Here is a 57,671-nt window from a genome sequence, read left to right on the forward strand (position 1 = left end):
AGGTATAATTGGTGCCTTATTTTATGCGTTTATTGCTGCAATTGGTGGAGTTATGGTTTGGGTAGATAATAACAGAGATCAGGTTCAGGAGTTTTTTAAAGAAGCGACAAAGCAAGACCCTAACGTATCCATGTCCATGGCTGACTTGAACAATTTCTTAAATTCGATGGGGAATAGTGGTTTAATACTTACTATTGTATCGATTATTGCCATTGTTTTAGGTATAATTTCTATGGTATTTATTAAGGGTAATAAAAAGCCAAAAGCTGCGGGTATACTATTTATTGTTACTTCAGTAGTTGTTGCAATTATTAGTTCAGGAGCTGGAGTATTAGGTGGAATTTTCTACCTGATTGCTGGTATCATGTGTCTCCTTCGTAAACCGAAAACAATTATTTATGAATAACAATCTTGGGGAAGTATCCTTCATAAGGCATATTCATGCTCTTTTATGAAGGATACTTTTATTTTGGTCGTATTTTAATATGTCTAATTATTATTGCTTGCCTATCACATAAAAACTAGAAAATATAAAGGAGAGAGAATATATGAAGGAATACAGCGGAATTTGTAAAAGAAATAAAATTGAACCGTTTCTAGTGACTACTATCCTTGTAATGTTTGTTTTTTCATCTATTCAGTATTTCTTTCCAGAGCTTTTGTCAGAAATGGTAGCTAACATTATATGGTTGTTAATAGTAGTAGCTATAGCAGGCTATTTTTTAGTGAAGAAAAGATATAGTTATTTTGCCATTGTTTTTGTAGTGATAGTTGTAGGAGTGGTAAAGTTTTGACCTACTATTTAGAAGAAAACAATACTAAAATGTGTGTTCTACCTTTCGTTGATTTTTTTAAAAATATACATGGGAAATTATAACGGTTATTTGGAAAAAATAACTCACGAATCAGAAAACCTCTAATTTTCCACAATAATGGACGAAATACCCTGATTGATAAGTCGCAATTTTATTTCTTTTACATTTTTTGCAAACGATGTCATCCCTGTCACATTAATATGTGAGCTCAATTTTTCATTATTTCTCTTATGTTGTCTTTGCTTGAATGTGCCTTGGTTGAATGGTAACTTATATAACCGTTGGCGTTATTTATTGCTTTTTATTATGTTTCTTGCAGTTGGTCAACGCAAGATCAAAAAGGGACATAACTTTTACAGTAAAAGCAAACAATAGACTAAAAGGAGAGATCATGTGGAAGTAGGAGTATTTATTTCGCTGGGCATTTATATGGTCGGCATGTTATTAATTGGTTATTGGTCCTATAGAAGGACAAAGAACTTATCAGATTATATGTTAGGTGGACGTGATTTAGGCCCGGCTGTAACTGCATTATCAGCAGGGGCATCCGACATGAGTGGTTGGATGGTTATGGGTTTACCTGGTGCAATGTATATGACAGGTATTGCCAGTGGATGGCTTGCATTAGGTCTTACTGTGGGTGCCTATGTAAACTATCTAATATTAGCACCTAGACTACGAACCTACACAGAAATTGCCAAAGATTCCATTACTATTCCGGATTATTTAGAAAATCGTTTTTTTGACTCATCTAATACGTTACGACTAGTTTCTGGTATAGTTATACTGGTTTTTTTTATTTTATACGCATGTGCAGGTATGGTTGCAGGTGGTACATTATTTGAAAGTGCATTTGGACTCGATTATAGAATCGGACTGTTCTTAACAGTTGGTGTTGTCGTCGCTTACACACTTTTTGGTGGTTTCTTAGCAGTAAGCATGACAGACTTTGTGCAGGGTATTATCATGTTCTTAGCATTAATATTGGTTCCTATTGTAGCTATAACAGAAGTTGGTGGAACCCAGACATTACTGGATGAATTACGACAAATTGACCCTACATTATTAGACTTTTTCAAAGGTGCATCCTTTGTTACGACAATATCTTTCTTAGCATGGGGTTTGGGGTATTTCGGACAGCCCCACATAATTGTTCGGTTTATGGCAATCAAGTCAGTCAAAGATTTGAAAGCCGCACGTCGAATCGGAATTGGCTGGATGGCTATTTCTATCGTTGGTGCAATGCTAGTTGGTCTTGTAGGAGTTGCCTACTTTAATGGAACTGGACAAATACAGGATCCTGAGACTGTATTAATTGCCTTTGCAGAAGTATTATTCAATCCTTATATAACAGGTTTCATTCTTGCAGCAATTCTTGCAGCAATTATGAGTACTGTTTCTTCACAGCTTCTAGTTACTTCAAGTGCTGTTACAGAGGATTTCTATCGAACGTTCTTTAGAAGAGATGCATCTGATAAAGAACTTGTTATGGTCGGCAGATTGGCCGTATTGGTAGTAGCAATTATTGCTCTAATGCTTGCATACACACCAAGTGATACAATATTAGGTCTTGTAGGTAATGCATGGGCAGGTTTCGGTGCAGCATTTGGTCCAGTAATTTTATTAAGTTTATATTGGAAGCGTATGACGAAGTGGGGAGCACTTGCTGGAATGGTTGTCGGTGGTTTGACAATTGTTGTATGGCTAGTTATTCCTGGTTTATCAAACTCGGATTTATATGAATTAATCCCTGGATTCTTCCTTAGTCTTATTGCTGTCATTGTTGTAAGCTTAATGACAAAAGATCCAGATAAACAAGTTCAGGAACAATTTGAACAGATGGAACAAAAAATGAAGGAGTAACATATATTAGTAAGAAGCGCCATTGTCTGCACTTGCAGATAGTGGCGTTTTAAAATGCAGGAATTTAGTTGATTATGTCGAATACCTTATATCATTAGTCCGTACATAAGTCCGTACATAAAAACTTCAGGGGGTAAATTAGTATGAAAGTTAGATTATTGAAGTCATCCGACGCAGAAAGCTATTGGAAATTAAGATTAGAGGCATTAAGACAAAACCCGGAAGCATTCGCAACTAGCTATGAAGAAGCAATTAAAAGAGAAAATCCGATTGAGCAAGTTGCAACTAATATGGATGCGGAAGGTAATTATACATTTGGAGCCTATGAAAATGAAATCCTTATAGGGATGGTCACACTGGTGGAGGAAAAACATCAAAAGCTTCAGCATCGAGCAAATATCTTTGCTATGTATGTAACTCCTGATAAGCGCGAAATCGGTGCAGGAAAAGCTTTACTTAAGGAAGTTATCAAGACTGCAATATCAATAAATAAAATTGAAAAATTAAACCTAACAGTAGTTAAAACAAATGATAAAGCAAAAGGATTATATACAAATTTAGGCTTTAAATCATTTGGTGTGGAAGAAAAAGCATTGAAAATTAATGATTGGTATTACGATGAAGAATATATGGTTATGTTTTTATAGTAAAACTAACTCGCTGCTAGCCATTGATATTTTTCTGTTATCACATTCAATGTGTACAAATCACCAATAAGTATCCAAGCTAAACCATCAAGTAAAGCAAAAATCAATATAATACGAAGTAATTCCAATAGTACTCTGATATATTTCACCACCATGAATATGATTAACTTATTTTATCATACTTCAAAAAAACCGTGTCATTTGTCCCCCTTATCATACAAATGCATAGGATAAAAGTGTATAGGTGACAAAGGGGTTGAAAATACAGATGGGATTATTTATTAACAACGTTAGGCATGGTGATCTTTATAAAAATGAAGAGAATATTGATGAACCCAACCAAAGCTATTTTAAAAGAGATCATTTCGAAGAGCTTGTAAAAGGACAACTTAAGGTGAATGAGTCATTAAATCATTCCATTCATGGACTTAAGTCCTTACATGAACAACAAGAATATGCACAAACAAGTAAATGGAAAGAAGTCGGCAATAGGTTAAATGAATTAAAAGTAATGAATGTTCAACAGGAGAAAGACCAACGTTTTGTTGTAGATCGGCTGAAGAAATTAGAAAATGAAAATAAGAAGTTACAGGTAATAATGGAAGATGAACGATTCTCAGAACAGGAAATGATGGATCAAGTTAACAATTTGAGCCAATCGAATCAAGAGATTGTGGACCAACTGGAAACGTATTGTCTGGAAAATGAAGCATTTAAATCAAAAGTTGATGAACAGTATGATTTTCAAAAACAATTGTCTGATCAGATTTCGAAGCAAGAGGATATGCAAGATGAAGTATTGAGCAGGATTGAAAACCAGGAGGCTTTGACAGAAAAGGTGACAAGGCAAATTGAATATTTTCGTTCCATTCTATTTGAACGAACTACCTTGCTGAAAAGATCGAAAATGGTTACCATCACACATCTTCCTATATAGCTAATTTAATCAGAAGTTCAGATGAAACACCCACAAAGTTTTTAGTGAATCAAAAACAGAATGAAGATCAAAAAATAAAAAAATAAAGTTATAGGAGAGGTGGTATCCTTTCCTATTTTTTATGCAATCTTTGAGGGAGGACTACGTTTAAATTAAGGAACTGGAATAAAAAGACAAATCTAAAATAAAAAAATTAATTTGGTTAAACCTATTGTAAAACGCTTTCATTTATTCTATACTTTACTAAATCGGTTTACTAAACCGGTTTAGTGGAATGAAAACGTTAAATATGGACATAGGAGATCCTTTAAATGAAAACGGTTACGATGGCAGATGTGGCTAAATATGCTGAAGTATCAAAAAGCACAGTTTCACAGTATCTGAACAAACGCTATGATTATATGGCCGTAAAAACAAAAAAGAAGATAGAGCTGGCTATTGAAGAATTGGGATACCGACCAAATATAGTAGCAAGAAGCTTAAAACAAAAATCTACTACTACCATTGGTGTAATTGTAGCTAACATTTTGCATGAATTTTCAACACAAGTAATTCGAGCTATTGAAGATGTGTGTAATGAGTTTGATTTTCATATTATCGTTTGTAACGCAGATGACGAACCAATTAAAGAAAAAAAATATATTGAAATGCTTCGTGCAAAACAAGTGGACGGCATTATAGTATTTCCAACTGGAGACAATCTGGAACTTTATAAACGAATGATCCAAGAGAATTACCCAATAGTATTTATGGACCGACGAATTCCCGAAGTACCAGTAAGTTCGATACTATTACACAATGAAAATGCAGCATCATTAGCAGTGGAAGAATTTTTATCAAAAGGATACAACCGGATTGGAATAATAACTCCGTCAACAGTTGAGAAAATAACTCCGAGATCGGAAAGAATTACCGGCTACAAGCATGCACTACAAAAGCATAACCTTCCTATTGTTCCTGAATATATAAGCAGCTTAAATATTCAACAAATACAAGAGGGATTGAAAGAGATGCTGGAATTACCAAACCCACCTGATGCTATTCTAGCTATGAATGATTTGGTATTAATTGAAATTTTAAAATACGTTAAAGAACATGCTATAAAGATTCCAGAGGATATAGCGCTAATTGGAATTGATAATGTTTCATTTGCGAGCTTTTATAACCCTTCATTAACGACAATAGCTCAACCGACATTTGAAATGGGGAAAAAGGCTGGAGAATTACTATTAAATAAAATTAAAAAGACCGATACGGAGGATTTGGAGGAAATCTATCGCTTTGAACCCAAGTTAATAAGACGTTCATCTTGTTAATGGATTAAAGGTTTGACTAACAAATTACAAACACTATGTGAATTGGCATAGACCAAGGAGGCGGAAATTTGAAAAAAATCATTAATAGCGTTGTAGATGAAATTACCAGCGTCTTAAAACAAATTGACGAGAATGAACTGGTAGAGTTAGAGAAAAAAATCGAAAATGCTAAACGAATATTTATATCAGGAACTGGCCGATCTGGTTTGATTGGAAAAGTATTTGCGATGCGCTTAATGCAAAGCGGATATAAGGTTTTTGTGGTAGGAGAAACTATCACCCCTAGTATTGAAAAAGATGATTTATTAGTAGTTATATCCGGTTCAGGTAGTACTGGGTCGTTAGCACAATTCTCACAAAAGGCTAAAGATGTAGGTGCTAGATTAGCCCTTGTTACGACTAACAAGGATTCTAAAATTGGCCGGCTTAGTGATTGTTGTCTATACATTCCCGCAGCAACAAAGAAGCGTGAATCACATGAACCTAAAACAATACAACCACTTGGTAGTCAGTTCGATCAATCAGCACATTTATTATTGGATGCTTTGATGGTAAACCTTTTGCAAAATAAAGAGACTGAACAGAGTAATACACAACTAAATAAACTACATGCAAATTTGGAATAAAAGAGGGGGGAAATCAATGAAATCTATGACTGTTATCGATAGTATCAAAGATAATCCTATTGTGGCGGTAATACGTAATGCCGATGAACAGAACATTATCCAAATAGTAGATGCTTTGTATAAAGGTGGAGTTAAAACGATTGAAATAACTGCTGAGACACCACGAGTTACTACTTTAATTGAAATGGTAGTTAAGGATTTTACTAATAAAGTATTAGTGGGTGCAGGAACCGTATTGGACGCGGAGACTGCTAGATCAGTAATTATGGCGGGGGCAGAATTTATTGTATCACCAACATTAAATGTAGACACGATAAAATTATCGAATCGGTACGGGATATTAACTATATCAGGTGCCCTGACACCAACTGAAATTCTAACTGCTTATGAACATGGGGCAGGTATGGTTAAGGTTTTTCCAGCAGATGTTTTTGGGCCAAAGTATATAAAAAGTATTCATGGACCACTACCACATATTCCTTTAATGGTAACAGGTGGTATTACGCTTCAAAATATGAATGATTACTTTATCCAAGGGGGTGTTGCAGTAGGGATCGGTAGTAATCTTGTAAATGCTGATAAGCTCAAATCACCAGAAGATTATCAACGATTAACTGAAATGGCATCACAATTTATCGATAAATTAAAGCATTAATATAAATAAAATTGAGGGGAGATTTTTTAAATGAAAAAGTTTAATTTAATTGCATTTTTAATATTACTAGTTTCTTTCACTGTAATTGCTGGATGTGGTAATGAAAAAGAAACAGGTTCAAATGAAGGTGGCGACAAGATAAAAATTATAGCAGCTCATAATCAAACTTCGCCAGAAAATCCGTACCAAGATGGGTTATTAAAATTCAAAGAAGTAGCTGAGGAAGAATCAAATGGCGATATCGAAGTGGAAGTACATGCAGGAACAATTGGAACAGAAGAATCTGAACTAGTTGAAAAGCTTAAATTAGGTGCAGCTGATGTAGTACTTGTTTCACCAGGATTCATGACACAGACAGGTATTAAAGAAGTGGATTTATTTGCCCTTCCATATTTATTCGATAGCTATGAACATTGGGAATCAGTAGTAGACGGAGAAGTTGGCGATAAAATGGCTAAAATTATTAATGAAAAGTCAAACAATGATTTTAAGCTATTAGGATACTGGACAGCAGGAGTTAGACATTATTATGGGAAAAAACCAATCACTAAAATGTCTGATTTAGAAGGAATGACAATTCGTACACAAACATCGGGTGTTGTAGCTGATTACTGGAAACAGACAGGTGCTATTCCAACAGATATAGCTTGGGGAGAATTATACCAAGCATTACAACAGGATGTAGTAGATTCAGCAGAAAACGCTTATCCATATTTTGTGCAACAAAACCACCATACAACAGACAATGGTAAATTTATAACAGAAACCGGTCATGACTACACAACAAGATTCTTATTAGTTAACGGTAACAAATTTGATAAGTATACAGATGAGCAAAAAGAAATCATTTTAAAGGCTGCAAAAGCATCAGTTAAAGCCGAAAGAGAAGCACTTTATAAGCAAGAGGAAGAATACAAACAAAAAGCAATTGATGAGGGTGCAGAAGTCAACCAAATCGATAAAGAGCCATTCATTGAATTGGCTAAACCATTACAAGATAAAGCAGCAAAAGAAATGGGTGTAGAAGATTTATTGCAACAAATTAGAGATGCTAAATAATAACTGAAGCGAAGGGCACAATCTGTGCCCTTTACTTTAAGCTTTCGGTTAGGAGGCTATACAATGAATCGTTTTGTACGAGCGCTTGAAAAAGTGCAGTTGACAGCAGGCGTTATATTTTTATCGATATTTTTTATTGTCATTATGATACAGATCGCAACAAGACATTTGGGGATTCCAGCTATTTGGACTGTGGAAGTAGCGAACTATTCATTTATTTGGGCAGTTTTCATGGGTGCCTCTGTAATGGTGAATAGAAGAGAACATTTTAATTTTGATTTATTCCAAAAAAAGCTAAAACCAAAAGCAAGAATCTCACTGGGAATTTTTAATGATATTGTTCTCATTTCTTTTAACATAGCCATTTTTTATTATGGTATACAAGTTGTCCAGAATTTTTGGGATTATAATTGGGTCGCATTACCAGAAATGAAAATGGGATATGTTTGGATTTCGATCCCTATCATGGGTGGTACAATGGTGATTTATTCTTTATCCCATTTAGTGAATCATATAAAGTTATTAAGAGGTAAGGAGGTGCAGGAGTAATGGGTTTCATATTGTTAGGCTTATTTATTGTGCTAATGCTAATAGGGATACCCATTGCTTTTGTAATTGGTATAGTAGCGCTACTAGGAATTTTTAATATACCATATATTCCTGAATTAACTGTTCCTATGAAGATGCTCAATGGATTAGATTCATTTGTATTACTTGCGGTTCCTTTGTTCATTTTAGCAGCAAACTTGATGAACTCTGGTAAAATTTCTATAAAACTAATAGACCTTTCACTAGCAATAGTAGGTCCAATTAGAGGTGGATTAGCTCATGCTAATATATTAGTATCAATGATGTTTGCAGGTGTATCAGGGGCGTCACAGGCGGATACAGCAGGAGTGGGTAAAATTCTCATTCCTAGTATGAAAGAAAAAGGGTATGACAAAGAAACAGCTGTTGCGGTTACAGCCGCTTCGTCAACGGTAGGAGTAGTTATTCCTCCTAGTATTCCAATGATTATTTTTGCTGGATTAACAAATGTTTCAGTTGGAGCATTATTTCTTGGTGGAATTGTACCAGGTATATTAATTGGATTGTCTATGATGATTTTTATTTACATCTTGGCTATAAAAAGGAAATACCCTAGATATGATCGTGTAGCAGCTGGTAAGTTTTTTAAGCTATTAATTCAAACAATTCCCGCACTGTTAACTCCTGTAATTATAATCGGAGGTATTATTACGGGGTTTTTTACGGCAACTGAAGCAGCGGCAGTAGCTTCGTTATATACATTGCTTATCAGTATGTTTATTTATAGAACGTTAAAGTTACGTGATTTACCTAAGATATTAGTTGATACCCTAGCGCTTAGTTCTTTATCTCTTTTCGCGTTAGCAGCGGCAAGTGCATTAGGTGAATTGATGAGTTATTATCGACTAGGGACAGTAGCGCAAGAGTTTTTCAGTAATAACATTGATGCTAGATGGATATTCATATTAATAATTATTGGGTTCTTCCTATTTATTGGAACATTTATGGATGCTATTCCAGCAATGATTCTGTTCGTACCCGTTATTTTGCCAACAGCACTTCAGTTTGGTATTGACCCAGTTCATTTAGGATTAATTATAGTTATTACACTGGCGGTAGGTCTTATTACACCACCATATGGGCTGTGTTTATTACTTGCGGCGAAAATAGGAGACTTATCAATTGAAAGGTCTCTCATAGCAGTACTGCCGTATATTGCTATTGTTATCGTCGTGTTACTCTTTATAGCCTTTTTCCCAGATATAGCTTTCTATATTCCAAAAATGATTAATCCGGGATTATTTTAGAACTTAAAAAATAACACAGGTGGCTCCAGTTTACTGGGGGCCATTTGTTGGTTTTAACGAAATAGTAAGGTGGGAATTTAATGGATTATCAAAAAAAGATTACTGGAGAAAAATCAGTGGAATTTATTAAGGATGGTATGATCGTTGGATTGGGGTCAGGGACTACTGTATATTGGATGGTCAAAAAGTTGAGCGAGCGTATTAAAAGAGGATTAGATATATATGGGGTACCTTCCTCCCGTAAAACGGAAAAATGGGCTAACGAATTTGGAATTCCTTTAAAATCGTTCGCTGAAATTGAAAAAATTGATGTAGCTATTGATGGTGCAGATGAAATTGATACACAGTTTAACCTTATCAAGGGCGGTGGGGGATCACTCGTTAGAGAAAAAATAATTGACTCCTTTGCAAATCAATTAATTATTATTGCGGATCAATCAAAAATGGTTTCTGGGCTAGGAAACTACCCTTTACCAGTTGAGGTAGTACCATTTGGATGGGAAGTTACCGCAAAAAAAATCTCGCAATTAGGATGTACGACTAAAATAAGAAAAAAGGATCATCACGTATTTAGATCAGATAATGGAAACTATATACTCGATTGTAAGTTTGATAGAATTTTAGATCCAAAAAGACTTCATGAAAGATTGAAGTTATTAGTGGGAGTAGTTGAAACTGGCTTGTTTGTTGAAATGACGGATAAGGTAATTATTGGTAGAGACCAGATAGTAGATGTTATAGACTACTCCAAGGAGGAATTATCATGAATGATGTAATTACGATTGGAGATGCAATGATTGCTTTCAATCCCGTATCCACTGGGCCAATGCGCTTTGTCAATGCATTTGAAAAAAGAATAGGTGGAGCTGAATTAAACTTCGCAATTGGATGTGCACGTCTAGGATTGAAATCTGGGTGGATTAGTAGGTTAGGGAATGATGAGTTTGGAAAGTTTATTCGAAATTTTGTTCGTGGAGAAGGAATTGATATTTCTCAAGTGAAATTGATGGATGGTTACCCAACTTCATTGAATTTTAAAGAAATAATGGGAGATGGCAGTGTTCGAACATTTTATTATCGCGAAAAATCACCTACATTGACTATGACACCGGATGATTTGGATGAACTTTATTTTCAGGAAGCTAAAATATTGCACATAACAGGGATATTTCCAGCAATTGATCCGAAAAATATACCAATTATTGAAAAATCTATTTCACTAGCAAAAAAGCATGGATTGAAAATCTCATTTGATCCGAACATTCGCTTAAAGTTATGGAGCAAAGAAGAAGCGAAAATAGCTTTATCAACCATTCTTCCGAACGTAGATATTTTACTTGCTGGAGATGAAGAAATGGATATTATTTTAGGGGTAAGCGATCCGACAGAAATCATTGAGAAATCTAAGGAACTAGGAATTTCTTATATTGCTGTTAAGCAAGGCGAAAAGGGATCAGTCGGCTATTTTAATAACGAATTAATCGAAACTCCCCCCGTCAAGCCAAGAAAAGTAGTGGATACAGTGGGTGCTGGTGATGGATTTGATGCCGGTGTGATTTACGGTATTTTACATGATTGGCCGTTGAAGAAAACCCTTGAGTTCGCTAATACAATTGGATCAATGGTCGTAAGTGTAGCAGGGGATAATGAAGGTCTGCCTTATTTAGAAGATGTGCAAATGCAATTAGGAGAAATAGAAAGAATAGATAGATAGAAGAAGGAGATGTAAACATGAAGTTACAGCTTGCTTTAGACCGTTTAACTAGAGAAGAATGTTTGCAAGTCGTTAAAGAAACAGAAAAAGATATTGATATTATTGAAGTAGGAACAGGTGTAATTAAGGAGTATGGGATGGCGATGGTCAGGGAAATAAGAAAGTTATTTCCTAATAAAATTATTGTTACTGACATGAAAACATGTGATGCTGGTGGGCACGAAGCGAAACAAGCATTCGAAGCGGGGGCAGACATTACTACTGTCATGGCATTCTCATCTGATTTGACCATTAAAGACACAATGGAAATAGCAAAACACTATAACAAAAGGGTAATGGTAGATTTATTGGAAGTATCTAGTAAAAAGCGAATGGAGGAACTTCGTGCACTGGGTGTTGACCTTGTAACTCTTCACGTTGGGAAAGATAAGCAAAAAGAGGGTTCATTTAACACAGAACTCTTCTCATTAGTTGAAGATCTTGAATTTGAGGTTGCAGTTGCTGGTGGTATCAATTTAGAATCATTACCTGAAATAGTTGAGGAGAAACCGGACATAGTAATTATTGGTAGTGCAATCACTAAGAATGCAAATCCTAATAAAACTGCCGCAAGAATGAAAGAAGTGATAAAGTTTTAATCAAGAATTCGAAATTAAGGAGTGGGCTATGTGAACTTCGCTACAATTGGAACGAGTTGGATTACGGCCTCGTTTATTGAGGCCGCAAAGGAAACGAATAATTTTGTACTCTCTGCTGTCTATTCACGTTCTGAAGATAAAGCAAAAGAGTTTGCAAAGGTTCATGGTGCGACCAATGCTTTTACAGAGTTAGAACAAGTAGCAAAAAACAAAGAAGTCGAATGCGTCTATATTGCATCTCCTAATTCCCTTCATTTTGAACAGGTTACCTTATTTTTAAAGCATAAAAAACATGTCATATGTGAAAAACCTATTTTTTCTAATACGAAAGAATTGAGTAAAGCACACAAAATAGCTGAAGAAAATAACGTTAAGCTATTTGAAGCGGTGCGAAACATACACTCGCCTAATTTTCAGAGGTTAAAGGAGGGAGTAGGAGAAATCGGTCAAGTTCGTAGCATGATGTTACACCGTTCCAAGTATTCATCTCGCTATGATCAGTATTTGCAAGGAGAAACAACCAACATTTTTTCGGCAGATTTTTCGGGTGGAGCCTTAGTAGATTTAGGGGTCTATCCGATTTATATAGCTGTCACTTTATTTGGAAAGCCACAAGAAATAGCTTATCATCCAGTTATCTTAGGAAGTGGTGTAGACGGAAATGGCACACTAGTCTTAACGTATACCAATTTCACTTCTACCATTATTTGTTCGAAAATATCTAACTCTTATAATTCTTGTGAAATTCATGGTGAAGAAGGCACACTGCAATTTGAAAATGCGGGAACTATTAATGATCTAAGATTAATCAAAACATCGTCAAAAGAAAAAGTTTCACTTAAAACAAAAGATTGGGATCTTGATATGGTGTTCGAAATTGGGAATTTTATAAAAATTATAAAAACAAATAATGATCAAGAATATAGAAAGTTAAAAGATTTAAGTTTTAACGTACTCTCTATTACTGAAGCGGCAAGAAAGCAAAACGGCATTTTCTTCAAGTGTGAGAGGTGATTACATAATGGTTGGAAATGTAGAGAGGGATTTTCCACTTGTTACACTGAAATAAAACATAATGCAGGCCAAAACTGCATTATGTTTTATTTCAGTGTGTATTTTTATGGTAGGAGCTTGATTTCAAATTTTTGTGCAATGCGTAATACCTCAGATTAGGACAAGCTGATAAATAATATTGATCAAACCCTTATAATTTAGTCGCCTTCCAAAACGTCCAACGATCTTTTTCTACAATTTCCTTTTCAAAAAGTTTACCATCCAAAAACGCGATAAATTGCTCTAATTCATGATCATTTAATTCATGTAAAATCGAGCGACCAGTCCTTGAGCGAATATCGTTTAGTAATTCCTCTTTAGAAGAATAAGTCCTTCTTGTTTCCCATAGTTTTGCTTCCTTTAAATCGGTAAATCTAGCTGCTTTTAATTCTTGCAAAACAGCATCACTATTGTGTCGTCTTTTAATCTCTACGTCCACTAACTGAGGGAACGTGGAGAAAATATATCCTCTAATATGGTTGCTAGTTCCTTCAAGTAAACAATCGGAAGGAGTACGATCCTGTAAGACCAAAGCACCACCAGGCTTTAACAAACGAAAAGCTTCCTTAAAACAAGATTTCAAATCACTTAAATGATGAATCAGCGCCCGTTCTAAAATCACATCATACTTTTTACTAGGCAATCCCGTGTCAAGAGCATTTCCAAGCTGAAAATTAATCTGTTTATAGTCGCTACAATTCATTTTTGCTCCATCTATCATTGTTTCTGAAAAATCCACGCCGGTTACTGCGGGGATTCCCAAATCTGCTAAAGCTTTAGTGTAGATTCCGCCACCACATCCAATATCTAATGCATGCTTAGCGGTTTGGGTGTCAATTGTTTTCTCCATTAATGCTAGCCAACTGGCATCTGCTTTCCGTGTTGTATAGCTTTGCTTATTGGTTTGGTCATGAAAGTTAATCGTCATGAAATCATCCCCTCTAATCAAATCCTATACCAAACCTTCCCATAAGAACAATACAAGTTTTCAATCAACTAGTATAAGCAAAAACTATCTAACACATGCCATATAAATGACAAAGACACAGGTCGAAATGATCAGGTGACTTTGGGAAAGGATAGGATGAATCTCATTGATGAGTTTGCCTTTCCTCTTCCAATCATCGTTATCTGTGAGATGCTTGGAATTCCAACAGCGGATCGTGATAAGTTTAGCCTATGATCTAATTCGATGATTGAAGGATCAAATGGTGAATATGCACAAGATATCAATCAACATATGAATGATTTCGTTCAATATCTTGGAAAAAGATTTGTGACTGTTCGGGAAGAACCCAGAGAAGACTTAATTAGCAAGCTAATAATTTCTGAAGAACAAGGGGATCAACTAACAGAACAAGAGTTATAAAATTGCAGTATTGATTAATTCTGTTTTGCTTTTTAGCAAGTCCAGCTGCTCCGGATGCTCCAACAAAGCCATTACACTATTGCCAATTAGATTAACAGTTGTTTCGTGTCCAGCAATAATTAAAAGTGATACAACTCCATTGTAACGAAGTGCTTCTTCAGGCGGGAGAAGACTTGGAATTTAAAGGGAAATCGATAAGTAAGGGTGATTTAGTAATTGTTGTCCTGAATTCAGCAAATCATGACCCAAATCAATTTAACGACCCCGAAGTTTTCGACATTACCCGGCAAAAAAGTAAACATTTAGCATTTGGAAAAGGTATACACGCTTGTCTAGGTGCCCCCCTTGCACGCTTGGAAGGTGAGATTGCAATCAACAGTTTTATTGAACGCCATCCGAATGCTAAATTGAATGCCGATAAGAAGGATCTTGAATGGAGAACAGGTATGATTGTTCGAGGGGTAAGAGAACTACCATTATCCTTATAAGGATCAGAATAAGGTGTGGCATAGTAATAAAAGTGATTTATCCGTTATTCCAAAAAAACACCTTTACATCCCGCTAAGGATTTGGTAATCTATTTTCTAACGTTAAAAGGTCATAACCAAATACAAATGCTAAGAAGAGAAGAGTACAATCGGCAATCCTTTAAAGAGAGCTCCAGTTGGTGAAAAGGAGTAAGGATGATGGTTGGAAGCAAGCCTCTGAGCAGCACATTGGATCCATATTTGGTGATGGTGTGACAGGAGCTCCTGTTATAGGGCTAAGGTATATGTATGAAGGTCATGCCGTACCTGAAAAGGATAATATGGTGACATATTATTAAACTGGGGTGGTACCACGGCGCGCAACAACTCGTCCTCAAGACTAAAGTCTTGGAGGCGAGTTTTTTTATTTCTAAATTTGATAAAAATGAGGAGGAAATAAATTGCGTATGAGTAAATTAGTAGCTTCGTGGAAGTACCCATCCATTTTGTTATTTGGAATTGGTCTAGCAAATGTTGGAGGCTGGATTTATTTAATTGCTTTAAATTTAATTGTGCTTGGTATGACTGGATCACCGCTTGCCGTAGCTGCCTTATATATAATCAAACCGTTAGCTGCCATTGCTACAAATAGTTGGTCTGGTAGCCTGATAGATCGTTTGAACAAACGAAATCTGATGGTATATTTAGATTTATCAAGAGCAATAGTTATTGCTATCTTGCCATCGCTTTCATCACTTTGGGTGATTTATTCTCTTGTTTTTATTATTAACATGGGAAGTGCGATGTTTGAACCGACTTCAATGACCTATATCACAAAATTAATACCAAAAGACCAACGAAAACGGTTTAACGCACTTCGAAGTTTAGTCGATTCAGGGGGATTTTTGATTGGGCCAGCGATCGCGGGTATTTTGTTTATTATAGGTACACCAGTATTTGCCATCTATATAAATGCAATTGCTCTTATTTTATCGGGAATGGTAACGTTGTTCATGCCAAATTTGGAAAAAACCCATGTTGCTGATTCTAATCAAGAAAAACTATCTTTCACTCTTCTGAAAAAAGACTTGAAGTTAGTCAAGGACTTTAGTCAACAGCATGTATACATTATGGTCATATATTTCTTGTTTAGCTGTGTGATGGTGATGACTGCTGCTATTGATTCATTAGAAGCGGCATTTTCAAAAGAAGTTTTGTTTCTATCTGATGGAAGATATGGTTTTCTAGTTAGTATTGCTGGTGCTGGAATTGTAGTGGGAGCAATTGTTAATACATTTTTAGTGAAAAAATTAACACTATCAATCTTAATCGGAGGCGGGTCTTTTTTTCTGTCTGTAGGTTACATCATTTATGCATTTTCCACTGACTTTCTAGGAGCGGCTATCGGATTCTTTATTCTTTCCTTTGCTTTAGCATTTGCAAACACGGGGTTTTATACGTTTTATCAAACTAATATACCAGTTGAGATGATGGGGCGCGTTGGTAGTATTTATGGACTAATTGAAGCAGCTTTGGTTGTCATATCTACCATTATATTAGGGGGAATGGCACATTTGGTTTCCATTCAATTTACCGTAATTTTTGGCACATTAATCATGTTTTTCACTGCTTTGCTTTTGTTTGTATGTAATGTTCTCCCATCAAAAGCAAGATTTTATCGAATAAATTAAAGGGATTTTTGCCTTATGCTAGAAATATAATATAAGGCGTAAAAATATGTTACTGCTATTTAAAAATTCCTTCAACTCATTTAAATAGAGATCAAAGCAATATACATGATAGAAGGAGAGTAATATGTCGGGGAGGACTTTAAATGAAAAAAGCTTTTATTATCGCTTCTTGCGCGTTAGTACTACTAGGATTAGTTGCATGGGGCACCTATAGTTGGTTATCAAATTCCAGTGAAAATGTGAATAATACTTTAGAAGCATCAGAGGCAAAAGAAAAAGAGGTAACAGAAGATGTACTGCAAGAAAAAAGAAAAGATATAGAAGGAACTATAACAGAAGAAGATTTGGCAACGTTTAAAGAGCAAGATTTGAACCCTTTTGGTGAAGAAAGAAAGCTGAATGAACTAGGCGACTACGTTTACCAGGAATATATTCATGGAATGTCTCATCAAAAAGTTGAAGCTAGTAAAAAATGGGGATTCTATGAGATTCATCCAAATCGAATTCAGTGGTTGTTAGACGGGATAGACAAAGTGGAACTGGATCACGGAAGTGCTTATAGTAAAATATTGAAGAAGTGGAAAGAAGGCAACTTTTCAAGTATAGATGATGACCACAATGCAATCTGGGACCTGCAGGGAGGTACAGTTGGTAGAGCAACAGGTATTTTAAGTGCGGGGGAAGAGCAAACGTACATAAATAATAATGCCGACTAACAAAGGAATAGGTGGCAAAGAAAGTGAATTATTTCCCTATAAGGTCTTATGTTTGAAAACAGTACTGTAGGGAAAACTTATATATCATAAAAATTAATGGAGTGATATATAATAATGGGTAACATGACTGGAAAGACTATAATTATTACTGGTGCAAGCAGTGGTATTGGTGAAGCAACAGCAGAAAAGTTTGCTAATGAAGGTGCTAATATCGTTCTTGCTGCACGTAGAGAAGAACGACTTGAAGAAATAAAAGGTAAGATAAGCGGTGGAAAAGGTGGCGTAGCTATTAAAAAAACAGACGTCACTTCACGAGAACAAATGCAGGATCTTGCTGATTTTGCGATAAAAGAATTCGGACAGATAGATGTATTATTTAATAACGCTGGACTAATGCCGTTGTCCTTTATGAAAAATACCAAGGTGGATGAGTGGGACAAAATGGTCGATGTGAATATCAAAGGTGTCCTATATGGCGTGGCTGCAGTTCTTCCACACATGTTGGAAAGAAACGCGGGACATATCTTGACAACATCCTCGGTTGCTGGACATGAAATAATGCCTTCTAGTGCCGTATACTCCGGAACCAAGTTTGCCGCTCGTATTATTATGGAAGGACTTGGAAAAGAAGTAGCAGAGAGCGATGTACGCACGACATCTATTTCACCAGGTGCGGTTCAAACAGAATTAACGGAAACAATTACAGATGAAGAAGTACTGTCAAACTTGAAAAAGCGTCAGGGTTCTATGAAGCCACTTAACAGTGAAGATATTGCAGAGGCTGTATTCTATGCAGTAAATCAGCCAGCCAATGTGGATGTGAATGAAATAATTGTTCGCCCTACAAATCAAGGATAATCCATAACAATTAACTTTTTTTGAACCGAATCAGTAAGCTGTCCTCCCTTGTAAGGTTAAGGGAGGACAGCTTACTTTTTTCAGCTAAACAAATCCATTTCCTTTTAGTCCTTTAGCTATTATGGTAAAATGTCCTCTTGTACGTTTCAAATAGGACGTTGATAGTTAAATTATATTTTAAAATTAAAGAAAGAAGGAAAAACATATATGGTTGAGAATCAAACTCCACCGCAACCAGGTGATTCTGGATTTAATAAATGGCCAATTATGATTGTATTAATTTCAGGGGCATTTGTAGCTATTTTGAATCAGACACTTTTAGCGACAGCCTTGCCACACATTATGAGTGATTTAAATTTGAGTGCGAACGTAGCCCAATGGTTACAATCCATTTTTATGCTTGTTAATGGTATCATGATCCCCATCACGGCATTTTTAATTGGACGTTTTACTACAAGGGGATTATTCCTTACAGCGATGGGTGTTTTTGCATTAGGTACAATAATTTGTGCGATTGCACCGAATTTCACTATCCTGATGATAGGAAGAGTCCTTCAAGCTGCCGGAGCAGGTATTATTATGCCACTAATGCAAACGATACTATTTCTCATTTTTCCTATTGAAAAACGGGGAACAGCAATGGGGATGTTTGGATTAGTTATTTCTTTTGCTCCAGCGATAGGACCAACATTATCCGGTTATTTGGTGGAACACTTCCCGTGGAGAAGCTTATTCTATGTAATATTACCAATCATTATCATCGACATTATTATTGCTTACTTCATTCTTAAAAACGTTACAAAACAAACCTTTCCAAAACTTGATATATTATCCATTATCTTATCTTCCTTAGGATTTGGTGGATTGTTATATGGATTTAGTACGGCTGGTAGTAGTGGATGGGCTAGTGCTCAGGTCATCATCTCTATGATTATTGGTGCGGTTGCCCTTACATGGTTTATATTAAGACAGTTAAAACTAGAAGAACCAATACTGGAGTTTAAGGTGTTTAAAAATAAGATATTCACCTTAACAACAATTCTTGGTATGGTGGTATTTATTGCTATGATCGGAGCATCAGTTATTTTACCGTTACTCATGCAAAACATGCTAGGTTTTACTGCATTGGAATCAGGATTAATGTTATTGCCTGGTGCACTCTTAATGGGAATTATGAATCCTGTTACAGGAAGATTATTTGATAAATTTGGTGCTAGATGGTTGGCAATTATCGGGTTAGCTATCATAACCGTTACAACATTTATGTTTACTAATCTTTCAGCTGAGACAACATTTATGTATTTAACGGTGGTTAACGCAGTAAGGATGCTCGGGGTTGCGATGGTCATGATGCCAGTAACAACTGCAGGATTGAACCAGCTACCAAACGATTTAATTCCACATGGAACAGCTATGAACAATACAATGCGTCAAGTAGCAGGCGCAGTTGGAACGGCTTTACTTGTAACGGTCATGACAAACAATAAACTACCTGATCAAGGTATCAATGGACTTGTTCATGGTGTCAATGTATCGTTTGTCGTTGCTGGAATCTTTGCCATCATTGGTTTAGTGATATCCTTCTTTATTAAAAGCTCTCGGCCAGGAATAGCAGATATTAAATAACGTAATTAAAAAGCGAGCTTAAAGTTGAGCTCGTTTTTTAGATGATGAAGGCATGCCGACGGTGGCATGCCTTTTATAATAAGCAAGGAAAGTATAAGTTTTGGCGTTTATCTGTCTAGCTCCAGCGCCTAGACACGCGAGACATAAGCAGTTCGCTTCCGTGCGAGGAAACTCATCCACACTGCACCGCTCTGCTTATGCTTGTCGTGTCTTTCAAGGCGCCCTGAGCTTTTCTTATTTTAAAGCATTTTTGTGGGACAAGAAAACTGTCCCCTTATCCCTCCTTAGAATACACTGTTTTGGATAGGTTTTAGGTAAAATTAAAGGCGATTGATTCGATAAAACAAACAAAAATAGGTTGCATTCATAGCTTACTTTGCTATAATTAAATTTAAGATTCTGAACATACTATCCGGTAGGTTAGTAAAATTAGTTGCTTGGGGGAAAAAAGATGGATTTTTCTTATTCGGAAAAAGTAGTTGAATTGCAGAAAAAACTTAATACCTTTATGGAGGAGCACGTTTATCCAAATGAAAAGGTTTACAAAGAACAATTGAACCAGCAGGAAAGTCGGTGGACTGCAATTCCTCCTATCATGGAAGAGTTGAAACAGAAAGCAAAAGCTGAAGGATTATGGAATTTATTTTTGCCTGAAAGTGATTATGGAGCAGGTTTAACCAACCAGGAGTATGCACCTCTTTGTGAAATAATGGGTAGATCGATGATTGGACCTGAGGTATTTAATTGCAGTGCACCAGATACAGGTAACATGGAAGTTTTAGCTCGTTATGGATCTGAAGAGCAAAAGAAACAGTGGCTTGAGCCTCTTCTTGCCGGAGAGATTCGTTCATGTTTTTCGATGACAGAACCTGATGTTGCTTCAAGTGATGCGACAAATATTCAATCTCGAATTGTTAAAGATGGTGACGAATACGTTATCAACGGACGAAAATGGTGGTCATCCGGAGCTGGGGATCCACGTTGTAAAATTGCAATCGTAATGGGGAAAAATGACCCGACTGCAGTTAAGCATGAGCAACAGTCAATGATCCTGGTGCCATTAGATGCTTCAGGTGTTACGATTGAACGAATGCTCCCAGTTTTTGGTTATGATGATGCACCACATGGTCATGCGGAAATTGTTTATGAGAATGTTAGAGTACCTGCTGAAAATATGCTTTGGGAAGAAGGAAAAGGGTTTGCTATTGCACAGGGCAGACTTGGACCTGGCCGAATCCATCATTGTATGCGCTTGATTGGTGCTGCAGAGCGTGCACTTGAAGATTTATGTAAGCGCGTTCAAGATCGAGTTGCCTTTGGGAAAAAGATAGCTGATCAGGGAGTTGTACAAGAATGGATTGCCGATTCACGAATCGATATCGAACAAGCACGACTATTAACCCTTAAAGCTGCGTATATGATGGACACGGTTGGAAATAAAGAAGCGAAAGCAGAAATTGCGATGATTAAAGTTGTTGCACCAAATATGGCATTAAAAGTAATTGATCGGGCTATTCAAGCATTTGGCGGTGCCGGAGTCAGTGATGATTTCACGCTTGCTAATCATTGGGCAAATGCTCGCACACTTAGACTAGCGGATGGACCTGATGAGGTACACCGTAGGCAAATTGCTAAATTAGAACTTCGAAAATATTTATAACAGGAGGAATTTACTATGAGCGTACTTGATTTATTCAGATTAAATGGAAAAACAGCGATTGTTACAGGCGGAGCAAGAGGACTTGGTGCACAAATTGCCCAAGGATTTGCTGAGGCAGGTGCAAATGTTGTCATCTGCTCACGAAAGCTTGCGGCATGTGAAAAAATGAGTGAAGAATTGAAGAAACTAGGGGTTGATTCGTTAGCTTTTGAATGTGATGTATCAAATCCAGCGGACGTAAAAAAAGTTGTAGACGGAACAATTTCACACTTTGGTTCCATTGATATTTTAGTTAACAATAGCGGGGCTACTTGGGGTGCGCCTGTTACGGAAATGCCATATGAAGCATGGCAAAAGGTTATGAATGTGAATGTAACAGGAACATTTCTAATGAGTCAAGAAGTGGGTAAGACGATGATTAAGCAGAATCAGGGGAAAATCATCAACATTGCTTCTGTTGCCGGATTCGGTGGAACAGATCCAAGATACATGGACACAATCGGTTATAACACAAGTAAGGGGGCAGTTATGACGTTTACAAAGGATTTAGCGGTTAAATGGGGGCAGTATAATATCAATGTAAATGCAATTGCGCCTGGATTTTTCCCGACAAAGATGTCTCAGGGACTACTGGAAAAAGGGGAAGAGAAGATTTTAGAAGGAACACCATTGAATCGACTAGGAAATGACGCTGACATGATGGGAGTTGCATTATTTTTAGCTTCAAAAGCTTCTGATTTCGTGAGTGGCGATATTTTAGCTGTCGATGGTGGTTCACACGCTTTGTAATAATAGATTGGGCTAGAAGTTGTGATAGATGCAGAACGAAATTAATATTACAAACTAGCGAGGAAAATGTATATGAAGGGTAAAATTACGAAGCAGAGTATTTTGCTTTTTGAGAATAAAGGTTTTAGTGAAACATCTATTCAGAATATTGTAAATGTATTGGGAGTTACGAAGGGAACGTTTTATTACTATTTTTCCAGTAAAGAGCAGTTATTAATGGAAATCCATCATCAATATATTACAAGTTTATTAGAACGCCAGAATCACATTATAAGTAATAATGATATGCAGCCAAAAGAAAAGTTAACAGAAATAATAAACCTATTAATCACGGACATCGATAAAAATGGTCCGAGTGCTCGTGTATATTTTCGGGAGATGCGGCATTTAACCAATGAAAACATGGAGAGTATTAAGGGGAAAAGGGAACAATTCCGCCTAAATGTTGAGGATGTTGTGCGAAAAGGAATTGAACAAAAGGAATTTAAGGAAGATCTAAGTGCAGATCTCATTACGTTTGGAATATTAGGAGTTACGAATTGGAGCTATAATTGGTTTAAACCAGAGGGCGATGTTTCCTCACAGCAATTAGGGGAAGTTTACGCTGATATGATTTTAACCGGAATTAACATACCTACTGATTAGTATAAAGGTTAAAAAATGTCACTGAATACAGGGAGTGTACGAAAATGGATATTAAGGTGCGTTTTAGTGAAACAGATATGTTAGGCCACATTAATAATGCAAGTTATTTTACTTATATGGAAGATACAAGACTTAGCTTTTTACAAGAATTAGGTATGGATATCCGTAACGATGAATTTACTATTATGCTTGCATCCGCAAAATGTGATTTTATCAGTCAAGGATATTTTGGGCAAATACTGAAAGTTAATACGGCGGTTTTAAAAATAGGTAAGACAAGTTTTACACTGAGTAGTGAGTTTTTCGATAAAGAATCGGGCAATGTGATCGCAAAAGGAGAAGCGACCGTTGTTTACTTCGATATTTCTAATCAAAAAACTGCAGAACTTCCAGATTTGTTTAAAGTAAAATTACAAGAATATTTGCAGACAGCCTGAGGGGAGAGAAAGCAATGAAAGCTTCTTTTAGCGATACGATTAATGTTAGGGACGGAGAGGAACTTAATAAAGAAATATTGCTGAAATTTGTTCGGGAAAATATTTCTGATGTTCCTGATGGGCCATTGGAAATTGAACAATTTGGCGCTGGTCTTTCGAATTTAACATACTTGTTACGAATTGGCTCATGGGAGGCAGTGTTGCGCCGACCACCACTTGGACCTGTTGCACCGAAAGCTCACGATATGCAAAGGGAATATACGATTTTGTCTGGTTTGCATCCATTATATCCAACTGCACCGAAGCCATATACTTTTTCAACAGATGAACAGATTGTTGGAAGTTCGTTTTTTATAATGGAACGAAGAAAAGGGATTGTGATAGATTCGAAGTTTCCTGAGGGTATACAGTATGATCGTGCATTAGGAAGGAAAATTTCCAAGTTGATGGTTAATCAATTAGTAGATTTGCATCAAGTTGATTACAATCAAACAGAATTAGTAAACATTTCTAAGCCAGAGGGTTTTATGGAACGGCAAGTGCTAGGCTGGATTAGGCGATATGAACGGGCTAAGACGGAGGAAGTAACGGATGTAGGTCATTTAACGAAATGGCTGAAAGATAATATCCCTGTGTCACCAGCACCTACAATTATTCATTATGATTATAAGTTAAATAATGCGATGTTTTCAGATGATTTTAGCGAAATGACAGGGTTGTTTGATTGGGAAATGACAACTGTAGGTGATCCATTAGCAGATGTTGGAGCGGCTCTAGGCTATTGGATGGAAGCTGATGATCCAGAACAGCTGAAAAAGGGTTATGGAAAGCCGTCAGTAACGATCAAGGAGGGGTTTTTCACGCGAAGGGAATTTTTGGAGGAATATGCGAAGAAAAGCGGGCGTGATGTGTCAAATGTACATTTTTACCTGACTTTTGCATACTTTAAGCTTGCCGTAATTTGCCAACAAATTTATTACCGTTACCACAAAGGGCAAACGAATGACCCGAGATTTGCTCATCTTAATCGATCTGTTGCGAACTTAATACAATATGCACTGCTTTCTGCTAAAGGTGTGTGATAGGTGATGAAAATACATCTTTTATGGAAGAAGGAAGAAATTGATACGGTGCAAATGGATGAAAATAAAATTGCGGTTGTGTTTGATGTGCTACTTGCGACATCGACAATCACAGCGTGCCTGAACTATGGAGCTGAGCGGGTGATTCCTGTGATGGATGAGGCAGAAGCATTGCGGGAAGCGAGAAATTATGCGCCAAAAGATGTTTCACTTGTTGGAGAATATGATGGAAAAACGATCGATGGATTTTTGGATCCAGCTCCATTGGCTTTGAAGGATCATGTCAAAACCAAAACAGTGGTATTATCGACCACAAATGGAACAGTTGCTATTCGAAGGTCGTCATCTGCTAAAAAAGTATATATTGCTTCATTATTAAATGGAAATGCCGTAAGTAAACGAATTGCGGAAACGTATGATAATGAAACAATTATTGTTGTTTGTTCCGGATCTAAAAACCAATTCTGCATCGAGGACTTTTATGGAGCTGGATATTTTATTGAACAATTAGTAAATGAATACGGTCATCATGCAGATTTAACTGACAGCGCTTTAGCAGCAAAGCTTTTTTATGAAAATGTGTCAGATCAGAATGTACTTCGTGATTCCCAAGTAGGAAGGATGCTTGAAAACTACGAACTACAAGACGATATCGCGTTTGTAAATCAGAAAGGAATACTGTCTGTTATTCCTCGACTAGTTGATGGGAAAACAATTGTAGCCGAAAAAGCAAAAGTCGGCAAAGGAAAATAGGCATTTCAGGACAGAAAAACGAAAGAAATAGGAAGGATGAGTGTTGTTGAATACAAATCATTTCAAATTTTGGCCCGCTCGTTTGTCTAAAACGCTGACAGTACCTGAGACCACCATATATGATAATTTAACGATAACTGCTAAAAAGTATCCGAAAAAAGTAGCAATCCATTATTATGGGCAAACATATACGTATAAGCAGCTTATAGCTGAAGTCGAACAACTTGCAGGTTACTTAGAAAATGATTTAGGAGTACAGAGTGAAGACAAACTGCTTTTATTCATGCAAAATTCACCTCAATATGTAATTAGTTTTTTTGCTCTACTGCGGATCCGCGCAATCGTTGTACCAATTAATCCCATGAGTACAACAGAAGATCTGGCGTTTTATGTGAGAGATTGTAACATAAAACAGGCACTGGTTGGGCAGGAATTATACCACAAAGTCACCCCATTAAAGAAAGATACATTTCTTGATCAAATTATCGTTGCAACGTATTCAGACTACATTAAGGAGGAGAATGCACTAGGTGACTTACCGCCAGAAGTTACTGCTCCAGCTAGTGTAATCACAGGAGATATCCAATGGAAAGATGCATTAACTGCGAAAGAGCAGCCTTCACCTTACAAAGGAGATAGTGAGGATATTGCAGTAATTCCCTATACATCTGGAACAACTGGTCTGCCTAAAGGCTGTATGCACACAAATAAAACGATTCAAGCAAATGCAACCGGAGCATATCATTGGATGAACGTGACTCCAGATGCCGTTGCACTTGCCACATTACCATTATTTCATGTGACAGGATTGTTGCATAGTACACTTACGCCAATAGTAGCGGGTGGTTCGATTGTGCTAATGACTCGCTGGGACCGTGATTATGCTGGACAGGCGATCGAGAGATACGGTTGCTCCCATTGGATAAATATTAGTACGATGTTAATCGACTTTTTAGCAAATCCGAATCTAGCAAACTATGATCTATCATCATTGCAAGCTATTGGTGGAGGCGGTGCACCGCTTCCTGAAGCAGTTGGAGAACAATTATATGAAAGAACAGGTCTGAATTATGTAGAGGGATATGGTTTGTCAGAAACGATTTCACATACACATTTCAATCCACCTGATCGACCGAAACTGCAATGTTTAGGAATCCCATCGTTTGATGTGGATGCACGGGTAATTGATCCAGCAACTAGGAAAGAACTTGGCGTCAATGAAGAAGGAGAACTTATCGTTAACGGCCCCCAAGTTTTCAAGGGATATTATCATCGAGAAGAAGATAATCGAGAGGCACATATCCAAATAGAAGGAAAACAGTATTTCCGCACTGGTGATATTGTAAAAATAGATGAAGAAGGCTATTTTTTCATTGTTGACCGTTTAAAAAGGATGATTAATGCGTCTGGTTTTAAAGTATGGCCAACAGAAATAGAATCCATTTTATATAAACACCCTGCGGTCCAGCAAGCATGTGTTGTCCGTGCACCAGATGCTAAGCGAGGAGAAACGGTCAAAGCATTTGTTATTTTGACTGATGAATCTGTTGGAAAAGTAACTGAAAGTGAGATTATCGAATGGTCTAAAGATCAAATGGCGGCATATAAGTATCCAAGAATTTTGGAGTTTATAGATAGTTTCCCGACTACAAGCAGCGGAAAAGTTTTATGGAGGGAATTACAGAAGAACAGCTAAGTGATTAAGGGGTTAGTTTCCTAGTTTTTTATAATTATGAGGAGTTGATAAGAATGGGTGAACGGATAAATACGGTAACTGGTGAAATTCCAGTTGAGAACATGGGAAAAACTTTGATACATGAACATTTCATATTTGGCTACCCGGGTTACAACGGTGATGTGACACTAGGTGCATTTAATAGGGAAGAAGCATTAAGTGCTGGAATCGAGGCTGCAAATGCAGTAATGAAATTTGGGGTTAAAACAGTCGTGGATCCGACACCAAATGAATGTGGAAGAAATCCAGAAGTATTACAAGAAATTTCGCAGGCAACAGGCTTACAGATTATCTGTGCCACTGGATACTATTATGAGGGAGAAGGCGCAACACCTTACTTTAAATTTTCGTCAATCATTAGGCACAGCAGAAACAGATATTTATGACATGTTTATAAAAGAAATAAATGACGGCATAGCTGGAACGGGTATTCGTCCAGGAATTATTAAACTTGCATCAAGTAAAGACGAAATTACGCCGTATGAAAAGATGTTTTTTGACATAGCTGCAAGGGTGCATCAGGAAACAGGAATTATGATCCTTACCCATACTCAAGAAGGAACAATGGGCCCTGAACAAGCTAAGATGCTTACTGATTCTGGAGTCGATCCTTCCAAAATCGTTATTGGCCATATGTGCGGAAATACGAATGTAGAATACCATAAGAAAACACTTCAAACTGGTGTAAAAGTAGGCTTTGACCGATTTGGAATTCAAAAACTAGTCGGGGCTCCATTTGATGCAGAACGAATTGAAACTTTATTAGAGCTTCTGGAGGAAGGATATGAAAAACAAATCATGCTTTCCCATGATTCCATCACATATTGGATGGGACGCCAACCTGAAATGACTGATCAGGTAGCAAGTCTTGTTGAAAACTGGCATCCAGCACATGTTTTTGAAAATATTGTACCCGAGTTAAAGCGTAAAGGCGTATCGTATAATGTTATTGATCAAATGTTTCATCTATAAGAGGATGTTCAAAAAGTCTCCAAATGATAAGATAAGAAGCGAATTTCTTCGTTGGCTTGTTTTTCCGGTTCTTATGTAGGAATAGCCTACATTCCGATCCTCAAAACTACGCCGCCTCGAACTTCTTGTTTCTAATTTGCCCGACTTTTTGAACACGCACTACACGCACTATAAGGATAGAAAGATGTCCATAAAAATTATAAATGTAAGCGCTGTCTAAATTGAAATCTTCTTCAGGGAGGAATGATGATGGATAAAGTTTGGCTGAAGCATTATCCAAAACATATTGAAAAGGAACTAGAAATACCGAATAAATCACTTCCAGAAATGTTAAACGAAACAATTGAAAATTATGGAGATAATCCTGCCCTTTATTTTTATGGTAAAGAGATTACGTATAAAAAACTCGGTGAGCTGGCTGGTTCCTTCACAGCTGCTCTTCAGGTGAATGGATTAAAGAAGGGTGACAGAGTAGCACTAATGCTGCCAAATTGTCCACAATATGTTATCAGTTATTACGGGATTATGCAGGCGGGGGCCATTGCGACACAGCTGAACCCAATGCTGGTCGGAAAGGAACTAGCATACATTCTGGCTGATTCAGGTGCTGAAACAATCGTTATTTATGAGCCTTTGCTTCCTGTTTTAAATCAAATCATTGAGAACACATCCGTAAAACGTGTAATTAAAGTTAATTTGGAAGGGCGGGATACGGAAGATGGCATAGCAACAGGCTTTAATAGTTTTCTGGAAAAGGCAAAAAAACTTCCTGACTCAGTTGCCATCAATGCAAGTGAAGATGTAGCAATTTTACAGTACACAGGGGGAACTACCGGCCGTTCAAAAGGAGCTATGCTTACACATCGGAATCTGCTGGCTAACGTTATGCAATCGTATGAATATTTTAAGGATGCAATCAAACTAGGAGAGGAACGTTTTCTTACTGTCATTCCGCTGTTTCACGTATACGGAATGACGTCATGTATGAACCTTTCCATCTATACGGGGGCGATGAGCATCATGCTACCAAGGTTTGAACTGGAGGAAGTGTTACAAACAATCAAGGATGTACAACCGACTTCTTTTCCAGGAGTGCCGACGATGTATATTGCTTTAATCAACCATCCGAAAGTTCACGAATATGGTGTTGATAGTATTGGAATTTGTAATAGTGGAAGTGCTCCAATGCCTCGGGAAATTTTGCGCACATTTGAAGAAAAAACCGGAGCTAGTATATTGGAAGGATATGGGCTGTCATAGAGTTCGCCGACAACACACTGCAATCCATATTCCGGTACCAGAAAACCTGGCAGTGTGGGCATTGGCGTTCCATCTACTGATTATAAAATTGTTGACCTTGCTGATGGGACAAAAGAACTTCCTGCTGGGGAAATAGGCGAGATAATTATTAAAGGGCCACAAGTGATGAAAGGTTACTGGAATATGCCAGAAGAAACCGAGCAAGCACTACGGGATGGTTGGCTGTATACAGGTGACATCGCTTATATGGATGAAGATGGTTATCTGTTTATCGTTGATCGCAAAAAGGATTTAATTATTGCAAGTGGTTACAATGTTTACCCGCGGGATGTCGAGGAAACTTTGTATGAACACCTTTCAGTCCAGGAAGCAGTCGTTGTCGGGATTCCAGATCCGTATCGGGGAGAATCAGTCAAAGCAGTCGTGGTATTGAAGGAAGGTAAGGATTGTGAGGAAAAGGAATTAATCTCGTATTGCAGAAAGAATATGGCGGCATATAAAGTGCCACGGGTCATTGAATTTAGAAAAGAACTACCAAAAACAAATGTGGGAAAAATTTTGCGACGAAAAATCAGAGAAGAATCGGTGTAGGGATCCCATCAAATAGGAGGACGAAAAGTGAAATCTGTTTTAAAGAAAAGCTGGCCAAAAGGTATTTCTGAGACGTTAAACTATCGCCTGGGTGAAAAACCTTTACATGAATATTTAATTCAGAATGCGATTGAATGTCCGAATCAGACGGGATATATTTTCTATGGAAATAATATTACATGGGAGCAGTTAAACGATAAAACACAACGTTTTGCACAGTTTCTTAAAAATCGAGGTGTAAGTAAAGGGGAGCGGGTTGCATTATTTATGCAAAACTGTCCGCAATACCTGATTGGTCATTATGCGATACAAATGCTTGGTGCAATTGTTGTACCATTAAATCCGATGTATAAGGAGACAGAGCTTGAATATTTCATCAACGAAGCCGAAATTCAGGCTGTCATTGCTGGTCAGGAATTGTACAAACAGGTTGAAAATATTAAAGAAAAACTACCGTCACTCCAATTTATGATTACGACTAATTACGCAGATTTTCTTTCTGATGATTTGACATTACCGGTACCCGACGAGCTCAAAGTCAAAAAAGTAAAAATTAAAAACACGTTAGATATGGTGGAAGCTATTGAAGCGAGTGACCCTATTTTGGAAACAGAGCAAATTGATCTTTGGGAAGATGTTGGACTGATGGTCTTTACATCAGGTACAACCGGAAGACCGAAAGCAGCGATGCTTACATTTGGAAATGCACTGTTTAAAACAGCTACTTCCTCTAACGGGTATCAGGTAGTCCAAAGTGATAAAACATTGGCAGTTGCTCCGCTTTGTCATATTGCCGGTATGGTAATGGGGGTGAATATTCCTGTTTACAGTGCTTCCGCATGTATTTTACTGACACGATTTGACCCAGAAGCTGCGATTAAAGCAATAGAAAGTTACAAAGTGAGTAAATTATATACTGTTGCCCCAATGAATGCCGCTGTAATAAATTATCCAGGCATAGAAAACAGAGATCTGACATCACTTGAATTAAATTTTTCGACAAGTTTTGGTATGGCAGTGGATGAAAAACTGGCGGATGCATGGAAGAAACTCACAGATGGCTGTCTGCTTTTTGAAGCGTCTTATGGGTTAAGTGAAACACATACATGTGACACAATGATGCCAATTGATCAAATAAAATTTGGTACATGCGGAATCGCTACCTATGATACAGAATTACGGATTGTAGATATGGAAACAGGGGAAGATTTATCTCCTGGAAATAAAGGCGAAATTGCAGTGAAAAGTCCGGGTGTCTTCAAAGGTTACCTTAATAGACCAGATGCAACAGAAGAAACACTGAGGGATGGCTGGGTATTTACAGGTGATATTGGAATGCTTGATGAAGATGGATATTTATATTTCAACGGCCGTGTAAAAGAGATGATCAAATCGTCAGGGTTCAGTGTATTTCCGGAAGATGTTGAAACTTTATTAAGCGATCATGAGGCGATTTTGCAAGTAGCCGCAGTGGGTTTTCCGGATGAAAAAAGAGGCGAAAGCGTGAAAGCTTTTATCGTATTAAAGTCCGAATATAAAGATAAGATCATGGAAAGCGAAATAATGGAGTGGGCCAAAGAAAAGATGGCAGCGTATAAATATCCACGTGAAGTGGAATTTCGTGATAGTTTACCAGCAACAACCAGTGGAAAAGTACTGCGAAGACTTTTAAAAGAAAAGTAGAGTCATAGAAAAGATTGACAGAAAATATAAAGCCCGAGTTGTTCTACCATTTACACAGCTGAGCAACGTATTAAATAACACTATCAATGAGGGAGAAAAGTATGGAGAAGGCAATAGCGGAACTAGTGAAACGAAAAGAAAAAGCTAAGTGCGGTGGTGGTCAGGACAAAATTGACCGGCAGCACAAGTTGGGACATTACACTGCTAGAGAAAGGATTGATAAACTCGTCGATCCAGAAACATTTTTGGAGCTTGGAATGCTTGCCCATTCCGATCAAGTCGGAAGTGAAGAGAAGAGCGCAGGAGATGGAGTCATCACGGGACTGGCAAAAGTCAACGGTCGTCCAGTCGTTTTACAGGCAGCAGATAAAACAGTTTTTGCTGGGACTGAGGGGATGGTGTATTTCCGCAAAACCCAAGCAGCACATGATTTCGCGGTAAAACGGGGCTTTCCATTGCTTAATTTAATGGAAGGCGGAGGACTTAGAATGCCTGACGGAATGGGGTCGGATGGGATAAGCCAAATGCTTTTTCCTAATGAACTTTTACTACACAACCGCGAAGTTCCTACGATTACAGCCATTTTGGGGGACAGCTTTGGTGGCCCGACCTGGACAGCAGTTTCTTCCGACTTTGTCACACAGGTAAAGGGAACTGCCATGGCAGTGGCGGGTCCTCGCATGCTTGAAGTAGCTACAGGGGAAAAGGTTTCGAACGAAGAACTTGGTGGCTGGGAAATACATGCTGGTTTCACCGGACAAGTGGAACGGTTTACCAAGGACGAGGAAGCTTCAATAGAAGAAATGAAACAGTTCTTGGACTACATGCCCCTCAATAGTAGTGAGGAACCGCCATATAAAGATACGGAAGACGATCCGTTTCGAAAACTTGATGAAATTGTTAACATCGTGCCAACAAGACAAAAGCGTGCCTATGATATGAAAAAGGTAATTAAACTAATTGTTGATGATGGAGAATATTTCGAACTGAAATCATTGTATGGCACTGCACTTATCACTGTTTTAACGAGAATAAATGGAAGGGTAGTAGGTATGATAGCAAATCAGCCGATGAAATTTGCGGGTGCCGCTGGAGTAAAAGAATGCGAGAAGGCTACTGACTTCATTTGCTTATGTGACTCATACAATATTCCGCTTATTTTTTTACATGATATACCAGGCTTCCGTGTATCAAGTGACGCTGAAAAATTAAAAATGCCGACTAAGATTATGGTGTGGAATCAGGCACTTGCCCAATCAACTGTTCCAAAGATTTCTGTGATTATCCGCAAAAGTATTGGTGCGGCTTATGGAAATATGTGCGGTCCAACCATGGGTGCCGATTTTGTTGTGGCATGGCCGACAGCTGAAATCAATTTTACAGGTCCTGAAGTTGGCATTAACGTTGTCCACGGACGTGAGCTTCAGAAATCAGAAAATCCAGAAGAGAAAAGATCAGAACTATTGAAATTATGGGGGTTTGACAGTTCACCTTATAAAGCTGCAGGAAAGCACTTAATTGACGATATTATTGACCCAAGGGATACGAGAAAGTTCCTGTCACAAACATTGGAATATGCATGTGCAAAAAATGGATCTAAAAGTAAACGGAATCTAGCAAACTGGCCGACAGGATTTTAAAAGACATTACAGTTAGAAGGTAGTACTACATTTTATATCATCAACATACCATGCGTTTAGTATCTGAGTCTTTGAAATATGTTGTTTCAATTTAAATTAAATAACAGAGAATTTCCATGAGGAGGAGAGTGTAATGCGTAGCTGGAAGGTCACAGAATTAGGAGAACCAAAGGATGTTTTAAATTTACTAGAGTCAACAATTCCCTCTATTAAAGCTGGTGAACTATTAATTCAGGTTGAAGCTTCTTCTCTCAACTTTTTTGATATTTTACTTTGCCAGGGGAAGTACCAGGAAAAACCGCCTATCCCTTTTACACCTGGGGCGGAGGTATGTGGTATTATCCGTGAAGTAGGAGAAGGGTGCCATCTATCAGTAGGGCAACGCGTAATTGCAACGCCGGGGTTACCCGAAGGAGGGTTGTCTGAATGGATAACCGTTTCGGAAGATTCCGTCTATGTAGTTCCAAATACAATATCCTCCAGTGAAGCGGCAGGCATGTTTATAACTTATCAAACTTCTTATTATGCACTATATCACCGAAGCAATATTCAAAAAGGAGAAGTCCTTTTGGTCCATGCTGGGGCAGGAGGAGTAGGATCAGCCGCCATCCAACTAGGAAAGGCAAAAGGTGCAAAAGTCATCGCAACTGCTGGGGGGCCGAAGAAGGTGCAGGTATGCAAAGACCTTGGAGCTGATATTGCAATCGACTATACGACTGATGACTTTGTGAAGATTGTAAAAACAGAAACTGGGCGTGGAGCCGACGTAATCTTTGACCCTGTTGGTGGAGATATATTTGATCGTTCACGAAAGTGTATTGCCTTTGATGGACGCTTATTAGTAATTGGTTTTGCGGGTGGTCGTATTTCAGATGCTCCAGTAAATCATGCGCTGGTCAAAAATTATTCCATTGTCGGTGTTCATTGGGGCTTGTTCCGCAAATTAAATCCAGATAAGGTTACGGAAATTCACGAAAATTTAATGAGGCTTTATGAACAAGGAGTGGTTCGTCCTCTAGTTTATCGAGAATATAATTTTGAGGACATACCAACAGCATTGGAAGTTTTGGCGGACCGAAAAACATATGGAAAGTTAATAGCTAAACTTTAAAAATAGACTGTAAATGGAAAAAATTTTAAGATAATAGAGAAAAGGGTGATCGTATGCGATTAGAAAACAAATCGACCATTGTAACCGGTGGAGGCGGAGACATTGGCAGGGCTACTGCTTTACGATTTGCAGAAGAAGGTGCCCAGGTTATGGTGTCTGATATCAGTGAAGAAGCTGGTCTGAAAACAGTAAATTTGATCAAGGAAAAAGGCGGTAAAGCAGAATTCACTCTTACAGATATGGCGAGTTCCGAAGATGTTGAGAATATGGTACAGGCAACGGTTGACACATTTGGTCGCCTCGATATCTTATTTAACAATGCAGGGGTGACATGTGATGAGAAAAAAATACCTGATGTTTCACTGGAAGAATGGCAAAAAGTTATTGATATAAATCTTACTGGTGTGTTTCTTGGAATGAAATATGCTATTCCCCGGATGGAGTCAGGTAGCTCCATTATTAATACGGCCAGTATTGCTGGGATTAAAGGGCAAAAACTTGTATCCGCTTACTCAGCTTCAAAGAGCAGTGTAATTACACTTACTAAAACAGCAGCAACTGAATTTGGAAGGGAAAATATACGTGTTAATGCAATTGCTCCTGGGATTATTGATACTAAGATGGTGGAGGATTGGAAGAAAACGGAGAAGTGGCCTATTTTATCTACTGCAAATGTATTACGGAGAATCGGAAAACCGAAAGAAGTTGCTAACGCAGTTTTATTTTTGGCATCCGATGAAGCTTCCTTTATTACTGGGGAAACGCTTGTGATTGACGGCGGCACGCTTAATCTTTAGAAAGTGATTTTGAAAGAATTTAATATAAGAAAAATGAGGGGGGAAACGATGGATTTATTTTACCAGCAATTGTTAAATGGCCTTTCCAATGGAAGCATCTACAGTCTTGTGGCTCTAGGACTGACAATGGTTTTTGGAATTCTACACGTTCCTAATTTTGCTCATGGAGCGTTTTATATGATTGGCGCATATTTGACATTAACAGTTATGACCATATTCGGGCTACCTTATTGGGTTGCGATGTTTCTTTCAATGCTGGCGACTGCATTGTTAGCAGTTGTTAGCGAGCGTCTGATTTTTAATCCGTTAAGAAAAGCGGAAGCACTTCATCAAATGATGGGGGCAATTGGTATTTTGTTATTTCTGGTTGCGCTTGCTCAAATAGTGTGGGGACCTAGCTATCAACAAATGACCAGTCCGTATGGCGACGCTGTAAGTATCTTTGGTATTACTTTTACACAGCAACGGTTACTTGTCATCTTTGCAGCTGTGTTTATTATGTTAATTCTTCACTTTTTCCTGACAAAAACGATGATTGGCTCTGCAATAATTGCAATGGCGCAAAATCGAGAAGGAGCCTACTTAGTTGGAATAAATGCCAATGTAGTTGCAATGCTAACTTTCGCTATATCGGGAGTGTTAGCCGCTGCTGCTGCAACGCTCGCTTCGCCAATTAATCTGGTTTTCCCGGGCATGGGGGATCTCGTTATTATGAAGGCTTTTGTCATTATTATCATTGGGGGTATGGGCAGTATTCCAGGAGCTATCATAGCTGGTTATATGCTTGGGATAGTTGAAAGCTTTGGTGCCACATATATCTCAGGTGATTATAAAGATGTAATCGCCTTTGCGCTGCTCGTTATCATTTTGACCGTGAAGCCAACAGGGCTATTTTCAAGGAGGGTCAACTAATGACGGGAATATTAAATAAAAGAGTTGCTGTATTGTCTATTCTTGTCCTTGCGCTTCTTTTACCTTTTATAGTGCCGAATGAATATATCCTTCATGTTTTGGTATTGGTTTGTATATGGTCAATCAGCGTGTATGGAATAAATATTTTGACGGGATATACCGGGAATCTGTCACTCGCGCATGTCGGATTCTTTGCAATTGGGGCGTATACATTAGGGCTATTAACAGTTAAAGCCGGCTGGAACTTTTGGCTTGCTCTCCTTGCAGCTTGCGTTTTGTCTATAATCTTAGGAGCATTAGTAGGACTAATCTCACTTAGAACAAATGGACATTTTTTCGCGATTTACACGATGTGTGTTGGTTATATTATTTTTCTCATTATCGACAAATGGGATTCGCTCACAGGCGGGGTTCGAGGATTAATTGGAATTCCAAATCCTTCACCGATTGGACCAATTACTTTTGATAGTTTAACATCACAATATTATTTGGTGCTGCTTCTCCTTGTTCTCACAATTTTCATTTCAAAACGAATTGTGCAATCTCTCGTTGGGAGAACATTTATCGCAATCCGTAATAGTGAAGAACTAGCACTTACAATTGGAATATCAACCAAGAAAAATCAACTTTTAGCTTTTGTTACTTCTTGTTTTTTTGCTGCATTGTCTGGAGCGCTTTACGCATCATTTGTTCAATTTATCGGACCTGAAGTTGGTGCAATCCTTCTTGGATTCGAGATGTTAATCTATCTTGTTATAGGAGGTATTGGCACGTTAGCAGGACCAGTTATCGGAACGTTAATTATCGTATCATTAACGCAATCCCTTCAGTTTCTGCAAGAATACCGGATGCTTTTTTTCGGTCCCATTTTACTCTTAATATTAATTTTTTATCCTCAAGGAATAGCAGGCGCAATAAACAATGTTACCAACAGATTTAAACGAAAAAAGGCAAAGCCAGATAACAAAGCCCAAGAGGATAGCACGAGTAAGGAGGAGGTTGGTTAATGGTTTTAAAAGTTGAAAACTTAACAAAAGCATTTGGAGGATTAACGGCAGTAAATAGTGTGGATCTTGATGTAAAGGAAGGGAATATCCACGCTGTTATTGGTCCCAACGGTGCAGGTAAATCGACATTCTTTAATCTGATTAGCGGGTTACATCCCCCAACGTCAGGAAAAATTACGTTCAAAGATATAGACATCACAAATCTGCCTCCAAATAAAATTGCCAAGCTAAGAATTGCGAGAACGTTTCAAACAACAAACCTGTTTGAAAATGCAACCGTCCTCGACAATGTTATTATCGGAAACAGATTAAGAACAAAGTCAGGAATCTGGGATGCTATCTTTCGTACAAAGCGCGAAAAAAGAGAAGAGAATGAGAGTATAGAGAAGGCTTTTGAGGCATTAAGGTTTGTGGAATTAGCTCATTTGGCAAATGAGCCAATCGGGAGCATCACGCAGGAACAGAAAAAACGAGTCGCCTTTGCTTTAGCGCTCGCTACGGACCCTAAATTGGTGTTACTTGATGAACCGGCTGCTGGTGTTAATCCGGATGAAACGGATGGTCTCGCTGCACTGATTAAAAAGATGGCAAAAAGCGGACTAACTGTTTGTCTTATTGAACATAAGATGTCAATGATTATGTCATTAGCTGATCGCATTATGGTATTAAATCAGGGGGAAAGAATTGCTGAAGGAACACCTGATGAAATCCGGAACAATCCAGTTGTTATTGAAGCATATTTGGGGAGTGAAGAAGATGAGTCAAATAAAACTGCAAACATCTAAACTATCCGTTAATTACGGCCCGTTCACAGCCTTAAAAGAAATTAATATGATCGTTAATGAGGGGGAGCTTGTTGTTTTACTCGGTGCAAATGGGGCTGGAAAAAGTACTATTTTTCGTGCAATCAGCGGGTTAAATAAGCCAAGCCGGGGAGAAATACAGTTTCTTGGTAAAAAAGTAAATGGGTTGTCACCAGATAAAATGGTGAAGCTTGGTATCGTCCAATGTGCGGAAGGAAGAAAACTGTTTCCTGGTATGTCGGTCTTTGAAAACCTGCAAATGGGGGGATTTGTACATCGAAAAAATAAAAAGGAAATAAGAGAGTTACGTGAGTATGTCTTTGACTTGTTCCCAATTTTAAAGGATAAGAGGGGTAGTTCAGCTGGCTCGCTGAGCGGGGGACAACAGCAAATGCTTGCCATCGGGAGAGCTTTAATGTCAAAACCAAAATTACTTTTGCTTGATGAACCATCATTAGGTCTAGCCCCATTAATCGTAAATCAGATGTTTGGAATCATTCAGCAAATCAACAAACAGGGTACTACAGTCCTATTGGCAGAACAAAATGCCAGTGCAGCACTGAAAATAGCCAATAGAGGCTATGTGATTGAAAACGGGCAAATTGTTATGGAAGGAGATAGTGAGGATTTATTTAATAATGAAGGAATACGTAAGGCCTATATAGGCGCGTAAATACTTAAGACTTTCGAGATGTTTCGAAGGCACTTTTCATAAAGGGGGTGCTGAAACCGTTTGGCGTTCAATCAATAATATATTGTTTTAAAAAAAGGAGGCTACAAAGTGAGGGTAACGAAAAGTGGAATTATGTTGGGAATGCTGATGTTTTTTGCTTTACTTTTAACAGCGTGTGTGGACGTTTCAAAAGATGGTTCAACTGATGATGCAGGCAGTGAGGAAGTTGTTGCAAATGAGGAGCCTACGGAAGTGGAAGAAGGAGAGGAAATTGTCCGAATTGGTTATAGTGGACCATTAAGCGGTCCGGGAGCACAATACGGTTTAAATGTGCTAAACGGGGTAAAAATGGCCGCTGATGAAATTAATGAAACTGGTTTCGAAATAGATGGTACTACGTACAAACTGGAAATTGTGGCGCTTGATGACAAGTACTTGCCAAACGAGACTGGTGTGAATGTAAAGCGGATGGTTTCAGAAGATAATCCTGTTGCAATTTATATACCACACAGTGGAGGAGTGTTTGCTACTCAGGAATTTAATGAGGAAGATGATTTTATTATCATGGCCTACACGAGTGAACCAAGGATGTATGAGCAAGGCAATGATTTACTGATTGGAATCCCCCCTAAATACAGCGTTTGGCCGGATACATTCAGTGATTATATGATGGATAATTTTGGGGGGAAGATGGCCTTACTCCCAACAGCATCACAATATGGTAAGGATTGGACTGAGTCGGTAAAGCCTGTATGGGAAGAAAAGGGCGGAGAAATTGTTTATGAGAACGATATTGATTTCAGCAAGGAAACGGATTATTTTACTGTAGTGACGAATGCGTTGAATGAAGATCCTGACGTACTTTTTGTAGGGGGGCCTTCTGAACCGACTGCCCTTGTTATTAAACAAGCTAGGGAATTAGGATTCGAAGGCGGCTTTATGATTATGGATCAGGCTAAACTAGAAGAAATGTCAGGATTCTTGGGTGGTTATGAAATGCTTAATGGCTCAGTCGGTGTTCTTCCTATCGAGGATTATGACACCCCAGCAAGTAATAACTTTGTGAAAACATATCAGAATACTTATGACGCAGAATATGCAACATCTGAGTCTGCCTTGAATTATCAGAGTCTATATGTATTAGTAGAGGCAATGAAAGCTGCTGGTACAGTGGATGATACAAAGGCAATAATGAACGCTGTAAATGAAGGCATTAAAAATATTCCGGAAGAGAAAATGGTGGGTGATCTTCATGGAATAAATGAGGATGGCAGTCTGCAATGGGAATCCGAAGCCGCCGCTGTTGAAGATGGAGAAGTTATTACTATTCCACTTGACTAGCAAAGGCTGATTACAACTATAATTCATCACAGGAAAAAAACTTAAGGTTTTGAGGATTGAATCTAAAAAAAGAAAGGAATAAATGCCTTCGCAGGCTTTTCCTTTCTTTTCAACTAAACATACCTACTAGTTAGTATGAATAACATAATAGTAAAGAATAAGACAGGAGTGGATGATATGCATTTACGTTTAACAGACGAACAAAAAATGGTTCAACAAACAATCCGGAAATTTGTGGAGAAAGAATTAATTCCGCTTGAAAATGAAGTTCTTCGTAATGAAAGAGAGGGAAGACCAAGTCTATCCAAAGAGAAACAAAATGAACTTCAATTAAAGGCAAAGAAAGCTGGATTCTGGGGTATTAATACACCTGCTGAATATGGCGGAGCAGATATCGGGCAAATGATGTTAGCAATTGTTTTGATGGAAGTATCTAAAACATTTGTTCCTTTTGAATTCGGTGGCTCGGCAGACATTATTCTTTATCGTGGAAACGAAGATCAGAAGAAAAAATACTTAATTCCAACCATTAATGGAGATAAAAAATCTTGCTTTGCAATGACTGAGCCTGACGCAGGATCTGATACAAGAAATATAAAGATGACAGCTGTTAAAGATGGAAATGAATGGGTTTTAAATGGGGAAAAGACGTTTATTACAGGTGGAAATGAAGCGGATTTTGTTATGGTAATTGCCATAACGGATAAAGAAAGTCACCAAAAAACTGGAAGAGATGGTGCCACTTGTTTCATCGTCGATCGCGATATGGGATGGAAGTCGGAATACATTCACACAATGGGGGAATGGGGACCTGCAGGATTAGTTTTTGATAATGTTCGCGTTCCAGAGGAAAATATTTTAGGGGAAATTCATGGGGGTTACAATCTCGGTTTGGAGTGGATTGGTTTTGCCAGATGGATTGTTGGGGCACGAGCAGTTGGATCCGCTGAGCGCCTATTACAAATGGCTATCGATTATTCGCAGGAACGAAAAACATTTGGCAAGCCGATTGCTGACAGACAGGCGATTCAGTGGCAGATTGCTGACTCAGCGGTGGAAATTGAAGCGGCTAAATGGCTTGTACTAAATGCTGCATTCACATTGGATCAGGGGGAAGATAACCGACATTTAGCATCAATGGCTAAGTTGTATGGATCTAATATGGGTAATAGAGTAGTAGATCGCGTTCTGCAGATCCATGGTGGAATGGGATATACGAGAGAATTGCCAATTGAGCGTTGGTACCGGGAAGCAAGATTATGGAGAATTTATGACGGAACAGATGAAATTCAACGTTTAATCATTTCTAGAAATCTATTAAAAGGTAATGTTAAATTAGGACAATTTATTTAAGAAAAGCGTAGCTCGAGTCACCAGCTCACGGAGCTAGAGAGACAAGATTAAGAATAGGAGGAATTAGTTATGGCAGGAAGATTTGAAGGGAAAGTAACTTTTATAACAGGTGGAAGTCGGGGTATAGGAAAAGGGATCGCTCAGGCGTTTGCTGAAGAAGGGGCTAAAGTAGCAATCGTTGACATCAACGAAGCAGCACTAAGTGAAACGGTAGAAGAATTTAAAGGGAAAGGTTATGAAGTCTTTGCCAAAAGGGCAGATGTTGTTGATTCAGATGACGTAGAAGCAGCAATGGAAGAAACTGTTTCAGCATTTGGATCCATCGATATACTTGTTAATAATGCGGGGCTTATTCGAGACAATCTATTATTTAAAATGACAGACAGTGACTGGCAGCAAGTGATGAATGTTCATTTAAACGGATCCTTTAATGCTGCCCGTGCTGCTCAAAAATACATGGTAGATAAAAAGTATGGACGAATTATTAATATCTCATCAACATCTGCTCTCGGTAATCGTGGGCAAGCTAATTATGCAACAGCTAAAGCAGGGTTACAGGGGTTAACCAAAACCCTCGCTATTGAATTAGGTAAATATGGAATCACGGTAAATGCAGTCGCACCCGGATTCATTGAGACGGAAATGACAAAAGAAACAGCTGAACGAATAGGTATTCCGTTTGAAGAACTGGTAAAGGCAAGTGTCGGTACCATTCCAGTTGGCAGAAGTGGCAAGCCTGCAGATATAGCTAATGCTGTTACCTTTTTCGCAGATGAGAAATCCTCATTCATTAATGGTCAGGTAATTTATGCTGCTGGGGGACCAAAAGATTAAATCTCTAGGCTGTTTTCTAAAGTTTGTTATTAAATAAAAATGTATTGCTTGCTAGGCGGTAAAATGAATGCACATAAGCAGAGGAAATATGCGACGGCAGCTTCTAGAAGCCGTAGCTAGACAGAGTATATTTCCACTGCGGCATTACACAACCTAAAAACAGCAGTCTTTATTAAAAGAGCCATCTACTAAAAACGTAAGGGAGATGTGAACGTATGTTTAAGGATTCGATTGGAAAACAATCCAATAAAATCAAAAATATGGTTGAGAGGGCGATGGTGAAAAGATTTGCTGAATCCATCAGTGATTCACATCCTATCTTTACAGATGAAGAATTCGGAAAGCATTCAAGATATGGGCGAAATATTGCACCACCAACATTTTCGCGGGTCTTTGACTACGGAGAGGTTGATGGATTGCACCTTCCAAATATTGGACTGATTCATGGGGAACAAACTTATCATTATGAACGACCATTAATGGTGGGTGAAGAGGTTTATTGTTATACCAGAGTTTTAGATTACTTTGAGAAAAACGGCAGCAATGGTCTATTAGGATTTATCATCTTAAAAAGATTTGGTGAAGATCCTGAAGGGGAAATCATTTTTACCGAAGAACAAACTGTCATTATCTCAGAAGCGGTAAGAAAGGAACTGGTCCGATGAAAAGTTTAATTGATTTGCAAAAAGGTGGATCACTTGAAGAAGCAACACTTGAACCAGTATCACGAATTGATTTGATTAAATATGCAGGAAGTTCTGGAGATTTTAATCCTATCCATACAATTGATAAAGAAGCAGAGAAAGCAGGACTGCCTGGTATTATTGCCCATGGAATGTGGACGATGGGCAACCTATCAAAACTTTTCACGCCCTATTTTGAAGAGGGTTTTATTCAGGATTATACGATTAGGTTCTCAGGTATGGTTTTTCTGCAGGATGTTATTACACTCAAAGCGGCACTGCAAGAAGCAAATGAAGAACATATGGATTTTAAAGTGATGGCTGTTAACCAGGATGGTAAAGAGGTCATTAAAGGGAGAATTAAATTTAAAAAGTATCAATAGAGGGAGAGTGTGAATTTTGAAAAGAGATGCTGTTATCGTTTCAGCTGTTCGAACACCTATAGGTAGACAAGGAAGTGCTTTAGCTTCTGTTCCTGCACATGTTTTTGGTGCAGAGGTGATTAAAGAAGCCGTTAAACGGGCAAATGTTGATCCTGAATTGATCGATGATGTGATTTTTGGGAATGTGCTGAGCGGTGGGGGGAATATTGCTAGGTTAACAGCCCTTCAAACAGGGTTATCAACAAATTTACCAGGGCTTACGATTGATCGCCAATGTGGCTCAGGAATCAATGCAATTAACCTGGCCGCAGAGGCAATTAATGCTGGAGATGGAGATGTTTATATTGCTGGTGGAACAGAAAGCATGAGCCGTGCGCCATACCTGTTAGATCGACCTGAAAAGGCGTATAGCCCTGCGCCACCAAAATTTCGAAGTTCAACGCTTTCACCAAAAGAAATAGGCGATCCCCCAATGGGAATTACAGCGGAAAATTTAGTGGAAAAGTATAAGATAAGCAGAGAAGAACAGGATGAATTTGCACTACGCAGTCAGCAAAGAATGGCTGCAGCTATGGAAGAAGGCCGTTTTGACGAACAAATAGTCCCAATTAGTGTTCCTGTTCGAAAAGGGGAACCAATTCTGTTTAAAACAGATGAACATCCGCGCCCACAAACGACAAAAGAAGGACTATCGAGGCTGCAGCCAGCATTCCTACAGGGTGGTTCTGTAACAGCTGGAAATAGTTCAGGTTTAAATGACGCGGCATCCGCACTTGTAATTATGTCGAGAGAGAAGGCGGAAAAATTAGGGATTACACCACTAGCAACTGTACGGGCATCAGCGGTTGCTGGTGTTGATCCTAATATTATGGGAGTTGGGCCTGTTCCAGCTACAAGAAAAGTTATGGAAAAATCGGGGCTTAGCTTACGTGATATGGATGTTATTGAAATAAACGAAGCTTTTGCTGCTCAGGTAATTGCTTGTGACCGTGAACTTGAAATGGACTTTGAAAAAGTAAATGTTAACGGTGGGGCCATTGCACATGGCCATCCACTAGGTGCAACAGGAGCGATACTCGCAACAAAAGCTTTATATGAATTAAAACGATCAAAAGGAAGATATGCTTTAATTACAGCTTGCATTGGCGGAGGCCAGGGCATTGCAACCATCATCGAAAGCGTGTAAGAAGACAACCTGCTAAACCAAATCCAATTAGGAGGAGGATAATATGTCAGTACCACATGAAATTGAGGTATATGTTCGATTTAGTGAAACAGACGCAGCTGGTCATGTTAACAATACTAGTTATTTTTTATATCTCGAGGAAGCTCGTACAAAATTCTTTCAAGCAATCGGCATAGGTGGGGAACATCCACATTCATATTTGAATTTCATTATAGCCTCGACAAAATGTGATTACTTGGCGCTTGCGTATGCTGGCCAAACGCTAAAAGTTTCCACGAATATTGCAACGATAGGAACGAAAAGTTTTAATGTAAAGCATGCAATCACAAATGTCGATACAGATGTAGCTGTTGCACAGGCTTCTGCTACGATTGTTTGTTTTAATTATGTGGAGCAAAAGACTGAAACAATTCCGGCACCATTAAAAGGAAATCTAGAAAGTATGACTGAACAGCAGATAGTCTAAAAAAGTTCAAATAGGAGGAAAAGTTTATGGAACATAAAGAAAAGAAACATTTAATAGTCGAAATTAATGAGGGTGTTATGCATCTTTCCTTGAATCGTCCAGATAGTTTAAATGCCTTTAGTCCTGAAATGATTACAGGATTAAAGGACGCAATAACAAGGGCTAAGCGTGACGAAACGATTCGAGTCGTTACCATTTCGGGCTCAGGTCGTTCATTTAGTGCTGGCGGAGATGTAAAAACGATGGGCGAAAGCAACCCGTTAAAAACGTATGAGCATATTGGTGAGTTGAATGAGTTAATTCTATCGATGAGAGATTTAGAAAAACCAATTATTGCAGCTGTCCACGGATTTGCTGCAGGTGCAGGGTTTAACCTGGCACTGGCATGCGATATGATCCTAGCTGCTGAAGGGAGTAAATTTGTATTAAGCTTTTCAAAAGTAGGTTTAATTTCAGATGGCGGTGGGCTATATTTTCTTCCAAGGTTAATCGGTCCATATCGTGCTAAAGAGCTATTATTTAGTGCAGAACCAATCATGGTTGACGAAGCCCATACTTTAGGTATTGTCAACCATGTTTATCCATTAGACGAATTTGAAGAAAGAGTAAACAAATTTGCCGCTAACATAGCAGAAGGCCCTGCAAAAGCGTATGGGTTTATAAAAAAGATTGCGGATCAATCACTAAATTCAAGCTTAGATGAAATCCTTGAACAAGAACGCATCACACAAGCAACTGTCGTTTCAACAAAAGATCACCAGGAAGGCGTTCAAGCGTTTAAAGAAAAGCGACTACCAAAGTTTGGGAAGGCTGATGGAGGAGTTTTAAGTCAAAATAAATAATAGTTAACTATATAGTAATAGCATTTTTTAGTTTAAGGAACTGAGGAGGAGCATTCATTGGGTGAGGTCTCCTCTCTAGTAATTTGGATAAAAGGAGCTCGATATAAATGCAGAAAAGAGCCGTAGAGCAACTAAAACAATCCATGAAACTGCCTGTAATTATGGCACCTATGTTCTTGGTCTCTAATCCTAACATGATTATTAATGCCTGTGCATCTGGCATCATTGGCTCGTTTCCGGCCTTGAATGCTCGTACTAGTGATATTTTGGAAGAATGGATGAACCAAATTACCACGGAATTACAGGAAATTAAAAATAAAAATCCAGATAAAGAAGTAGCTCCATGGGCGATCAATTATATCACGCATCGTTCAAATAAAAGATATGAAGAAGATCTTAACTTAATTGAAAAATATCAACCGCCAATTGTCATCACCTCTCTTGGAGATCCGAGTGCTGTCGTTAAAATTGTCCATGAATATGGTGGCCTGGTTTTCTCTGACGTCACTACGATTAAGTTTGCAAAAAAGGCGATAGAAAAAGGGACAGACGGTTTAGTTTTGGTTGCCAGCGGGGCGGGTGGACATGCTGGGATTTTGAATCCCTTCGCCTTCCTCCATGAGGTTAAGGAATTCTGGGATGGACCAATTGTTTTGGCCGGTGGTATGTCCAAGGGAGAAGATATTCTAGCAGCCGAAGTACTCGGAGCAGATTTTGTCTATATGGGTTCGAGATTCATAGCTTCTGCAGAGAGTTCAGCTGTGGAAGCTTATAAGGATATGATAATCGATTCATCCAGTGAGGATATTCTTTATACCGATGCGTTTAGTGGTGTGAATGCTAATTATCTTGTTCCGAGTATACGACAGGCCGGATTAGACCCTAACAACCTTGAAAAAGTAGAGATAAATTTTAATAAGTTAAATGGCTCGAATGTAAAGGAATGGAAAGACGTATGGGGCGCAGGTCAAGGTATAGGATCAATCAATAAAATTCAATCCGTTGCTGAAATAGTCGAAGAACTTCAGGCTTCATATGAAGAAGCAAAAACTGGAATTGTAAAAAGTGACGGGGGAATTATCTTGAAAAATAATAGCATGAAGAGGAGGAGGTGATAACAGTATGCTGGATGAATACGGATTAAAACTTATAAAACTAAGCCTTCCATTCCGTCTTAACCATGTGAATTGTTTTATTGCTGAAGGGGAAGATGGCTGGAAAATCATTGATACGGGACTTCATGACAAGGAAACGATAAAAAGATGGAAATTGGAATTAGCAGAAAAAAAGGTTACAGATATTTTAGTTACGCATTATCATCCAGATCATTTTGGTTATGCCGGTCGACTGCAGGAAAGGACAGGAGCAAGCGTTTCCATGACAAAGATTGATGCTGACGCAGGACTAAATGCTTGGCAAGAGAGTTTTATAAATAAACTTTCCGACAATTATCAGGTTGCGGGTGTTCCAGATGAATTTGCAGCTAACATGAAAGCTAACACAAACGAATTTGTTTCAAAAGTCACTCCTTATCCAAAAGTAAATCATTATTATCAGGAAGGTGAAACGATTCCTATTGGCAAATATGAATATGAGGTGATCTTTACCCCGGGGCATTCAGATGGGCTTGTGACGTTTTACAATAAAGAGAAAAATGTTTTACTGTCAACTGACCATATATTGCCGAAAATCACACCTAATATTTCGTACTGGTTCCATGGGAATCAAAATCCGTTAGCTACTTATTTACAATCATTAGAAAAGGTTCGAAAGCTGGATGCTGATTTTGTTATTCCTTCTCATGGTAAGCCGTTTCACGGAGCAAATGATAGAATTGACGAAATTAAAGCGCATCATGATGAGCGCCTTGTACGAACTATTGAAACAATTGGTGATGGTGGTACGGTTAACACCATTTGCAAAGAATTATTTCGAAAAGATTTAAACATTCACGAATTGAGGTTTGCTATCGGTGAAACGCTTGCCCATTTGGAGTATTTACGGTTACAAGGAGCATGTAAAAGAGAAAATAGAAACGGTCAGTGGTGGTATTATATTTAAAAAATTCATTAGGTGGTAAAGGAGGCGGTCAATCATGAAATTTGAAAACAGAACAGCGGTTGTTACTGGTGCGGGTAGTGGCATTGGTAAAGCAACTACGCTTTTATTAGCAAAAGAGGGAGCGAAGGTCATCCTTATCGGCAGGACTCTGTCAAAACTCGAAAAAACCGCGAACGAGATAAATGAGATTTATGGTAATAATCCTGCAGTACCCTTTAAAGCAGATGTAACAAAGGAGGAAGAAATTAAAAATCTTTCCAGTTATTTAAAAAAAGAATATGGTCATATTGATGTTCTGATTAATAATGCTGGTAGTTCTGCCTCTGCTAGTATCTTGGAATTAGATATTGCTGAATGGCAGGCTGTCCAAGACGTTAACTTAACCAGTGTATTTTTAGTGTCTAAACACCTAAGTAAGCTAATGATTGATGCACCAGAGAAAAAAGATCGGGCTATCGTTAATATTGCCTCTCTATCGGGCCATAAGCCTGTAGCGAAAATTCCACATTATAGTACCGCTAAAGCTGGTGTAATTCAATTTTCTAAGGCATTAGCTTCAGAATTAGCGCCTCATGGAATTAGAGTTAATTCAGTGTCACCAGGTTTTACAGAAACACCATTAACGGAGGAGGGGCTTAGTAATAAAAAATTTGCAGAAGCTATAAAACGTCATACTGCATTGAGTCGCGTAGGACATCCAGCTGAAATTGCAAATGTTGTTTCTTTTGCAGCTTCAAACGAATCAAGTTACATGACAGGTACAGATCTTTTAGTGGACGGTGGTTGGTTAATTACGTAGAAGATCCTAAGAAAGTATTTGGAGGAGTAGGGAAGTGGGTCAAGGAGAATCAGGATTTAGTTAATGAATGGGTCAAATAAATGGGAGGCAGGCACTTAATAGCAGGTGCCTGTCTAGGGGCTAAACTCTAATCGAAACACTGGAAAGTAAGCGCTTATAGTTGTATATTTGATTGTGTACGAAGAGAGGATGAATCGTTTGCAAAAACAAATAAAACTCGTAAAAAGACCAGTAGGAATGCCAGTAAAAACGGATTTTGAATTCAGCCAGGTACCCATTGGTGACCCCGCCGAAGGAGAAGTACTTGTTCGAACAAATTATATATCAGTTGACCCATATTTAAGGGGACGTATGAACGATGTAAAATCTTATGTACCACCATTTGAGTTGGATTCCGCCATTTCTAGTGGTGTAGTTGCACAAGTAGTTGAGTCAAAATCTCCACATTTTAAAGAAAATGATATTGTAACGGGAATGCTGGGATGGCAACAGTATTCGGTTGCAAAGGAGTCCGTGATTCGGAAAATTGATACTACTCTTGCACCGGCATCTGCTTATTTAAGCGTGTTGGGGATGACAGGGTTAACTGCTTACTTCGGACTGCTGGAAATTGGACAGCCTAAAAAAGGCGAAACGGTTGTTGTTTCAGGAGCAGCGGGCGCGGTTGGTTCAGTTGTCGGTCAAATCGCAAAAATTAAAGGTGCTCATGTAGTTGGAATTGCAGGTTCGGATGAGAAAGTTAAGTACCTTATAGACGAACTAGGATTTGATGCAGCAATCAATTATAAAACAGAAGACGTTAAAAGCGCACTTTATAAAGCATGTCCAAATGGTATTGATGTTTATTATGAAAACGTCGGTGGGAAAATTGGCGACGCAGTACTTCCGCTGCTAAATAAGTTTGCGCGTATCCCTGTTTGTGGAGCAATTTCATCTTACAATAACGAGGAAGTTGATATTGGACCACGCGTACAAAGCTACTTGATCAAAACCAGCTCATTGATGAAGGGTTTTACAGTTGGCGATTATGCATCTCGTTTCAAAGAAGGTTCGGAAGCTTTAGCAGGATGGCTGCAAGAAGGAAAATTAAACTACGAAGAAACAGTTACAGATGGATTTGATCATACAATTGATGCTTTCCTTGACCTGTTTAAAGGCGCAAACCTTGGGAAAGCGATTGTGAAAGTATCTGAGATTGACTAATAGTACAAAGGGTCCGTCTGGAAGACGGACCCTTTGTTTTAAGCAAGAAAAACGAAAATCAGAGAAAACGTTCGTACAAAGAGAGAGTATAAAATTTGGCGTTTATCAGTCTGGCTTCAGCGTCTACTCCCGCCAGAGGTCTTAGATATTCCGAATGAGCGTTGATATCTCGAATTGGGCGTTAAGACGAATCTCTTTGTGATAACACTTTCACTAAGGAATTCGTCTTAAACTTGTCGGTGCTAACTAAGGTGTTTACGCTTTTCTTACATATGCTCTTTACATTCACTCATTTAGTGTACCTTAACGGGAACTAAACTTTGATAGATTTTTTTAAAACAATTAACTCGTAAGATTCAATAAATGTATATTCGCCAATAACTTCCTCCATTGCTCGCTGCTTTTTTGCATCATTCGTTACAGTAATCTGCCACTTACCTGAAGAAGGCAAGTGAAGACGGTGACGTTCTTCAGTTGGATTAACGTAGATGGAAAAATTCTCGTTCTCCCCAAGCAGCACAAAACCGAAGAGAGGGGAAGGCGTGTTTAAAACTTTAAATCGTTTTCTCATTTCTTGTTTTGAAGCAAGCCGGAAAACCTTGTATTTCTTCCTTAATGCAATGAGAGATTTTATAAATACTATATTCTCGTTTTCCAACTCTCTTTTACGCCAATCAAGCTGATTAATCTGATCCCCGGAAATATAGCTGTTTTCATCCCCTTGTTTACTTCTGAACCATTCTTGGCCAGCGTGAATAAAGGGAACACCTTGACTTACTAACGTGATGCCTGAAGCGAGTTGATGCATTTTCCTGCGGGTCCACGCATTTTTCTCGCCATTCGTAAGCGAAAGTCGATCCCATAAAGTATGATTGTCATGACATTCGACATAATTAATTGTTTGATTCAACTCAGATACAAAAGGTTCACCATACGTTTCTAATGCTGATCCGGAAATTAGGTTTGGCAACCTTTCAATAAAATGACCCAGGCCATTTACATAACCGGCTTTGTCGGTATCAAATTGATTTCCTTTAAGTGAATCACGAAAATAATCATTAAAAAACCTTACCCCCGGCAGTTGATGGGAGTTAACAGCGGTGGCTTTGTCTTTAGCGGATAGGGCTGTTGGAAGTTCCCACCCTTCACCCAAAAGCATAATCGGCACTGTTTCTTTATTACAACGTTCATGAATATGCTTCATTGTTTCAATATCGATTGCCCCCATTAGGTCAAATCGAAATCCATCTACTTTATATTCTTGAAGCCAAAAATCAACCGTATCTACAATGAATTTACGCACCATTCCTCGTTCTGTAGCAAAATCATTACCTACCCCAGTTCCATTGCTTAAACTGCCGTCAGTGTGATAGCGAAAGTAATAACCCGGAACAATCTTCTCAAATGGGGATTCTTCCATAATAAATACATGATTATACACGACGTCGAGGATGACGGAAATTCCTTCCTGATGAAACTTTCTAATCATTTCTTTACATTCTTTAATTCTTGCTAAGGGGTCTTCAGGGTTGGTGGAATAACTCCCCTCTGGAACTTGAAAATATAATGGATCATAGCCCCAGTTATAATCCCTATCGGAATCTAGCTCATCTACACGAGCGAAATCATTAATCGGTAAAAGTTGAACATGGGTAATCCCCAGTTCTTTCAGATAAGAAAGTGCGGTCGAATACCCGTTTGGTGTTGTTGTAGCTGTTTCAGCCAGACCTAAAAATTTCCCCTTGTTGACAACACTACTATTCGCTTGTATTGTTGCATCCCTTACATGCAGTTCGTAAATAATGGCATCCTGCAAATTCTGCACTTTAGGTCTTTCCTCATTGTGAAAATCAGTTGGGTCTGTTTTAGAAAGGTCAACAATAACACTTTTTGCACTATTGGCCAGCATCGCTTTCGCATAAGGATCGTTAGCTTGTGTCGTTGTTCCATTCACGGTCACCTCATATTGATAGGTGAAGCCATGCCATTCGCCGACTATTTTTCTTGTCCATATGCCACTTTTTTCGCGATTTAACCTAAATATCTGTTGATTTAGGCATAAATTCACCGAAGTAGCCGTTGGAGCCCAAACTGAAAACGTTGTTGCTGATTGTTGGTAATCTGCCCCAAGTTTAGCATTCACATCAGAATACTGGCTTTCAAACCACTCCGTTCGGACGATAGCCCCAGGATAAATTGGTATTTTTCTTTTACCCCAAAGAAGCAAAAGACTTTCTCCCATTGGCAATTCTTCAGAAAATGTCATACTGACTGTAAAATCATCAATAACTTTATCTATTTTAGCAGGAAAGTGTTTTTCCTCTTTCTTCCAATAAATTACGGGTGTTTCTTCTGTATCAAGTGAATCTATACCTTCAATCCTTACAGTTAAAAGGCGAATATCATCTATCCATGCTACATTACTTTTCAAAGAAATAACCCCATTTCGTAAGCCATACCCTAGCTCCCAGTATATGTTTATATTCCCATTTAGGAAACCTATCTGATTTCGTGCTTAATCATAATCCTTTTTATTTTAAAATTATTCACAAGACTTTTATAAAGTAAACCTAATGGTTTTTATAAACTACTACGACAAAAATTGATAAATTTCTTCATAATTTGTCGATAAAATTCAGAACATTTTAACTAGAAATAGTTTATACTAGCTTAATAGAGTTATTGGATTGATTTTAATAATTACAACTTCTGTTGGTCTTAAAAGCTGCAAAAGGGGAGTCAGAGCAATGTATTATAACATTTCAGAAGAGGATATATTTTTATTTCATCAGGGAACGAATTATCGTGCCAATAAATTATTAGGCTGTCACCCTATAAACTGGGAAGGTACTGAGGGCTATCGATTTGTGGTATGGGCGCCAAGCGCCAAAAAAGTCCAGGTTGTTTGTGAATCTAATCAATGGGAAGGCAGTGAACATGTATTAAAGAGAATAACTGACGAGGGACTATGGGTAGGTTTTTTTACCGACATTCCGGAAAATGTTCCTTATAAATATGAAATTAAATCAATGAATGGTCACAAGCTGTTGAAAGCTGATCCATATGCACTTCAGTCTGAGCTTCGTCCTGCCACAGCATCCATAACTCCCATACTTTCTTTGTATGAATGGAATGATCATGAATGGCAAGGGAAAAAGAAGACGTTTGATGCCGATAAATCACCCATCTCGATTTATGAAGTTCATTTAGGTTCCTGGAAAATGAAAAAAACAGGTAAATTGAATGCTGGGGAAACGAGAAATGCTGAGGACTTTTATACGTACATAGAACTTGCTGATGAATTGATTCCATATGTCAAATCGTTAGGCTTTACCCATATTGAATTACTCCCACTTGCGGAACATCCATTTGATTTGTCATGGGGCTATCAAATAACCGGGTACTTTTCAGTAACAGCTCGCTATGGTTCGCGTAATGACTTTAAATATTTTGTTGACCAATGCCATAAACATCATATTGGGGTCATTATGGACTGGGTACCAGGCCATTTTTGTAAAGATGAGTTTGCACTTCGGAAGTTTGACGGGGAATCCTTATATGAATATGCTGACCCCCGTAAAGCTGAAAAAAGGTCATGGGGCACACTGACTTTTGACTTTGGACGACCTGAGGTACAAAGTTTTTTAATCTCAAATGCACTTTTTTGGTTTGAGGAATACCATGTCGATGGGATACGCGTTGACGCAGTTGCCAGTATGCTTTATCTTAATTTTGATAAATCGGAAGGTGAGGAAAAAATTTATAACTCATACTCGGGAGAGGAAAACCTCGAAGCATTTGCTTTTATTCGTAAATTAAACGATGCTATTTTTTCCTATGAACCAGGTGCATTGATGATGGCTGAGGATAGTTCAGATTTACCACTTGTAACGGCACCGACGTACAAAGGGGGACTCGGTTTTAATTTTAAATGGAACATGGGGTGGATGAATGACGTGCTAACCTATATGGAGAATGATTCCATTCACCGTAAGTGGCATCATAATTTACTTACTTTTTCATTTATGTATACCCATTCAGAAAATTTTCTGCTTCCACTCTCACATGATGAAGTTGTCCACGGAAAAAAATCATTGCTAGACAAAATGCCTGGGGATCAGTGGCAGCAGTTCGCTAATCTTAGATTGTTATACGGTTATATGATGGCACATCCTGGTAAGAAATTATTATTTATGGGAGGTGAACTCGCGCAATATGCTGAGTGGAAAGATCAGGATCAACTTGACTGGCATCTGCTTGACTACCCGCTACATAATGCAATCTATCATTATGTAAAAGCGCTAAACCAATTTTACCTTGCATATCCTGAACTCTATGAATTGGATCATAGTTCGGAAGGCTTTGAATGGATTGACCCACATAATATAGAACAAAGTATTATTGCTTTTCGCAGGCGTAGTACGAGCCTTGAAGATGAGTTAATTATTATTTGTAATTTCACACCGAATGTTTGTTATGACTACAAAATTGGTGTCCCCGAACCAGGGATATATAAGGAAATTTTCAGTTCAGATGCAGCAGCTTTTGGGGGGACAAACCAATTAAACGAAGCAGATCATTTTAGTTTTCCTGAAAAATGGCATGGTCTTACGCAACATATAAAAATAAAAATACCCCCTTTAGCAATTACTATTTTTAAACGCGAAAAAATAATGAATTCTTTAGAGGAGGCTCTTCAATGAAAGAATGTGTAGGCATGCTACTAGCTGGTGGGGAAGGAAAGCGGTTAGGGGCATTAACAAAAAGCTTAGCAAAACCAGCAGTACATTTCGGAGGGAAGTACCGGATAATTGATTTCACATTAAGTAATTGCACAAATTCAGGAATTCAGACGGTAGGCGTCATGACACAGTATTCTCCGCTTGAACTGAATAAACATATTGGAACTGGCGGACCATGGGATTTGAACCGACAGCATGGTGGTGCGACAGTTCTTTCGCCTTATACAGGAAAGGATGGTGGAGACTGGTATTCCGGAACTGCGGATGCAATTTATCAAAACATTCATTACATTGATCAACATGATCCAGAATACATACTCGTTATTTCAGGTGACCACATTTATCAAATGGATTATTCAACTCTTTTGCACCACCATAAGCAAACAAAAGCTGATGCAACCATCTCAGTTATCCCCGTGCCTTGGGATGAAGCATCGCGGTTTGGGATACTTAACACGTCGGATGACATGAGGATTTATGAATTCGATGAGAAGCCGGAAAATCCAAAAAGTGATTTAGCATCGATGGGTATTTATATATTTACATGGAGTACTTTAAAATCCTATTTGCTGGAAGATGCCGCGAATATGTATTCAAGTCATGACTTCGGAAAGGATATTATTCCTGCTATGGTCAATGACGATCTCCGTTTATTCGCCTACCGTTTCGAAGGTTATTGGAAAGATGTTGGTACCATACAGAGTTACTGGGAAGCAAATATGGATCTCCTTGACGAAGATTTGCAACTCTCTTTAAACAATAAAAACTGGAGAATTTATTCAAACGAATCAAACTTCCCACCGCAATATTTTGGTGAAACTGCGGTTGTAAAGCATTCACTCATTAACTCGGGTTGCTGGGTGTCTGGAAAAGTAGATTGCTCCGTGTTATTTGAGAATGTAGAAGTAGAACAAGATAGTGAGATTTATCAATCCATTCTACACCCTGGGGTAACAATAGGTAAAAACGTTATTTTGAAGCGAGTGATTGTGATGGGAAACACAACTATCCCTGAGGGAACCCGTATTCAGGTAGGTGAGGATGAGGAACCACTTATTATCGATCAAAAATCACTAGCATCCATATTAGCTTAATCTAAATAAAAGGGAGGAATATGCTGATGAAGACTATGATGGGCCTTATTAATTTGGAACATGAGCATCACTTTTTTCATGAATTAACCTATTTCCGTAGTGGTGCATCTATACCTTTCGCAGGACGCTATCGTTTAATTGATTTTCCCCTTTCCAATATGGGCAACTCGAACATAGAGGAAATAGCAATTTTTACTTCAACGAAATATCGTTCTTTAATGGATCATCTTGGTACAGGTGAGAACTGGGGGTTAGGTCGACAAAATGGAGGCTTATTTATTCTTCCCCCAGACTGGAATGATCCGACAGATATTTCAAAGGGTGATTTACGATTCTATCACAATAACCGTGACTATTTTATTCGGGGTAAATCAACACATGTGCTTATTAGTGGGAGTCAATTTATTACGAATACTGATTATCAGGATGCATTTAAATATCACCTTGATCGCGATGCTGACGTTACATTGATCTCTACTCAGATAGAAGACTTAAATTCAGAGCATGAAACGTGTTTACGTATCGATTCGGATGAAGATGGCTGGGTTAAAGCTATAACGAACGACAAGCGGAATCCGCAACTGTTTACAGGCGTTTTTATTATTAACAAGGATCTGTTAATGGAATTGGTTGATGAATGTATTGCCCATCATAAAGATCACTTTTTTATCCATGGAATTAAAGAAAAACTTTCTGAGTTAAACGTGCAGACTTATCAAAATACTGGATACGGTGCTTTTGTCAATACGATTGAAGGATATTTCCGGCATAATATGAACCTATTATCGGAGGATAATTATCGCGCACTTTTTTACAAACAACCCTTTATTCGGACTAAAATTGGGAATCAACCACCAGCAAAATACGGCAATCAAGGCAGTGTTAAGCGGTCGATTCTTGCAAATGGCTGTGTCGTCGATGGTGAGGTAGAGAACAGTGTGCTGTTTCGTGGTGTATCTGTGGAAGCAGGTGCAACAATCAAAAATTCAATTATCATGCAACGTTGTAAGATTGAGCCAGGTGTTCATTTAGAAAATGTAATATTGGATAAAGATGTTCATGTGACAGCGAATCAAAAATTAATCGGTTCAGCTGAAAAGCCGTATGTTGTCGCAAAAAGAAAAGTCATGTGATTAGAAAAATTGGCTTATCACCAAGCTTTAATGGCGAAAGCCTTAGTTGCTCTTATACTGATATCCACTAAAAATCTATACTTTCTTATCAGTGCAACAAAAGCGAAAGCGCCCGTATAGCGACGTATGGACTGCGCCCGTGCAACACGGGTGGTTCGATGTTGCCGCGCAAAGCGACGGTCTTAATCGAACATTCTCCCGCAGGAGATAAAGGAAGTCCACTAGTCGCTGGAGCTGGACGTGTCTGACAAACAAAAAGGAGAGATCTCACTATGGAAAATGTGTTATTTGTTGCTTCAGAATGTACACCCTTCGTTAAAACCGGCGGACTTGCAGATGTAATCGGATCTCTTCCGCAAGCATTGAAAGCAAATGAAGGAATCGATGTACGAGTCATCCTTCCACTTTATGATGAAATATCGGAGAAATGGCGTGACCAGATGGAGTACCACACCTCATTTGAAGTCGAGTTTGGATGGCGTAACCAGGAAGCTCGAATTTATACGTTGAGCTATAATAATATTCTTTATTACTTCATTGCGAACGACTATTATTTCACCCGAAAAGGGGTATATGGGTATTATGATGATGGGGAACGGTTTGTTTTTTTTGGTCATGCGGTGACTGAGGCATTGACACATCTGGAATTTAAACCGCATATCCTACATGCCCATGATTGGCAAGCAGGAATAGCTGTGGCGCTTGCCAAGATTAGTCAGCCAATTGAAGGGCTAAAAACGGTATTTACGATTCATAATATTAAATACCAGGGCATCATGTCACTCGACACATTTGCTGATTTCTTTAATTTATCCGATGATCATATCGGGGGCTTGGAATGGAATGGTATGCTGAATTGTCTGAAAAGCGGACTGTTCCATGCAGATAAAATCACGACCGTCAGTCCAAGCTATGCAGAAGAAATTACGAATCCCTACTTTAGTGAAGGACTTCACCCAATTCTTTTAGAAAGATCGACTGATATAGTCGGGGTGCTTAATGGTATTGATACGAAGGAATATAATCCATCGATTGATCCGTTAATCCCTATCAATTATCGTTCTTCAAGAGCTAAAAAGAGGGATAATAAAATGTTGCTACAAGAGAAGGTTGGAT

At 38.3% G+C, this 57,671-nt stretch carries 54 protein-coding genes, 4 pseudogenes and 1 other annotated feature (2 of these 59 cut by a window edge); of the genes and pseudogenes, 54 read left to right on the forward strand and 4 right to left on the reverse strand.

Going from position 1 to position 57,671, the window contains the following annotated elements; all coding sequences use genetic code 11:
- From AC3G7N_RS10840 to AC3G7N_RS10855, 4 genes are all read left to right on the forward strand, one after another.
- A protein-coding gene (locus AC3G7N_RS10840; protein WP_489422168.1) for a DUF4064 domain-containing protein crosses the window boundary here: on the forward strand, positions 1-406 show its 3' portion. The gene continues 26 nt to the left of window position 1, outside the view; 406 of the gene's 432 nt are visible here — the last part of the coding sequence; its start codon lies beyond the left edge, outside the window; the stop codon is at positions 404-406.
- Between the two features lie 142 nt (positions 407-548).
- The gene (locus AC3G7N_RS10845) at positions 549-794 is read left to right on the forward strand and encodes a hypothetical protein (RefSeq protein ID WP_489422169.1); all 246 of its coding nucleotides are present in this window, start codon (positions 549-551) and stop codon (positions 792-794) included.
- 414 nt (positions 795-1,208) lie between these two features.
- Positions 1,209-2,678, forward strand: coding sequence for a sodium/proline symporter PutP (putP, locus tag AC3G7N_RS10850; RefSeq protein WP_489422170.1), 1,470 nt, complete (start codon positions 1,209-1,211; stop codon positions 2,676-2,678).
- Positions 2,679-2,821: 143 nt separating this feature from the next.
- Positions 2,822-3,325, forward strand: coding sequence for a GNAT family N-acetyltransferase (locus tag AC3G7N_RS10855; protein WP_489422171.1), 504 nt, complete (start codon positions 2,822-2,824; stop codon positions 3,323-3,325).
- Between the two features lie 5 nt (positions 3,326-3,330).
- Here the strand turns inward: AC3G7N_RS10855 and AC3G7N_RS10860 are convergent, their stop codons facing one another.
- On the reverse strand, positions 3,331-3,453 hold the full coding sequence (locus tag AC3G7N_RS10860; RefSeq protein WP_489422172.1) for a hypothetical protein: 123 nt from the start codon (positions 3,451-3,453) through the stop codon (positions 3,331-3,333).
- Between the two features lie 128 nt (positions 3,454-3,581).
- Here AC3G7N_RS10860 and AC3G7N_RS10865 point away from each other — a divergent pair, with 128 nt between their 5' ends.
- From AC3G7N_RS10865 to AC3G7N_RS10915, 11 genes are all read left to right on the forward strand, one after another.
- On the forward strand, positions 3,582-4,262 hold the full coding sequence (locus tag AC3G7N_RS10865) for a hypothetical protein (RefSeq protein ID WP_489422173.1): 681 nt from the start codon (positions 3,582-3,584) through the stop codon (positions 4,260-4,262).
- 311 nt (positions 4,263-4,573) lie between these two features.
- Positions 4,574-5,578, forward strand: a complete 1,005-nt coding sequence (locus tag AC3G7N_RS10870) for a LacI family DNA-binding transcriptional regulator (RefSeq protein ID WP_489422174.1) — start codon at positions 4,574-4,576, stop codon at positions 5,576-5,578.
- Positions 5,579-5,646: 68 nt separating this feature from the next.
- A complete protein-coding gene (gene hxlB / locus AC3G7N_RS10875) occupies positions 5,647-6,204 on the forward strand; it encodes a 6-phospho-3-hexuloisomerase (protein WP_489422175.1) in 558 nt (185 codons plus the stop codon).
- 16 nt (positions 6,205-6,220) lie between these two features.
- Positions 6,221-6,859: a bifunctional 4-hydroxy-2-oxoglutarate aldolase/2-dehydro-3-deoxy-phosphogluconate aldolase gene (locus AC3G7N_RS10880; protein WP_489422176.1), complete on the forward strand. Its 639-nt coding sequence runs from the start codon at positions 6,221-6,223 to the stop codon at positions 6,857-6,859.
- 30 nt (positions 6,860-6,889) lie between these two features.
- Positions 6,890-7,918 carry a TRAP transporter substrate-binding protein gene (locus AC3G7N_RS10885; protein WP_489422177.1) on the forward strand — a complete coding sequence of 343 codons (1,029 nt, stop codon included), beginning with the start codon at positions 6,890-6,892 and terminating at the stop codon, positions 7,916-7,918.
- A 63-nt stretch (positions 7,919-7,981) separates the two neighbouring features.
- Positions 7,982-8,467, forward strand: a complete 486-nt coding sequence (locus AC3G7N_RS10890) for a TRAP transporter small permease (RefSeq protein WP_489422178.1) — start codon at positions 7,982-7,984, stop codon at positions 8,465-8,467.
- Positions 8,467-9,753, forward strand: a complete 1,287-nt coding sequence (locus AC3G7N_RS10895; protein WP_489422179.1) for a TRAP transporter large permease — start codon at positions 8,467-8,469, stop codon at positions 9,751-9,753. The genes AC3G7N_RS10890 and AC3G7N_RS10895 overlap by 1 nt, the downstream gene beginning before the upstream one ends.
- Before the next feature lie 80 nt (positions 9,754-9,833).
- Entirely contained in the window at positions 9,834-10,520 is a 687-nt protein-coding gene (gene rpiA / locus AC3G7N_RS10900) for a ribose-5-phosphate isomerase RpiA (protein WP_489422180.1), read from the forward strand.
- Complete coding sequence (locus tag AC3G7N_RS10905; protein ID WP_489422181.1) at positions 10,517-11,467, forward strand: sugar kinase; 951 nt, start codon at positions 10,517-10,519, stop codon at positions 11,465-11,467. Before rpiA ends, AC3G7N_RS10905 begins: the two co-directional genes overlap by 4 nt.
- Positions 11,468-11,484: 17 nt before the next feature.
- Positions 11,485-12,105 carry a 3-hexulose-6-phosphate synthase gene (hxlA, locus tag AC3G7N_RS10910; RefSeq protein ID WP_489422182.1) on the forward strand — a complete coding sequence of 207 codons (621 nt, stop codon included), beginning with the start codon at positions 11,485-11,487 and terminating at the stop codon, positions 12,103-12,105.
- A gap of 30 nt (positions 12,106-12,135) precedes the next feature.
- Positions 12,136-13,119 (forward strand): Gfo/Idh/MocA family protein, encoded by a 984-nt coding sequence (locus AC3G7N_RS10915; protein WP_489422183.1) that lies wholly within the window; start codon positions 12,136-12,138, stop codon positions 13,117-13,119.
- Positions 13,120-13,309: 190 nt separating this feature from the next.
- Here the strand turns inward: AC3G7N_RS10915 and AC3G7N_RS10920 are convergent, their stop codons facing one another.
- Positions 13,310-14,086: a class I SAM-dependent methyltransferase gene (locus AC3G7N_RS10920; RefSeq protein WP_489422184.1), complete on the reverse strand. Its 777-nt coding sequence runs from the start codon at positions 14,084-14,086 to the stop codon at positions 13,310-13,312.
- Between the two features lie 264 nt (positions 14,087-14,350).
- Between AC3G7N_RS10920 and AC3G7N_RS10925 the strand changes: the two genes are divergently transcribed.
- Entirely contained in the window at positions 14,351-14,527 is a 177-nt protein-coding gene (locus AC3G7N_RS10925) for a hypothetical protein (RefSeq protein ID WP_489422185.1), read from the forward strand.
- Here the strand turns inward: AC3G7N_RS10925 and AC3G7N_RS10930 are convergent.
- Positions 14,528-14,665, reverse strand: a pseudogene (locus AC3G7N_RS10930) (cytochrome P450); the annotation flags it as partial. It lies immediately after the preceding gene.
- A gap of 35 nt (positions 14,666-14,700) precedes the next feature.
- On the opposite strand from AC3G7N_RS10930, the gene AC3G7N_RS10935 reads away from it, so the two are divergent.
- The 34 genes and pseudogenes from AC3G7N_RS10935 to AC3G7N_RS11100 all read left to right on the forward strand — a co-directional run bounded on the left by AC3G7N_RS10935 (position 14,701) and on the right by AC3G7N_RS11100 (position 49,586).
- Complete coding sequence (locus tag AC3G7N_RS10935) at positions 14,701-15,015, forward strand: cytochrome P450 (RefSeq protein ID WP_489422186.1); 315 nt, start codon at positions 14,701-14,703, stop codon at positions 15,013-15,015.
- A gap of 122 nt (positions 15,016-15,137) precedes the next feature.
- Positions 15,138-15,393 (forward strand) — a binding site (T-box leader).
- A gap of 68 nt (positions 15,394-15,461) precedes the next feature.
- On the forward strand, positions 15,462-16,685 hold the full coding sequence (locus AC3G7N_RS10940) for an MFS transporter (RefSeq protein ID WP_489422187.1): 1,224 nt from the start codon (positions 15,462-15,464) through the stop codon (positions 16,683-16,685).
- Between the two features lie 143 nt (positions 16,686-16,828).
- On the forward strand, positions 16,829-17,401 hold the full coding sequence (locus AC3G7N_RS10945) for a DUF6241 domain-containing protein (RefSeq protein ID WP_489422188.1): 573 nt from the start codon (positions 16,829-16,831) through the stop codon (positions 17,399-17,401).
- A 114-nt stretch (positions 17,402-17,515) separates the two neighbouring features.
- On the forward strand, positions 17,516-18,259 hold the full coding sequence (locus tag AC3G7N_RS10950) for an SDR family oxidoreductase (RefSeq protein WP_489422189.1): 744 nt from the start codon (positions 17,516-17,518) through the stop codon (positions 18,257-18,259).
- A 207-nt stretch (positions 18,260-18,466) separates the two neighbouring features.
- Complete coding sequence (locus AC3G7N_RS10955; protein WP_489422190.1) at positions 18,467-19,885, forward strand: MDR family MFS transporter; 1,419 nt, start codon at positions 18,467-18,469, stop codon at positions 19,883-19,885.
- A gap of 451 nt (positions 19,886-20,336) precedes the next feature.
- A complete protein-coding gene (locus AC3G7N_RS10960; protein WP_489422191.1) occupies positions 20,337-21,545 on the forward strand; it encodes an acyl-CoA dehydrogenase in 1,209 nt (402 codons plus the stop codon).
- A gap of 15 nt (positions 21,546-21,560) precedes the next feature.
- On the forward strand, positions 21,561-22,334 hold the full coding sequence (locus AC3G7N_RS10965; protein WP_489422192.1) for an SDR family oxidoreductase: 774 nt from the start codon (positions 21,561-21,563) through the stop codon (positions 22,332-22,334).
- Positions 22,335-22,406: 72 nt separating this feature from the next.
- Positions 22,407-22,979 carry a TetR/AcrR family transcriptional regulator gene (locus AC3G7N_RS10970; RefSeq protein ID WP_489422193.1) on the forward strand — a complete coding sequence of 191 codons (573 nt, stop codon included), beginning with the start codon at positions 22,407-22,409 and terminating at the stop codon, positions 22,977-22,979.
- A gap of 41 nt (positions 22,980-23,020) precedes the next feature.
- Positions 23,021-23,416 (forward strand): annotated as a pseudogene (locus AC3G7N_RS10975) (acyl-CoA thioesterase); the annotation flags it as partial.
- Positions 23,417-23,430: 14 nt separating this feature from the next.
- A complete protein-coding gene (locus AC3G7N_RS10980; RefSeq protein ID WP_489422194.1) occupies positions 23,431-24,498 on the forward strand; it encodes a phosphotransferase family protein in 1,068 nt (355 codons plus the stop codon).
- 6 nt (positions 24,499-24,504) lie between these two features.
- Positions 24,505-25,251, forward strand: a complete 747-nt coding sequence (locus AC3G7N_RS10985) for a 2-phosphosulfolactate phosphatase (protein ID WP_489422224.1) — start codon at positions 24,505-24,507, stop codon at positions 25,249-25,251.
- A gap of 46 nt (positions 25,252-25,297) precedes the next feature.
- Complete coding sequence (locus AC3G7N_RS10990; RefSeq protein ID WP_489422195.1) at positions 25,298-26,947, forward strand: long-chain fatty acid--CoA ligase; 1,650 nt, start codon at positions 25,298-25,300, stop codon at positions 26,945-26,947.
- Between the two features lie 53 nt (positions 26,948-27,000).
- A pseudogene (locus tag AC3G7N_RS10995) lies at positions 27,001-27,958 on the forward strand (phosphotriesterase family protein).
- 246 nt (positions 27,959-28,204) lie between these two features.
- Positions 28,205-29,809: pseudogene (locus AC3G7N_RS11000) on the forward strand (long-chain-fatty-acid--CoA ligase).
- A 27-nt stretch (positions 29,810-29,836) separates the two neighbouring features.
- Positions 29,837-31,492, forward strand: a complete 1,656-nt coding sequence (locus AC3G7N_RS11005) for an AMP-binding protein (RefSeq protein WP_489422196.1) — start codon at positions 29,837-29,839, stop codon at positions 31,490-31,492.
- Positions 31,493-31,593: 101 nt separating this feature from the next.
- Positions 31,594-33,132 carry an acyl-CoA carboxylase subunit beta gene (locus AC3G7N_RS11010; protein WP_489422197.1) on the forward strand — a complete coding sequence of 513 codons (1,539 nt, stop codon included), beginning with the start codon at positions 31,594-31,596 and terminating at the stop codon, positions 33,130-33,132.
- A gap of 133 nt (positions 33,133-33,265) precedes the next feature.
- Positions 33,266-34,243 carry an NADPH:quinone oxidoreductase family protein gene (locus AC3G7N_RS11015; protein WP_489422198.1) on the forward strand — a complete coding sequence of 326 codons (978 nt, stop codon included), beginning with the start codon at positions 33,266-33,268 and terminating at the stop codon, positions 34,241-34,243.
- 53 nt (positions 34,244-34,296) lie between these two features.
- A complete protein-coding gene (locus AC3G7N_RS11020) occupies positions 34,297-35,040 on the forward strand; it encodes an SDR family NAD(P)-dependent oxidoreductase (protein WP_489422199.1) in 744 nt (247 codons plus the stop codon).
- Positions 35,041-35,088: 48 nt separating this feature from the next.
- A complete protein-coding gene (locus AC3G7N_RS11025) occupies positions 35,089-35,952 on the forward strand; it encodes a branched-chain amino acid ABC transporter permease (RefSeq protein WP_489422200.1) in 864 nt (287 codons plus the stop codon).
- Positions 35,952-36,959, forward strand: coding sequence for a branched-chain amino acid ABC transporter permease (locus AC3G7N_RS11030; RefSeq protein ID WP_489422201.1), 1,008 nt, complete (start codon positions 35,952-35,954; stop codon positions 36,957-36,959). The genes AC3G7N_RS11025 and AC3G7N_RS11030 overlap by 1 nt, the downstream gene beginning before the upstream one ends.
- The gene (locus AC3G7N_RS11035; protein ID WP_489422202.1) at positions 36,959-37,744 is read left to right on the forward strand and encodes an ABC transporter ATP-binding protein; all 786 of its coding nucleotides are present in this window, start codon (positions 36,959-36,961) and stop codon (positions 37,742-37,744) included. Before AC3G7N_RS11030 ends, AC3G7N_RS11035 begins: the two co-directional genes overlap by 1 nt.
- A complete protein-coding gene (locus AC3G7N_RS11040) occupies positions 37,716-38,435 on the forward strand; it encodes an ABC transporter ATP-binding protein (protein ID WP_489422203.1) in 720 nt (239 codons plus the stop codon). The genes AC3G7N_RS11035 and AC3G7N_RS11040 overlap by 29 nt, the downstream gene beginning before the upstream one ends.
- 108 nt (positions 38,436-38,543) lie before the next feature.
- Positions 38,544-39,776, forward strand: coding sequence for an ABC transporter substrate-binding protein (locus tag AC3G7N_RS11045; protein WP_489422204.1), 1,233 nt, complete (start codon positions 38,544-38,546; stop codon positions 39,774-39,776).
- A 177-nt stretch (positions 39,777-39,953) separates the two neighbouring features.
- Positions 39,954-41,129 carry an acyl-CoA dehydrogenase family protein gene (locus AC3G7N_RS11050; protein WP_489422205.1) on the forward strand — a complete coding sequence of 392 codons (1,176 nt, stop codon included), beginning with the start codon at positions 39,954-39,956 and terminating at the stop codon, positions 41,127-41,129.
- A gap of 69 nt (positions 41,130-41,198) precedes the next feature.
- Complete coding sequence (gene fabG / locus AC3G7N_RS11055; RefSeq protein ID WP_489422206.1) at positions 41,199-41,963, forward strand: 3-oxoacyl-ACP reductase FabG; 765 nt, start codon at positions 41,199-41,201, stop codon at positions 41,961-41,963.
- A 215-nt stretch (positions 41,964-42,178) separates the two neighbouring features.
- Positions 42,179-42,628 (forward strand): MaoC family dehydratase N-terminal domain-containing protein, encoded by a 450-nt coding sequence (locus tag AC3G7N_RS11060; RefSeq protein WP_489422207.1) that lies wholly within the window; start codon positions 42,179-42,181, stop codon positions 42,626-42,628.
- Positions 42,625-43,029, forward strand: coding sequence for a MaoC/PaaZ C-terminal domain-containing protein (locus AC3G7N_RS11065; protein WP_489422208.1), 405 nt, complete (start codon positions 42,625-42,627; stop codon positions 43,027-43,029). Before AC3G7N_RS11060 ends, AC3G7N_RS11065 begins: the two co-directional genes overlap by 4 nt.
- Before the next feature lie 16 nt (positions 43,030-43,045).
- Positions 43,046-44,215, forward strand: a complete 1,170-nt coding sequence (locus AC3G7N_RS11070) for a thiolase family protein (RefSeq protein WP_489422209.1) — start codon at positions 43,046-43,048, stop codon at positions 44,213-44,215.
- Positions 44,216-44,258: 43 nt separating this feature from the next.
- Positions 44,259-44,681: an acyl-CoA thioesterase gene (locus tag AC3G7N_RS11075; protein WP_489422210.1), complete on the forward strand. Its 423-nt coding sequence runs from the start codon at positions 44,259-44,261 to the stop codon at positions 44,679-44,681.
- A 26-nt stretch (positions 44,682-44,707) separates the two neighbouring features.
- Positions 44,708-45,523, forward strand: a complete 816-nt coding sequence (locus AC3G7N_RS11080; protein WP_489422211.1) for an enoyl-CoA hydratase/isomerase family protein — start codon at positions 44,708-44,710, stop codon at positions 45,521-45,523.
- 107 nt (positions 45,524-45,630) lie between these two features.
- Complete coding sequence (locus AC3G7N_RS11085; RefSeq protein WP_489422212.1) at positions 45,631-46,638, forward strand: NAD(P)H-dependent flavin oxidoreductase; 1,008 nt, start codon at positions 45,631-45,633, stop codon at positions 46,636-46,638.
- Between the two features lie 7 nt (positions 46,639-46,645).
- Positions 46,646-47,584 carry an MBL fold metallo-hydrolase gene (locus tag AC3G7N_RS11090; RefSeq protein ID WP_489422213.1) on the forward strand — a complete coding sequence of 313 codons (939 nt, stop codon included), beginning with the start codon at positions 46,646-46,648 and terminating at the stop codon, positions 47,582-47,584.
- A gap of 34 nt (positions 47,585-47,618) precedes the next feature.
- On the forward strand, positions 47,619-48,383 hold the full coding sequence (locus AC3G7N_RS11095; protein ID WP_489422214.1) for an SDR family NAD(P)-dependent oxidoreductase: 765 nt from the start codon (positions 47,619-47,621) through the stop codon (positions 48,381-48,383).
- A 189-nt stretch (positions 48,384-48,572) separates the two neighbouring features.
- Positions 48,573-49,586: an NADP-dependent oxidoreductase gene (locus AC3G7N_RS11100; protein ID WP_489422225.1), complete on the forward strand. Its 1,014-nt coding sequence runs from the start codon at positions 48,573-48,575 to the stop codon at positions 49,584-49,586.
- 313 nt (positions 49,587-49,899) lie between these two features.
- On the opposite strand, the gene pulA is transcribed toward AC3G7N_RS11100, so the two are convergent.
- Positions 49,900-52,017: a type I pullulanase gene (pulA, locus tag AC3G7N_RS11105; protein WP_489422215.1), complete on the reverse strand. Its 2,118-nt coding sequence runs from the start codon at positions 52,015-52,017 to the stop codon at positions 49,900-49,902.
- Positions 52,018-52,333: 316 nt separating this feature from the next.
- Here pulA and glgB point away from each other — a divergent pair, with 316 nt between their 5' ends.
- The 4 genes from glgB to AC3G7N_RS11125 form a co-directional block, all read left to right on the forward strand.
- Positions 52,334-54,289 carry a 1,4-alpha-glucan branching protein GlgB gene (gene glgB, locus AC3G7N_RS11110; protein WP_489422216.1) on the forward strand — a complete coding sequence of 652 codons (1,956 nt, stop codon included), beginning with the start codon at positions 52,334-52,336 and terminating at the stop codon, positions 54,287-54,289.
- A complete protein-coding gene (locus AC3G7N_RS11115; RefSeq protein WP_489422217.1) occupies positions 54,286-55,422 on the forward strand; it encodes a glucose-1-phosphate adenylyltransferase in 1,137 nt (378 codons plus the stop codon). The genes glgB and AC3G7N_RS11115 overlap by 4 nt, the downstream gene beginning before the upstream one ends.
- 26 nt (positions 55,423-55,448) lie before the next feature.
- Positions 55,449-56,555 carry a glucose-1-phosphate adenylyltransferase subunit GlgD gene (gene glgD / locus AC3G7N_RS11120; protein ID WP_489422218.1) on the forward strand — a complete coding sequence of 369 codons (1,107 nt, stop codon included), beginning with the start codon at positions 55,449-55,451 and terminating at the stop codon, positions 56,553-56,555.
- Positions 56,556-56,827: 272 nt separating this feature from the next.
- Positions 56,828-57,671 carry the 5' portion of a glycogen synthase gene (locus tag AC3G7N_RS11125; protein ID WP_489422219.1) on the forward strand. 581 nt of this gene lie beyond the right edge of the window, so only the first 844 of its 1,425 coding nucleotides appear in the window; it begins with the start codon at positions 56,828-56,830; the stop codon falls past the right edge of the window.

It is taken from the genome of Virgibacillus carmonensis (assembly GCF_057836705.1).

What these genes read in the sequence shown, in the direction of transcription:
- AC3G7N_RS10925 (WP_489422185.1), top strand. Translation starts at nt 14,351, where the DNA reads ATGATTGAAGGATCAAATGGTGAATATGCACAAGATATCAATCAACAT.
- AC3G7N_RS11025 (WP_489422200.1), top strand. Translation starts at nt 35,089, where the DNA reads ATGGATTTATTTTACCAGCAATTGTTAAATGGCCTTTCCAATGGAAGC.
- AC3G7N_RS11095 (WP_489422214.1), top strand. Translation starts at nt 47,619, where the DNA reads ATGAAATTTGAAAACAGAACAGCGGTTGTTACTGGTGCGGGTAGTGGC.
- AC3G7N_RS10950 (WP_489422189.1), top strand. Translation starts at nt 17,516, where the DNA reads ATGGGTAACATGACTGGAAAGACTATAATTATTACTGGTGCAAGCAGT.
- AC3G7N_RS10880 (WP_489422176.1), top strand. Translation starts at nt 6,221, where the DNA reads ATGAAATCTATGACTGTTATCGATAGTATCAAAGATAATCCTATTGTG.
- AC3G7N_RS10895 (WP_489422179.1), top strand. Translation starts at nt 8,467, where the DNA reads ATGGGTTTCATATTGTTAGGCTTATTTATTGTGCTAATGCTAATAGGG.
- AC3G7N_RS10845 (WP_489422169.1), top strand. Translation starts at nt 549, where the DNA reads ATGAAGGAATACAGCGGAATTTGTAAAAGAAATAAAATTGAACCGTTT.
- AC3G7N_RS11040 (WP_489422203.1), top strand. Translation starts at nt 37,716, where the DNA reads ATGAGTCAAATAAAACTGCAAACATCTAAACTATCCGTTAATTACGGC.
- AC3G7N_RS11060 (WP_489422207.1), top strand. Translation starts at nt 42,179, where the DNA reads ATGTTTAAGGATTCGATTGGAAAACAATCCAATAAAATCAAAAATATG.
- AC3G7N_RS11015 (WP_489422198.1), top strand. Translation starts at nt 33,266, where the DNA reads ATGCGTAGCTGGAAGGTCACAGAATTAGGAGAACCAAAGGATGTTTTA.
- AC3G7N_RS11115 (WP_489422217.1), top strand. Translation starts at nt 54,286, where the DNA reads ATGAAAGAATGTGTAGGCATGCTACTAGCTGGTGGGGAAGGAAAGCGG.
- glgB (WP_489422216.1), top strand. Translation starts at nt 52,334, where the DNA reads ATGTATTATAACATTTCAGAAGAGGATATATTTTTATTTCATCAGGGA.
- AC3G7N_RS10920 (WP_489422184.1), bottom strand. Translation starts at nt 14,086, where the DNA reads ATGACGATTAACTTTCATGACCAAACCAATAAGCAAAGCTATACAACA.
- AC3G7N_RS11100 (WP_489422225.1), top strand. Translation starts at nt 48,573, where the DNA reads ATGAATCGTTTGCAAAAACAAATAAAACTCGTAAAAAGACCAGTAGGA.
- AC3G7N_RS10940 (WP_489422187.1), top strand. Translation starts at nt 15,462, where the DNA reads ATGAGTAAATTAGTAGCTTCGTGGAAGTACCCATCCATTTTGTTATTT.
- glgD (WP_489422218.1), top strand. Translation starts at nt 55,449, where the DNA reads ATGAAGACTATGATGGGCCTTATTAATTTGGAACATGAGCATCACTTT.
- AC3G7N_RS11035 (WP_489422202.1), top strand. Translation starts at nt 36,959, where the DNA reads ATGGTTTTAAAAGTTGAAAACTTAACAAAAGCATTTGGAGGATTAACG.
- AC3G7N_RS11030 (WP_489422201.1), top strand. Translation starts at nt 35,952, where the DNA reads ATGACGGGAATATTAAATAAAAGAGTTGCTGTATTGTCTATTCTTGTC.
- AC3G7N_RS11075 (WP_489422210.1), top strand. Translation starts at nt 44,259, where the DNA reads ATGTCAGTACCACATGAAATTGAGGTATATGTTCGATTTAGTGAAACA.
- AC3G7N_RS11085 (WP_489422212.1), top strand. Translation starts at nt 45,631, where the DNA reads ATGCAGAAAAGAGCCGTAGAGCAACTAAAACAATCCATGAAACTGCCT.
- AC3G7N_RS11050 (WP_489422205.1), top strand. Translation starts at nt 39,954, where the DNA reads ATGCATTTACGTTTAACAGACGAACAAAAAATGGTTCAACAAACAATC.
- AC3G7N_RS10965 (WP_489422192.1), top strand. Translation starts at nt 21,561, where the DNA reads ATGAGCGTACTTGATTTATTCAGATTAAATGGAAAAACAGCGATTGTT.
- fabG (WP_489422206.1), top strand. Translation starts at nt 41,199, where the DNA reads ATGGCAGGAAGATTTGAAGGGAAAGTAACTTTTATAACAGGTGGAAGT.
- rpiA (WP_489422180.1), top strand. Translation starts at nt 9,834, where the DNA reads ATGGATTATCAAAAAAAGATTACTGGAGAAAAATCAGTGGAATTTATT.
- AC3G7N_RS10855 (WP_489422171.1), top strand. Translation starts at nt 2,822, where the DNA reads ATGAAAGTTAGATTATTGAAGTCATCCGACGCAGAAAGCTATTGGAAA.
- hxlA (WP_489422182.1), top strand. Translation starts at nt 11,485, where the DNA reads ATGAAGTTACAGCTTGCTTTAGACCGTTTAACTAGAGAAGAATGTTTG.
- AC3G7N_RS10905 (WP_489422181.1), top strand. Translation starts at nt 10,517, where the DNA reads ATGAATGATGTAATTACGATTGGAGATGCAATGATTGCTTTCAATCCC.
- AC3G7N_RS10870 (WP_489422174.1), top strand. Translation starts at nt 4,574, where the DNA reads ATGAAAACGGTTACGATGGCAGATGTGGCTAAATATGCTGAAGTATCA.
- AC3G7N_RS10970 (WP_489422193.1), top strand. Translation starts at nt 22,407, where the DNA reads ATGAAGGGTAAAATTACGAAGCAGAGTATTTTGCTTTTTGAGAATAAA.
- AC3G7N_RS10955 (WP_489422190.1), top strand. Translation starts at nt 18,467, where the DNA reads ATGGTTGAGAATCAAACTCCACCGCAACCAGGTGATTCTGGATTTAAT.
- AC3G7N_RS11090 (WP_489422213.1), top strand. Translation starts at nt 46,646, where the DNA reads ATGCTGGATGAATACGGATTAAAACTTATAAAACTAAGCCTTCCATTC.
- AC3G7N_RS11065 (WP_489422208.1), top strand. Translation starts at nt 42,625, where the DNA reads ATGAAAAGTTTAATTGATTTGCAAAAAGGTGGATCACTTGAAGAAGCA.
- AC3G7N_RS10960 (WP_489422191.1), top strand. Translation starts at nt 20,337, where the DNA reads ATGGATTTTTCTTATTCGGAAAAAGTAGTTGAATTGCAGAAAAAACTT.
- AC3G7N_RS11020 (WP_489422199.1), top strand. Translation starts at nt 34,297, where the DNA reads ATGCGATTAGAAAACAAATCGACCATTGTAACCGGTGGAGGCGGAGAC.
- AC3G7N_RS10945 (WP_489422188.1), top strand. Translation starts at nt 16,829, where the DNA reads ATGAAAAAAGCTTTTATTATCGCTTCTTGCGCGTTAGTACTACTAGGA.
- AC3G7N_RS11080 (WP_489422211.1), top strand. Translation starts at nt 44,708, where the DNA reads ATGGAACATAAAGAAAAGAAACATTTAATAGTCGAAATTAATGAGGGT.
- AC3G7N_RS11010 (WP_489422197.1), top strand. Translation starts at nt 31,594, where the DNA reads ATGGAGAAGGCAATAGCGGAACTAGTGAAACGAAAAGAAAAAGCTAAG.
- AC3G7N_RS10985 (WP_489422224.1), top strand. Translation starts at nt 24,505, where the DNA reads ATGAAAATACATCTTTTATGGAAGAAGGAAGAAATTGATACGGTGCAA.
- AC3G7N_RS10890 (WP_489422178.1), top strand. Translation starts at nt 7,982, where the DNA reads ATGAATCGTTTTGTACGAGCGCTTGAAAAAGTGCAGTTGACAGCAGGC.
- AC3G7N_RS10980 (WP_489422194.1), top strand. Translation starts at nt 23,431, where the DNA reads ATGAAAGCTTCTTTTAGCGATACGATTAATGTTAGGGACGGAGAGGAA.
- AC3G7N_RS10885 (WP_489422177.1), top strand. Translation starts at nt 6,890, where the DNA reads ATGAAAAAGTTTAATTTAATTGCATTTTTAATATTACTAGTTTCTTTC.